Genomic DNA, 41,729 nt, shown 5'->3' on the forward strand with positions numbered 1-41,729 from the left:
ATTGACTCATCCCGGAGCGGTGTAGCTATCCACTCGGCGAATTGACAATTAGTACCAAACTGTCAAGTCACCTAAAACAGCTATTTTTAAACGTAGTTCATTTTCTTATTATCTGCAAAACTCCAAATAACATATTGATATTAAAATATTAATAAATTATTTGTTTTTGATTAATCCCATTTCTATAGCCTGAAAATTTTTTCCCCCTTTTCCTATGCAATTTCCCAATCTTGTACGTCACTCAAATTCGAAAGATTCATTTGCTTAAATGTTTGTTTAAGTTGGATTATTCGGCTGATTTTTTTTATTTTTCGGATGGAAACTCCTTAGTTAACAGTTTGGTACTAATTGTCAATTCGCCGAGTGGATAGCTACACCGCTCCGGGATGAGTCAATCGCACCGGCGCTTGACGGCGTCTGGTGGGGATAAATGTTGATTCGGAAGGTTGATAAATATGCTAAAGAAACAAGACAGGCAGTGGACAGAAAAACAACGCTACCGGCTGAAACAGGTAGCATGGGTGAATATCGCTGCCCAGATTTTATTTCCCGTGGCGGGGGCATTTTCTCCCGCCGTGGCGGCCGCCAGAACCGGCGATGAAATTGATGTGTCTTCATCCCAGTCCCGTCAGCGACTGGCAGACAGCCTGAGACAAGCCGCCAGCCATGACGCGCCCTCCGCCAATGCCGGGGACAACACCGAGCGCTGGCTGGCAGGTGCGGCCTCCCGTGCCGCGGGCCTGCTGAAAAGCGGCAATCTTGTGGACAGCACCAAGAGCCAGTTACGCGGCATGGCGGTCAGCGAGGCCAATCAGACGGTGCAGAACTGGCTGCAACGGTACGGCACCGTCAAATTACAGGCCAATGTGGATGACCGCGGACGGCTGGATGGCAGCCAGTTTGATATGCTGCTGCCGCTGTATGACACCGAAAAACGGATGGCCTTTACCCAGTTCGGCCTGCGTCACATCGACAGCCGCACCACCGCCAACTGGGGGCTGGGGCAGCGCCATTTTCTTGATGGCGGCATGTTTGGCTATAACGCCTTTCTTGACCACGACATCACCCGTGACCATACGCGCTTCGGGGTGGGTGCCGAATATGCCCGTGATTTTATGAAGTTCGGGGCGAACGGCTATTTCCGTGCCAGCGGCTGGAAAGACGGCAAGAAACTGCAAGATTATGATGAGCGTCCGGCAAACGGGTTTGACCTGCGCGGCGAAGGGTACATGCCTGCCTACCCGCAACTGGGGGGCAAGTTAATCTATGAGCAGTACTTTGGGGATGAAGTTGGCTTGCTGAGCGAAACACGCCGGCAGAAAAACCCGGCGGCCTTTACGCTGGGGGTGAATTATACCCCCATCCCGCTGGTGACCCTGGGGCTTGACCGCCGGCAAAGTGCCTCTGGCGGCGGGGAAACCCTGTTTAACTTTGGCCTGAACTATGAAATCGGCACCCCGTGGTCAAGGCAGGTTGACCCGTCTGCGGTGGCCTTCAAACGCAGCCTGCAAGGCGGGCGTTATGATTTGGTTGAGCGCAATAACCAAATCGTACTGGAATACCGCAAGAAAAATCTGATACGCCTGATGATGGAAAACCGGATTAGCGGGCGCGGCGGGGCGGTCATCCCGCTGAATATCAATGTCAGTGCCAAACATGGCCTGAAAGAGATTGTCTGGGATACCGCCAATCTGGTGGCAGGCGGCGGCAAGCTGGAAAGCGTGAATGCTTCGGCGCGAACAGCCGGTTTTGCTGCTGAACCCGTTCGCGGCGGCACGTATTACCTTCTGACCCTGCCGCCGTTCCATGAAAAGGGCAGTAATACCTATAGCCTGTCCGGTATCGCCTATGATACACAGGGCAATGCCTCTGACCGGATGGAGGCCCAGATACAGGTGCTCTCTTCCGCAGTCAATCCGGCCGGTTCGGGATTCGAGCCCGCCAATAAATCGATGGTGGCTGACGGCAAAACCCAGACGGTTATCCGCCTGAAACTAACCGACAAAGATGGCAAGCCGGTGACCGGCGCGGCAGGTAATATCAGGCTGACTGAGGATAAAAGCAAATTGACCGGTGACGGCAAAGACCCGGCACTGGGGAGCGAAGTGAAGGAAGTGCCGGAAGGCAGCGGGATTTATGAAGTGACCGCCACGGCGGGCACCAAACACGGTAAATGGACGATTACCCCCAATATTGACGGGCATGCCCTGACTCCCACCGTTATTGATTTCGGCGATTCACTGGCGAACATGATAGATACTGACCGCACTGAGTTTAAGCCGGAAGCCGGTACGTTGAACAAGGAAGGCGACACGACGGACATCATCCTGAACCTGAAAGACAAGGACGGTAATCCCATTACCGGTGCGGCTGATAAAATTATCCTCGATAAAGACAACAGCGAACTGTATGGTCAACCCCCTTATCCTTCTCTGGGTTCAGTGAGAGAAGACCCGCTTGGCAGTGGTATCTATAAGGCCAAAATTACCGCCGGCAAGAAAAAAGGCACCTGGAAAATTACCCCGAACGTGGACGGCAAGGAACTGAAACCCACTACGGTCACTTTTGGTCAGTCTCTGACGGACATTGTCGATACTAAAAGTTCACAGTTTACGCCGGAAACCAACGTACTGGCGGCCAATAACGAGGACAGCACCGTCCTGACTCTCCATCTTAAGGACAAATCCGGTAACCCCATCCCGAATGCCAAAGACAGTATCACGTTCGAAGACAACGGCGATACGCTGACGGGTGACGGCAAAAACAAACCCACCATTGATAAAGTCTGGGAAGAGCCGGCGGGCAGCGGCATTTACAAGGTGAAGGTCAAAGCCGGCGATAAAACCGGCCAGTGGAAAATCACCACCAAAGTAGAGGGCAAACCGCTGGAAACGCCGACGGAAATCACTTTTGGCGCATCAAAAGCCGAACTGGTTGACCCGGATAAATCCGAGTTTGTGCCGGAAAAAGGTGACCTGCCCAATGAGGGAGACACCACCGTTATCAGGCTGAACCTGAAAGACATCAATGGTCATCCGATTACCGGGGCAGAAAACAGCATCAACCTGATACCGGATAACCACGAGTTGTATGGCAAGGGGGAAACCCTGCCGTCCTACGGCAAAGCCAGAGAAGTCCCGCCGGGCAGTGGGATATATGAAGTGCCTGTCACCGCCGGGGAGAAAAAAGGCAAATGGACACTGACCCCCGAAGTGTTCGGCAAGCAGCTGAAACGTTCGGCCACCATTAACTTCGGGCAAACTCTGGCGGATATATTGGATAGCAACAGCCCCACCGTTGAGCCGACAGACGGCAGCAATGCACTGGCCGCCGATGGCGTTTCCACCAAGACCTTACGGATTGTGTTGAAAGATAAACAGGGCAAGCCGGTAACGGGGGCAAAAGACAGCATCAAAGTGAACGGCACCGGGCAATTATCGGGTGAAGGCAAAGACCCGCAAATTGGTGACGTCAAAGAGGTGTCAGACGGAGTCTATGAAGTCGTCGTGATCGCCGGGCGGAAAACCGGTGACTGGGCAGTGACGACCGCCGTAGACGGCACGGACAGAAAGCAGGAGACGGTGATTGAGTTTGATGAAAACAAGGCCCCCGGCATCAGCAACCTGCAACTGGAAGGGGTTTTGCATGTCAACGGCGTTCTGCATGCCCTCTATCAGTTTGATGCCAAAGATGGCAACACCACTGACCGCTCGTTCTATGTCTGGGGAGAGAAAAGCACCACAGCGAAACGGGTGATGAAGTTAGCCGATGAAGCGGGGGTAAAGGAGCCGATAGAATTGACGCAGAAAAACGGGGAAGGCCGGGTTGCCGCTGATGCCACTGGCAAGGACAAGGTGAAGTACACCATTGAAAGCAGCGATATCGGTAAGGTACTGGAAGTATCGATACTGGCGGCGAATGACGCGAACCTGCGCGCCAAAGCCCCGCTGACCACGGATGTGAACGACCCGAAAACCAATAAAGGTATTACGGGGGGGAATAGCAACGGCGGGGTGGCTGACCCGAATGCCAAACCACTGGTGAACATTGTTGACCTGACGGGTAATCTGACATTACCGACGACCTTAACGGCCAGTTACCAATTTGAACCCAACGGCGGGGATGCAAAAGATAAATCACGCACGGCCTGGACAGTGAAAGGCGAAACCGTCACTGACTGGAAAGATATCACCAACACCAGTCAGGGGGGACAGAACGGACAGGCTGCTGTCACACTGGAAAAAACCGATGCCACGAAGATTGCCGGTAAGGTGATCGTCATTTCTATTCTGCCGGTTAACGGAGCTGAACAGGATAATCAGGAAGGCATTGTGACGGTAACCACAGATCCGAATGACCCTGCGAACAAAACCACTGGCGGTGGTCAGGATAAGGATGGCAACCCTACCGGAACTATTGTGAATCCGGATGCGAAGCCAATTATCAAGGAGCTGATATTGGGGGGATATCTTGATGTCGGCGAAGAGTTAACCGCCACTTATTCCTTTGATGCCAATAACGGCGATCCGAAAGATACTTCTGAGTACACATGGAGCCAATTAGACAGCACGGCGGATGGTAAACCCATTACAGGAACACCCAATAAGATAACGGGGGGAACAGTGACTGATAAGGGTAAGGTGCCATCCCATAAAGTTTCTTTGCAGGATGTTGGTAAGTTTATCGAAATTAAGGTACAGGCAAGACACAATGGGAACCTGCTTGCGGATCAAATCCTTACCGTAAACTCAAATCAGGGTGAAGATGCAGGGAACGGCAATAAAGACATGTCGGGAGCGGGTGATGGTGAAGGCCGGATTATTAACCCGGATAATGGGCCGCAGATAAGTGACCTGAAGTTAAACATGTCAGCCGATGGCACTGCACTGACCGCCACTTATCAATTTGATCCCAATAATGGGAATACGGAAGATAGATCCCATTATCAATGGGGCGCATTTTTACTGGGAGAAAAAAACCAGACAGATATTGAAATAGCCAATGCCCAACATGTGGAGGAAAATCAAGATGCTCACCAGCAACTTCATCGTGTCCCTGATTTTCCATTGAAACCAGAACACGCAGGTAAGTTGATTGGGCTGAGTATTCAGGGCCGCAATGGTTACACGGATGGCAATCCAAATAATGATAAAGGGATAGGTAATACTGAATCAACGGATACTTCGAAATTCTCCGGACTATCGGGGGTGAATTCGGATGGCACGACAAAAGGGGTTGCGGATGACTTTAAGGATGATTGGAATAAAGAGGGCTATACCACGGTAAAAGTTCTTGGAGAGGAAGTTGTCTACCTCAAGGCTAAGGAAAACCTTCTTAATAATGCGAAGGAAGACAATATTAAATGGACAATTAAGACTACTAACCAAGGACAACTGATTGGTGGCGTGCCAGTGGAAATCAAGGTAAAAGCGTATAATCGTCAGAATGAATTAGAGGCAAATGTAAGCGCAAAACTAGTGCCGGAAAAAGGTGTGCTGAATGGGAGCGGAAGTTCTTACACTGGTCATACAGACGAGAATGGTGATTTAGTTATTAATATTTCTGATCCAAATGGTAAGGGAGTAAGAAATAAACTGTCAGCCACTTTAAATGATGATCAGCAGGGTAAGAAACTTACAGTAGGATCGAAGGAAGTTATCTTTACTGTGATTACCAGTCCGAATGCACCTAAAGCCAAATATTGGGGACATATGAAAAATACAATAAAAGCAGGTGGGAGTACTTTTAATCGACCACCTCTATACGATGAAAATAAAGGAATTAACCTAGATTCTCCTCAAAACGAAGGTTGGGATAATGGAGAAAAGTGGGTATATTATGATGCTTATCAGTCTGTTGACTATTGTAATGTAGTGGGGAAAGTTTTACCAGCTATTGGAACTCTTGAAATAATTCGTAAAACATATCCTGATAATAGGATAAAAAATGAATTTGGCTGGCCTACTGATTATCATTATTATTCGCGAACTGATCAGGGAGATTCAAGACTTAGTATAGATATTGGCAAGAATGACGAACCACCTCATCCGAATGCTTATTCGAATCATAATTATGTATCTTGTATTGATTAAAAACATTATTTGCTAATTTGATCGCTATTCTTTATTTGTATTGATAAAAAGCAAACTGCCCCTAATGTTATCTCCATCAACACGTAAGGGGCAGTTTTTATTCTCAGTACCTACTTCGAACTCGAAAAACCTGACTCACCAGCACCAATACACCCACCACTAAATAAGCAGCAAAAATGCCAATCAACCATTGCGGCATATCCAACGTTAAAAATTCCCATTGCTTTACCGAACAATCCCCATAGGCCTGAAATATCGAAGGCAGCCAGTCTTGCAACGGCAACCATGACGGGAAGCTGACAAAGAAATCACAGGTATTAAAGGGAGAAGGGTGTAACTGCATCATGGTGTGATCCCATGCCAGTTGCAAACCTTGCCATGCGCTGTAAATCCATAACAGGATTGCCAGCCAGCGCAAAGGGGTTTTAGGCGCAATGACACCAAGCAGTGCAGCACCTAAAATGCCAAACAGGGCAACACGCTCATAAATGCACATCACACAGGGCTGTAACTGCCTAACATGCTGAAAATAGAGTGCGGTTGCTTCTAAGAGAAGAGCCGTCAGCGCCATCAATAACCATGCGCCTCGCCCTTGGGAACTCTGTTTTAAAAACTGGAACATTTTTGTTCTTCCCATGTATGAAATAATTGGCTTATTGTGCCGTTTCATCCGCCATAAAAAAATAAAATTAAAGTCAACTACGCTATTTTTTCAGGAAGAGCGTTAATAAAAAACCGGATAGTGTGGTTTTACACACTATCCGGCAGGATACAACAGTCAATTCTGTTAACAGTTATAGCGGGACAATCAAACCCAGTTTTGTGAGATATTCAGTGGCAGGAACCAACCAGAACTCAACACTCAGCAAACCGACTAATGTCATCACAATAGTATAAGGCAGTGCCATCATCACCATGCGGCCATAAGAGAGACGAATCAGCGGAGACAGGGCGGAAGTCAGTAAGAACAGAAAAGCCGCCTGTCCATTTGGCGTTGCCACAGAAGGTAAGTTAGTTCCCGTATTGATGGCAACCGCTAAATATTCATACTGTTGTTGTGAAATCAGGCCATTGTTCAGGGCGGTCAGGGCTTCACTAATATACACCGTACCAACGAAGACGTTATCCGAAACAGCAGAAAGCAAGCCGTTGAACAAATAGAACAAGGAAAGCTGCGAAGCTGGCGAAGACTGCAAGACAAATTGGATGAATGGCGTGAACAGTTGTTGGTCAACAATCACGGCAACCACAGAGAAGAATACCGTTAGCAATGCAGTAAACGGCAGGGCTTCTTCGAATGCTTTACCCAAGGCGTGTTCTTCAGTGATACCGCAGAACGCAGTCGTGAGAATAATCACTGACAGGCCAATCAAACCCACTTCGGCTAAGTGGAAAGCCAATGCCACAATCAGCCAAATACCAATTAACGCCTGCACGGCGAGCTGGGCTTTTTCCTGACGGGTACGCTTTTCACCGGCTTTTTGGTCATAATCTTCCAGAACAGAACGGACACGCTCAGGCAGTTCAGCACCGTAACCAAACAGTTTAAAATGTTCGACCAGCAAACAGACCAGCAAACCGCAAACAAACACAGGAATAGTGACTGGTGACATACGAATAAAGAAGGTGACAAAATCCCAGCCAACATGCTTGGCAATAATCAGGTTTTGTGGCTCACCGACCATGGTCATTACGCCGCCCAGCGCAGTGCCAATACCCGCGTGCATCATCAGGCTGCGCAGAAAGGCACGAAACTGTTCCAGTGTCTGCTTTTTATCTTCGCTATCAATGAACTTATCGTCATTGAGTTCAGAACTGTCATTTTGGGAAAGGAATTGGTGGTAGATGGCGTAAAACCCGACTGAAACACTGATCACAACGGCAATGACGGTCAGGGCATCAAGAAAGGCAGATAAAAAAGCACTTGCCAGGCAAAACGCCAGTGCCAGCATTTTCTTGGAGCGGATGTTTAATAACAGCTTTGTGAAAACAAACAGCAAGAGCTGTTTCATGAAATAAATACCTGCCACCATGAAAATCAAGAGTAAAATGACTTCCAGATTGTTGCCGATTTCATGGCCTATCTGTTTTGGCGAAGTCATTCCGATGATGACAGCTTCAATGGCAAGTAACCCGCCGGGTTGCAAAGGATAACATTTCAATGCCATTGCCAGAGTGAAGATAAACTCAACAACGAGCATCCAGCCAGCAATAAAGGGGCTGACAAAAAAATAAACCAGTGGATTGATGATAAGAAAAACAATGATAGCCAATTTGTACCAGTCCGGCGAATTGCCGAGAAAGTTTTTCACCACTGCACGTCGTATACTGATTTCCATTATTGTTAACATTCCTCTTTAGTGGATACGTGGAATAATTCTAAATTGCCAAATCTGGGCAATCCAAAACTAAACCATAGTACGCTCAACACGATAGCAATTTAAGGGTATCAGCGCATAAATAATCCGTGAATGATTGAGTTTTTTATGAGCCCTTTCACTCTTTCACGGTTTATTTACCAGGTAACTATGTCGGACAAACACATTCTGGTATGATCAACAGCTATTATTAGCCAAGAAAACTGCTTTGGAATAATTAAAATTATGGTAATTAAGGCTCAAAGTCCTGCGAGTTTCGCGGAAGAGTATATCATTGAAAGTATTTGGAATAATCGCTTTCCACCCGGTTCTATACTGCCAGCAGAACGTGAATTATCTGAATTGATCGGTGTCACCCGTACGACTTTGCGTGAAGTGTTGCAGCGCCTTGCCCGTGATGGCTGGTTGACTATTCAGCATGGAAAACCAACAAAGGTCAATAACTTCTGGGAAACATCCGGTCTTAATATTCTGGAAACTTTGGCGCGTCTTGATCATGATCGCGTTCCCCAGTTAATCGACAATTTATTGGCCGTGAGAACGAATATCGCCGCTATCTTTATTCGTACTGCGTTCAGACACAATCCTGAAAAATCACTGGAAGTTCTGGCAGAAAAAGAAAATGTGGAAGATACCGCCGAGTCTTTCAGTGCTGTGGATTATAATATTTTCCGTGGCTTGGCCTTTGCATCAGGCAACCCGATCTATGGTTTGATTATTAATGGGTTGAAAGGGTTATATACCCGTGTTGGTCGTTATTATTTCTCCAGCCCTGAAGCCCGTAAGCTGGCAATGAATTTCTACCAACAGTTAGGTTTACTGTGTCAGGAACAATCGTATGACAAGATTATGGATTGTGTGCGTAATTACGGTAAAGATAGTGGGCTTATCTGGCATGGTATGCAAGGTGCCATGATCAATGAATTAACAGAAGCACGTTTCGGCTGATTATACTTTTTATATTATTCTTTGACTTGTTGCGTTGTTGATGACGCCTGTTCGCCCCAGTTACATAGTCATATTCTATAAAGATCTCTATGTTTCTGGGGATATTCCTTTATCCCATCATTTCTCTCATTTTGGTTTAAGACCGGGCAGCAACCGGGTAAGTTAACTATTATTGCTTCAGGGCCACTGTTTGGTCGTCATATCGTTCAGTCTGTATTTGATGCTATTGGTCAGCGTACTGTGTGGGTTTCAGAACAAAGCGGTGTGAGCAGTAAGCTCAAACTGGCTTTAAATAGCTGGGCTTTTGCTTTAACACATGGGATAGCTGAAAGCTTATCTATTGCTGAGTCTCTGGGTGTTGATCCATCACTTGTCATCGATGTGGTCAAGGATGGACCAATGGATAGTCCATATTTCCAGCTTAAATCTGCGGCGATAATTGCTGGAAATTATGATCCCAGCTTTTCTTTGGATAATGCGGTTAAGGATGCTGAATTAATTGTCGATGCCTCTAAACGTGCCGGTGTAAAAGTGGATAGCGTTGAAGCTGGTCTTGAGCGCTTTAAACGAGCACAACAAGCGGGTCATGGCAATAAAGATATGGCCGCCACTTACTTTGCCAAGTCATTATGATTCTGTGTAAGACACAATGCTGAGTCTGGCTGGATTCTCTTTTGCTGCTATTTTACTCGGCGCAGGAAGCGCTTATATCTGGATAACTCTTATCGGCATTACTTTTTGGGGAATCACTTTTGGTGGAGCACCAACATTATTACAGACGGCGATTGCTGATACCGTTGGTGATGGTGCAGATGTTGCACAGTCGATGTTGGTGATAGGGTTTAAACCTGGAAGGCGAGTTTAAGTCCCAGTTTTATGATATATAAAGGTATTTCATTTTGGTTTACATATTGTAAACTATAATATTTGGTGTTATGGTGTTTACATAATGTAAACGGAGTTGGTGGCATGCACGTTATTTCCAAGGAGCCATTTGATAAAGCGGTTCGTGATTTTCCAAATGATGCAAACGCAATTATCACGACATATAAGCTGTTAAAAGAAAAGAATTTTGATAGCCCTATGGAACTACAAAAATTGTTTCCTAGTCTTGATAATTTTAAATACAGAAATAAATGGTGGGTAATAGATATAGGTGGGAACAATTTACGCATGATCGCCTATATCAATTTTACAAATAAACGCTTCTACGTTAAGCACATAACCACTCACAAAGAGTATGATAAATTAGCAAAGAAGTATCGGGAGACAAAAGAATGATAAGAGAACCTACCAAAGCAATTCAAGCAACTACAGCCTTAGTTGCAGCTGTTCCCTTTTTAGGGAATAGCTCTTCTGAAAATGACTACAGAGATGCACTGGCAATGGTTGATTATCTCATCGAAAATGATGATGAGAGTCCATTGATCGCTATATTAGCCGCAAAAATAGCGGAGTATGAAAATAACAGCGAACACTTTGCTGAATTTAACAAAGCGGTTGAAGATATGCCTACTGGTGTAGCTGCTCTACGAGTGTTAATGGATCAACATGGCCTGTCGTACTCAGATTTGCAAAACGAGATAGGCTCAAAATCACTTATCAGCCAAATTTTTTCTGGCAAACGCTCATTAACTATTGCACATATCAAAGCGCTTTCCGAACGTTTTGATGTTAGACCAGATATTTTTCTCTGAGAGAAATAGGCTGAATTTGGTCTGACCGCCTCATTCTTTTATAAACGAACCCCAAACGCCGATGTAGATCAGGTGATTGAATGTTTGAAGGTCTATTTGAAGAGATGATTATCGAAAACCGTCCGATTTGTGATCGGCGGTTTTCAAACCCTACATTATGCATCACTTAGGAGCGGTGTATGTTGATCACCTTAACTGACGTAAACAAAAACAATTATGACGCTGTCTGCGACCTAGCAGTCACTGATGACCAACTTGACTATATTGCGGAAAATGCGTACTCCATTACTCAATCCAAATTTTTCCCTTCATACCAAACGCGCGCAATTTGTCTGGATGGGGAGCCAGTTGGTTTTTTCATGTGGGTGCCTGATGATGACCAAAGAATAACAATTTGGCGGTTTATGGTGGATAAAAACCATCAAAACAAGGGCATTGGGCGTAAAGCACTATCGCTGGCGCTTGATGAAATCAGGCGCACAGATCCGTTGAAAGCAATAGGAATCAGTTATGATCCGAATAATCTCGTTGCGAAAAATCTTTATGCCAGTTTTGGTTTCGTTGATGTTGGCATGGATGAAGAAGTTGAAGAGATGCTAGCTGTTATCGGAGGTTAAAATCTAATATCAGGTTAGGCAGTAAAAACTGTTAGTCAATGCCGCGCAAGAGCGCGGCTATGTTCATATAATGCCCTGTATTTTCTTGCCAGTCTTTTCTGAACTTATTTACACCCTTATGTTTTTGGCTTCTTAATTAACGTTGAAAATTCATCCAAACTGTATAATTCAATTTTTTAAATTATTATTCTACTCAATGAATATTTAATCGGAATTTTATTTTGTATTTTTTGTTTTTGTTGGTTTTTTATGTAAAATCGCATTGTGAATTTAATGTTTCTTTTTTACCGCAAAAATCACTTTGAACGATGAAAATTAAAGGGGATTGGCAGAATTTAATCCTATATTATTTCATTGATTTTATTTGAAATTTATGAATTTCTGTATTCATTTAAAATAAATGCCTTATCTTGGGTTTGTAATGAAGTTGTGACTTGAATCCTAAAAATTGATTAATTATGTTACAGCCTATTATTCTGTATTGGATTTTTATCTTTAGCATATTATTCTTGTGATAATGATTCTCCAACGGAGTGCAAAATGAAGGTTCTTATTTTAGGCAGTGGCGTTATTGGCGTAACCAGCGCGTGGTATCTTGCGCAGGAAGGCCATGAAGTTATTGTAATTGATCGCCAGAATAGTGCCGCTGAAGAGACGAGTGCAGGTAACGCTGGTCAAATATCACCAGGGTACGCGACACCTTGGGGAGCACCTGGGATCCCACTTAAGGCAATGAAGTGGATATTTCAACGACATGCACCTCTGGCTATTCGTCCTGATGGTTCATTGTTTCAATTACGCTGGATGTGGGAAATGCTGCGTAATTGTGATGCAAACCATTACGCCATGAATAAAAGCAGAATGGTACGTTTGGCAGAATATAGCCGGGACTGTATTAAGCAATTAAGGGCAGATACCGGTATCCAATATGAAGGGCGTCAGGGTGGAACGCTGCAACTGTTCAGAACAGCCAAGCAATTTGATAATGCTGCCAATGATATTGCGGTGTTAGAGCAAGAAGGGGTGCCTTATCGGTTATTGACTGCCGAACAATTAGCAACTGTGGAACCCGCTCTTACCCATACTTTCCATAAACTGACCGGTGGGTTGCAATTACCAAATGATGAAACGGGTGATTGCCAGATTTTTACCAAGACCCTGGCAAAAATGGCCGAAGATACTGGTGTGAAATTTATTTTTAATAAGCACGTTAAGCAGATTTTGGTGGATGGGCATAAAGTATCGGGTATCCAATGTGATGATGGCATCATGACTGCTGATCATTATGTGGTGGCGATGGGTTCTTATTCCACTGAGATATTGAAAAATCACGTCAAAATTCCGGTTTATCCAATGAAAGGCTATTCATTAACGATGCCGATTATGGATGAATCAAGGGCACCCGTATCAACCGTGCTCGATGAAACGTACAAAATTGCTATTACCCGTTTTGATGATCGTATTCGCGTTGGTGGTATGGCAGAAGTTGTCGGTTTTAATTTGAACGTTCTTCAACATCGCTGTGAAACGCTGAAGATGGTTGTGCAAGATCTCTACCACAATGGTGGCAGGATTGAAGAAGCCTCATTCTGGGCGGGTTTACGTCCGATGACACCAGATGGAACGCCTATCGTTGGCCCAACCAAATATTCGAATCTTTATTTAAATACCGGGCATGGAACACTAGGCTGGACAATGGCCTGCGGTTCAGGAAAGTTATTGGCTGATTTAATTTCAGGCAAGAAGCCTGATATTGCGGCAGATGATCTCTCTGTATTTAGATATATCAATGGGTTCAATATAAAAGTGCTTCCAATGAAGCCTCATTTACATACTGCATAAATCATAGAAAAGGGGTCGTTATGCCACGTCCTATTTTGGCAACGATCCATCTCGAAGCATTCCGCCATAATTTATCGGTTATTCGCCAAAAGGTTGGTAACAGTAAAGTCTGGTCGGTAGTGAAAGCGAATGCGTATGGGCATGGATTGGACCGAGTATGGCAATCACTCATACAGACAGATGGGTTTGCACTGCTCGACATGAATGAAGCTATTTATTTAAGGGAACAAGGATGGCAGGGACCAATCCTATTATTGGAAGGTTTTTTCAAACCATCGGATTTAGACATTATTAATGAGTATCGTCTGACAACCGCAGTACATAGTTATTGGCATCTTGAGGAGATAGAAAAAACCAGGTTGGACAAGCCCATTGATATCTATTTGAAACTTAATAGTGGTATGAATCGGTTAGGATTCACGCCAGCAGAATTTCCGCAGATAGTTTCAAAAGCGAGAGGGATTAAAAATGTCAATTCAGTGACTTTAATGGCCCATTTTGCTAATTCTGATAATGAAGTTGGTGTTGATGAGCAGTTTGCGGTTGTTGAAGGCTTGCAAATGAACTCACTTGCTTATTGTTTGGCGAATTCTGGTGCTGTTTTGTGGCATCCGAAGACACATGGCGATTGGGTTCGCCCGGGCATTATTCTCTATGGTGCATCTCCAAGCGGAAAGTGGTGTGATATTGCGGATATTGGATTGAAACCCACTATGACGTTGCAAAGTGAAATCATTGCGGTTCACGAGCTTCCCAAAGGAGAAAAGATTGGCTATGGCAGCCGCTATACAACTCAGAAACCCATGCGTGTAGGCACAGTAGCATGTGGCTATGCGGATGGATATCCGAGACATGCCCCAACGGGAACCCCTGTCATGGTTGATGGTATCCGTACTCAATTATTGGGCGCTATATCAATGGACATGATGACTGTTGATCTGACTCCCTGCCCACAGGCAAACATAGGCAGTACTGTCGAATTGTGGGGAACAAAACTACCCGTGGATGAAGTTGCAGAGTCGGCAGGCACTATTGGGTATGAACTTCTGTGTGCTTTAGCAAAAAGAGTCCCTGTCACCGTTACTTAATTTCTTATTCTTAACTGAATGCCGTTTTCTGAGGAAGTAATGTTATTCGGTTAAGGTATTTGGAATAGTCTTATATCTCTGAAGTAATCCAGAGGGGTTAACTTTCTCTGGATTATTTTATACCTAAATTATTTCATGTCTAATAGATTGGCTTATTGGGTAGTTTTTCTTTTTGAGTAACTGTGCTGATCACAGTATTTGATGTGATTTTTTTAGAATGGCGGTCAGCACAAAATATATCTAATACTGTATGATTAATCGTAAACTAAGATGCAGTGGGGGCTTTTTCACCCTTTGCATATTGGTGTTTGTTTTTTTAATACGAATGTTTTTAGCTATTTGTTTTACAGGAAACTAAATTAACAAAGACTCATTAAAGTGGAAATAACTTAATATGAATAAAAATAAGGTATTTGTTGCTGTAGCTGGTCTGTGCTTATTTTCTTCTGTGACATATGCTGGTGAATGGTCTGTTGGTTTGTCGGCGGTGTATGAGGCTAAACCTTACAAGGGCGTGAAAGCGCAGGATAATTTCCTGCCCGTCCCTATGGTTTCTTATGAAAGTGAAAACTTTTATTTTCATACGTTAACTGCTGGTTATTACCTCTGGAATAAACCCAAAGACGAACTCTCTGTTGATATATTTTATTCTCCGCAAGACTTTCATCCCAAAGATAGTAAAGATGAAAAAATGAAAAAGTTGGATCGCCGTCGTGACACGATGATGGGTGGCTTTACTTATCAGCATCATGAAGACTGGGGAACACTGCGTGCTTCTGTTGCTGCTGATATGTTAGGAGAGAGTAAGGGGTTCCGTGCTGACTTTTCCTATTTATATAGTATTGAGCAAGGCGATTGGGTATTGAAACCCGGCATTGGTGTGATTTGGGATAGTAAAAAACAGAACCGCTATAGCTATGGCATAACAAAAAGAGAGTCGGTACGTAGTGGGTTGGCTGAATACACTCCAGGAGATAGTTGGAGTCCTTATTTTGAATTATCTGGTTATTATTCTATTAGTGAAAGTTGGACAGCCTTCATGGCAGGGCGTGTCGAATATTTACCAAGTCAAGTTAAAGATAGCCCGATGATCAATCGTTCATACTCCGGTATTATTTGGTCCGGTATTACTTATACGTTCTGATTTTTCACGTTCTGGTTTTTCTTCCAAATAGCTAATGAAAACAGATAGATACTGAAAATAGATAGGTACTGAAAAGCTGAATGTCTGCAATTGTTATGGCAAGGTTCAGCTTTTCATTATTTTATATCTAATAACCATCAGGAATTTTGCGGCAGCGAATAATAACGGACAATCTATCAGGATTGCCATTTCTGGGGTGCAATGGGTTATTGATACGTGCAGTTTCGATACAGGCCATGTTTTTATAACCTTCTCGGCTCATATCTTTCATATTATTGGAAAGTTCAGCGCCAGGGTTCCAGCATACTACATCACTATGGTGATAGTGGTGTATTTCAATCGTTCGCTGCCACAGGGAGTCTCTCAATAAGCTGAAATCGTCCGGCTCTGTATAAATGCGGTCTGTTCGTCCCTTAAAAATTAAATCTTCATGGACGTACTCTTCTCTGTCTGCAACAGTATCAATAAAATGAGCACCAAGCCCACTGACCCGAACTTGATTGATGTCACTGACATTGAAATAAGAGTGAAGAGCGCCAGTAGCTTGATATTCACCGTGACATTCCAGCTCTATTTCACAGGTTTCCCCTAATTTAAAGCGGGCAATTAGCGTGAATTCATGTGGCCATAATTTATGGGTATAAGCGCTACTCTGGAGAGTAAATGTCAAAATAACGCCATTTTCGTTTTCATGGTGTGCTTTGAGCTCCCAGGGCAGTATTCGGGCAAATCCGTGGCTGGGAGCAGAAACTGGGCCAAACCAGGGCCAACAGATAGGAATACCACCCCGAATTGCTGTTCCCGCTTTAAAGGGAGTTTTATCACTCAACCATAATATGGGTTTTTCGCCATCAGGCTGCCATGTGAGCAGATGTGCTCCCTGAATGCTAATCGCACCGCATGCTTTAGGATGGGAAACAACAATCAAAGGAAAGCTGTCGATGTTTCGTTGACTGATATAAGGGGATATCTGTTCTACAACCGGTAATGAAAAAATTTTATCAAGCATTTGTCATAACCTTATGTAAACCTGAATAGGTAACATCTTGAATGAGTAATGGTTTGAATGAGTAGTAGTGCTAAGGCTCAAGAATAGCTCAATGTTCTGAAAATATAAATTTGGGAACATAAAAGCCACCCGTAAACAGGTGGCTTTTGAATATGGAGAAAGCTCGATTATTTAGAAATATGAGCGATCAGATCCAGAACTTTGTTTGAGTAACCTGTTTCGTTGTCATACCAGGAAACCAGTTTTACAAAGTTGTCGTTCAGGGCAATACCTGCTTTTGCATCAAATACAGAAGTCAGTTTTTCGCCGTTGAAATCAGTAGAAACAACATCGTCTTCAGTATAGCCCAGAATACCTTTCAACTCGCCTTCTGCCGCTTCTTTGATTGCGTCACAGATTTCAGCGTAAGTTGCTGGTTTTTCCAGACGAGCAGTCAGGTCAACAACAGAAACGTTAGGAGTAGGAACACGGAAAGACATACCAGTCAGTTTACCGTTCAGTTCTGGGATAACTTTACCTACTGCTTTTGCTGCACCGGTAGAAGATGGGATGATGTTCTGTGCTGCACCACGGCCACCGCGCCAGTCTTTCGCAGAAGGACCGTCAACAGTTTTCTGAGTGGCAGTTGTTGCGTGAACAGTTGTCATCAAACCTTCAACGATGCCAAATTTGTCATTGATAACTTTAGCCAGTGGAGCCAGGCAGTTAGTGGTGCAAGATGCGTTAGAAACGATATCCTGACCTGCATAAGCGTTGTGGTTGACACCCATAACAAACATTGGAGTGTTGTCTTTAGATGGGCCAGTCAGAACAACTTTTTTCGCGCCTGCAGCGATGTGTTTACGTGCAGTTTCGTCAGTCAGGAAGATACCTGTTGCTTCTGCAACAACATCAACACCCACTTCGTTCCATTTCAGGTTAGCTGGGTCTCTTTCAGATGTAACGCGGATGGTTTTGCCGTTAACAACCAGCTGACCTTCTTTAACTTCAACAGTACCGTTGAAGCGGCCGTGGGTTGAATCGTATTTCAGCATGTAAGCCATGTACTCTGCATCTAACAGATCATTGATAGCAACGATTTCAATATCTGAACGCTCTTGTGCAGCACGGAAAACAATACGGCCGATACGACCAAAACCGTTAATACCTACTTTGATAGTCATAGTATTCCACCAGCTATTTTTTAGTGAATTAAAAGTTGTTTCTAAAGTTACCAAAATCTTGCCAGCCGTCAAGCGGAATCGTGTCAACAATTGAAAAAGATCAATTTAATAATCACTATCTGAACGCTTGTTATACAGCCGGGTTAAGCTCTACGCACACCATTATCGGGGTATAGGAAGATATTTAAAGTTACCATCGGTTAGATATGTGAGATTTATCACAATTAGTAAGGTAAATTGCTGTGTTGAATGGGTTAGAATGCGTTTTAACATGTTTATGTTGATTTTTTGTTGTTTTCGATGATTTTTTATGGAAAACATTGACCTTAAAAGGTGGTCATCATGACTAAAAGTCAAAATATTTCCCTTTCTATAGAACAGCTTAGTCCAATTCAGCGCCATGTTACGCAAGAAGCAGGCACTGAGCCGCCGTTTTCAGGAAAACTACTGCACAACAAAAAAAGTGGTATTTACCATTGCCTGTGTTGTCGCCAACCATTATTTGTTTCAGATACTAAATTTGATTCCGGATGCGGATGGCCGAGCTTTTACCAGCCGGTCAATGATGATTCCATCACTTACCTTGATGATTATTCACATAATATGCATCGGATAGAGGTACGTTGTAACCATTGTCAGGCTCATTTAGGGCATGTTTTTCCCGATGGCCCCAAACCGACAGGGGAGCGTTTCTGCATCAATTCAGCAGCATTGCGTTTTATTGATAAAGAAACAGGAGAAGAAATAGCAGGTTAATGCCATTTTAGGCTGCTTTTAAACTCAGGTGAAACTATTGGGTTTAATAATGCAAAAGAAACGATTCAGCTTTATGTTAACGCACTGTTATTAACTTGTGGTGATATTAATTGAAATGGTGTCGGCTTATAGTAATGCTCAGTGTCATCGTGTAAATAATATAAGTAGCCATGTAGCCGTTAAGGAATATTAATGAAGTTGGATGATTTAATTTCTGCCATGACACCCGAAATTTATCAGCGATTGGTTCAGGCTGTCGAATTAGGAAAATGGCAGGATGGCGTACCACTTACGCCAGAACAGAAAGAACATAGTTTACAGGCAGTGATGCTTTGGCAAGCCAAACATAATCATGATCCTGAACATATGACGATTGGCACAGATGGCCAAATTACTATCAAAAGTAAACAAGAGCTAAAAGCGACATTCCAGTCCCAAATGGTTGTAAAACTAAAACCGCAATCAGAAGACTGATATGAATTGAATCGAAATAAAAACCTCGTCCTTGGCAAAAGCTATTTCTAGCAAAAGCAGGGCGAGGCTACGTTTGGTGTTTACAAAATCGATACTATTTCGCTTTGTGAAATTAATTTAGCGCCTTTAGCTGCCATTTCCTCAAATGCGTGCTGGCTGTCATTGGGCTGAATATTGACACCACGACAACCATCTGTAATCACATAGGTTTCGTAGCCCAGAGCCAAAGCATCAAGCACTGTAAATTTGACGCAGTAATCAGTAGCAATGCCTAATACAAGTAAGCGCTGTATATTATGTTCAGCCAGCCATCCATGCAGTTGAGTTTCGCGTTTATGGTCATTGTCGAAAAACGCACTATAACTATCTATCTGAGGATTCTCACCTTTTTGGAAAACCTTCTGGATAGCCGATTGGTTTAATGAAGGATGAAATTCTGCTCCAAATTGCCCCTGTACACAATGAACAGGCCACCATATTTGGGAAATGCCATTAAGTTCGCCTAATTCCCCCATTTTTTGCCCGGAATTTACGGCAAAACTCATGTGGTTTGTTGGGTGCCAATCCTGACTGGCAATAATAGCAATATGATTCTTCTGGCTATTATTTTCCTGACAGAGGGCGATAACCTCATTCGCTACTTTGATGACAGTCTCGCTCTCTTTAACTGCCAATGCGCCTCCAGTACAGAAATCATTTTGCAGATCGATAAGTAATAATGCTGTTTTCATCATATTTCTCGATTTACCTTTTCATTAATCATCTGAATAGCTCAATTCACCGCGTAAATTCTGCTGCATCAGGTAGCGAATTTCTTCGGGTGTATAAGGTTGGCTCAATAAGTAGTGCAATTTCGTCAAGGTGGCCTCGAAAGTCATGTCATAACCGCTGATAACACCTGATGCAGCCAATGAGTGACCAGTAGCATATCCCTCCATATTGACCCGGCCAGAAATACATTGAGTCAAATTAACTACGATAATTCCTCGCTCGGTCGCTTCTTTTAATGTTTTTAGTAAAGAAGCACATTGCGGAGCATTGCCCACTCCATATGATCTTAAAATCAATGCCTTAACCGGTTGCATCAGGATGTTTTCTACCACTTGGCTGGATAAGCCTGGGTAGATGGTTACAACACCAATCGGTTGCGAAGTGATCGGATTGACGACAAATTCGCTGTGCTTGACAGGGATGGGGCTTGTTTTGAAGGTGCGAATATTGATGCCTGCTTCCATTAATGGTGAACAGTTAGGGGATGAAAAGGCATCAAAACCATCAGCGTGGGCTTTAATTGTTCTATTTCCACGAAATAGTTTATTGCTGAAAAACAGACTGACTTCGTTGATAGGGTAGTTAGCTGCAAGGTACAAGGCGTTAAGTAAGTTTGTCTGACCATCAGAACGGAGTGCTTCTAAAGGAATTTGTGACCCTGTCACAATAACCGGCTTGTTGAGGTTCTCAAGCATGAAAGAAAGCGCTGAGGCAGTGAAAGCCATGGTGTCGGTGCCATGCAGAATAACAAAACCGTCATAATCATGATAATTCTGGTAGATATCATTCGCGATAGTGTCCCAGTCATCAGGACTCATATCAGAAGAGTCAATCAGAGGTTGATGTTCACGGATCGTAAATGTTGGCATTTCTGGGCGGTGGAATTCAGGCATTTTTGCGAGTTGCTGCTGCAAATGGCCGGAGACAGGAATGTACCCATTAGGAGAATGCTGCATCCCGATTGTACCGCCAGTGTAAACAACATAGATAGATTTCTTCTGCATGATCACGTCTCAATAAAAATATTTAGCCGGATTATAGGGAGTATGAAGAATAAAAAAAGCCTGATCGTGAAATCAGGCTTCAAATTTGATGTATACCCGTCGCGATGCAACTTAAAATCCATTGGGTATAGATGAGTCGTTTTTAACGGATATCGACACAGTTCAGACAGAATGTATAAATATTCTGCGGATCATTCATCTTGTTATAAAACACAGCTTGTTTTTTCATGTCTTGAGCAACCTGAGAAAACGGAGCTGGCAACATTGACTGTAAAGTATTTGGCAGCAGGGCTTGTGCTGATGAAGAGAAACCTAACATCATTCTTTCAGAGAATGAAAGTTCAGGCTGCATCCAGTTCAGTGATACGTTTTTAACTCCTGCCAGTTCAGCGGCTTTTTTGACAGCATCATCAAAATCACCCAACTGATCGACTAAACCAAGTTTTTTGGCATCAAGACCGCTCCAAACACGTCCTTGAGCAATTTTATCGGTTTCATCCAGCGATTTGTTGCGTGAATGTGCAACCAGTTTGATAAACTTACTGTAACCATTTTCGATAGCCAACTGTATTACATCGGAGGCTATTTGGTTAATGCCTTTGGTAGCGGAGATATCTGCCAGTGGCGTTGTTGAAACACCATCAGTATTCACACCGATATAATTTAGGCTTTTTTCAAACGTTTGAAACATACCAAAAACACCGATAGAACCTGTTAATGTATTTGGATCTGCAATGATGTAGTTAGCAGGGGTGGATATCCAGTAGCCGCCTGATGCTGCTAAACCTCCCATTGAAACCACAACAGGTTTAGCGCCTTTACCATTATTTTTTTCATCGCCATGGCGGATGGCCGCAATTTCACTACGAATAATCTCTGATGCACCGATACTGCCACCAGGGCTGTTTACCCGCAATAAGATTGCTTTTATGTCAGGATTATTGCGTGCTTCACGTAGCTGCTCCACAATTGTGTCACTTCCTACTACGCCCGGCTCTTCTCCACCATCTAAAATCGCGCCTTCAGCAATAATAACGGCAATGTTACCTTGATTATTGTCCGGGATTTGTACTGGTTTCAGGGCAATATAATCATAGATGCTGATGTAGTTGAAATGCTTTCGTTCCGCATCCCAACCAAAGATTTCCTTCATTTTATTTTCAACAGCACTACGTGGTTCAATATAATTGACCAGCTTGTTTTGATACGCATACAGTGCGGCATCACCATCAGCTTTACGAAATTTTTCAAGGAAGTTAGTTGCAGCAGGGGATATTTGTTCGGCAGAAGTCTTCCTGTTAACGGCAATGGTATTCAAGTAATTATTCCAAAGCTCGTTGAGCCACAGACTGTCAGCTTTACGTGCGTCTTCTGACATATCATCCCGTAAAAAGGGCTCCACTGCCGATTTATAGGTTCCTACACGAAAAATATGGGTAGAAACTTTCAACGTGTCCAATAATGACTTGTAATACAAATGATTGGTCGAGAAACCATGGATATCAACTGCGCCTTGTGGGGACAGGTATATTTCATTTGCATAGCTGGCTAAATAATATTGTGATTGACTGTAAGCATCACCCATTGCAAAAACAGGTTTGCCCGCCGCTTTAAATTCGCTGATGGCTTTGCCGATATATTTCAGGGAAGGCTGATCAGCACCGACAAAGTTATTCAGCTTTAATACCATTCCCGTAATTTTGGGATCATTTTTGGCACGACGAATGCTGTCAACAATGTCAAATACAGAAGTTTCCTGTGAACTTTTACCGGAGGAGTCGAAAAGGCTTTTCCCCAATAGGTCAAGCGGGCTGCGAGCGGATACTCGGTCAAGAACTATACCAGATAGATCTACATATAATGCGCCTTGATAGTTATTGTTAGAATTAGATTGGTGCTGGTAAGCGATTACGCCAACGGCAACGATAACAATCAACAGGATAAAGATAAAATTAGAAATAAGTTGGCGAACGAAATTTAGCAGCTTCCAACTCCATTTAAATAATGACGCTATAAATTTCCATAAAGTACGCATATCGTCTCCAGTTATGGTATCAAATGGGGTTATCCTAATCAGCTTATTTGTAAATGTCAGCCAGAAATCACGGAAGCGGTTGAAAAAACGATTTCTGTGCTTTCATTCATTAACAAATAAACAGAGAATATTGGTTTGTGACAGATTATCTTATTCAGGAGGAAATCATGAATGCTTTGGAACTTTTGTTGAATCGTCGTTCAATTGCCCGCTTAACGACACCAGCCCCAGAAGGAAACGAATTACAATATATTTTAGCCGCAGGGATGAGAGCACCTGATCATGGGGCATTGCGTCCTTGGCATTTTGTTGTAATGCAGGGAGAAGGCATTGATAAATTTAGCGCACTTCTTGAAAAAGCAGCCATTGCGGGAGAATTAGGCAAAGAAGTTGAAGAAAAAGCAAAAAATGCACCTTATCGTGCCCCGATGATCATCACGGTTATTGCTAAAGTGGTTGAACATGCAAAAGTACCTGCATGGGAACAAGTTGTTGCTGCGGGCTGTGCCGTTCACGCCATGCAGATGGCGGCTGTTGCCCAGGGTTTTGGCGGCATATGGCGCTCAGGCCCATGGACAGAAGATCCCATTGTTAAAGCGGGTTTGGGATGTAGTGAGAATGACAAAATTGTGGGATTCCTCTATTTAGGGACGCCGGAACTCAAGGCCCCAGTAAAAGTAGCAACACCAGACTTAACACAATTTGTCAGTTACTTCTAACGGAGTGAACAACAATGTCAACAGAAATCCGTCTGACTCAGTATAGCCATGGCGCCGGCTGTGGCTGCAAAATTTCTCCTAAAGTATTGGAAACTATTTTGCATAGTGAACAAGCAAAATTTTTCGATCCTAATTTGCTGGTGGGTAACGAAACCCGTGATGATGCTGCTGTGTATGATATTGGCAATGGCACAGGCATCATTAGCACTACGGATTTCTTTATGCCAATTGTTGATGACCCATTTGATTTTGGTCGAATTGCGGCGACTAATGCCATCAGTGATATTTACGCGATGGGAGGGAGGCCGATCATGGCGATTGCAATTCTGGGTTGGCCAATTGCTAAATTATCCCCGGAAATTGCTCAAAAAGTCATTGAAGGTGGTCGGGCTGTTTGTCAGGCAGCAGGTATTTCCCTTGCTGGTGGGCATTCAATTGACGCCCCTGAGCCTATTTTTGGTTTGGCAGTGACCGGTATCATCAATATTGAGCGTGTGAAGCGTAATAATCAGGCAAAAGCAGGCAGCCACCTGTTTTTGACTAAACCTTTAGGTATTGGCGTATTGACTACAGCTGAAAAGAAAGGTTTGCTTCAGCCTGAACACCAAGGTGTTGCGAAAGAAACCATGTGCAAGCTGAATAAAGCAGGTGCAGATTTTGCAGGAATTGAAGGTGTCACGGCGATGACGGATGTAACAGGTTTTGGCCTGTTAGGGCATTTAGGTGAGATTTGTGAAGGTTCGGGCGTTCAGGCAACGGTCAAGTTTTCGCAGATACCAAGATTGCCGAATGTTGATGCTTATATTGAAAAAGGTTGCGTACCTGGTGGCACGGGGCGCAACTTTGACAGTTATGGACACTTAATAGGAGAAATGACTGTTCGTCAACGTCATCTCTTGTGTGATCCACAAACGTCGGGCGGTTTATTGCTGGCTATTTTGCCGGATGCCGTGAAAGAGGCGAAAGCCATTGCACGCAACCACGATATTGATTTGATTGCGATTGGTGAATTGTCTGAACCAAGCTCAGACAGGGCATTAATTGAAGTTGTTGAATAAATAACCACAATTATCATTTAAAAGCCATGTTAGTTTTTTGAAAAAATTAATATGGCTATAACAGATTTATGGCTTCGTTTTACCAATGGTAAACGTCCTCTTGTCATTGATATCAATCGGGTATCCGTGCATACCTGGACTACCTCCCCGAACGATCGGTTCACACACTGTTTCGTGATGTGAATACCTCAAAGTTGTGGCAAGCATAAAATATGTCTAATACTATAGGAATGGCTATCCGAGTAAGGGAAGTTTAGAAAATTTGTTGAATTAATATGATGTATTCAAAGTATATTTTTTACAGGTAAATATTGAATAATTCCATGCGTCTTTTTATTGCAGAAAAACCCAGCCTGGCGAGAGCTATAGCGGATGTGTTACCGAAACCTCATCGGCGTGGGGATGGGTTTATAGAGTGCGGTAATAATCAGTTTGTTACTTGGTGTGTTGGTCATCTATTGGAGCAGGCTGAACCAGATGCTTACGATGCCCGTTATGCCCGCTGGGTATTGGCTGATTTACCGATCATTCCTGAAAAATGGCAGTTAAAGCCACGGGCTGCCGTGGCTAAGCAGCTCAATACAATTAAATCTCTACTGGAAAGGGCGAACGAAATTGTCCATGCAGGTGACCCGGATCGTGAAGGGCAATTGCTGGTGGATGAAGTGCTGGATTTTTTAGAGCTGGATACGGAAAAAAAGCAAAATGTCCAACGTTGCCTGATTAATGACTTAAATCCTCAGGCAGTCACAAAAGCTATTGAGCGTCTGAGAAGCAACAGGGAATTTGTTCCCTTGTGTGTTTCTGCACTTGCCCGAGCGAGAGCAGATTGGCTTTATGGCATCAATATGACCCGTGCTTATACGTTATTGGGCAAGAATGCTGGTTATCAGGGAGTACTGTCTGTTGGGCGTGTTCAAACACCCATTTTAGGGTTAGTTGTGCGTCGTGATGAAGAAATAGAGCATTTTGTGCCGAAAGATTTTTTTGAGGTTAAAGCACATATTGTCACGCCAAATGAAGAGCGGTTTACGGCATTGTGGCAGCCAAGTGAATCATGCATTGATTTTCAGGACGAGGAAGGAAGGGTAATTCATCGTCCACTAGCAGAGCATGTTGTAGCGCGTATTACAGGGCAACCTGCCTATGTCACTGCCTATCAGGATAAACGGGAATCAGAAACGGCACCATTGCCATTTTCGCTTTCTTCCTTGCAGATTGAAGCAGCCAAGCGTTTTGGTTTGAGTGCTCAAGAAGTACTTGATATTTGTCAGCGGCTTTATGAAACCCATAAATTGATTACTTATCCACGCTCGGACTGTCGTTATTTGCCAGAAGAACATTTTGCAGGGCGTCATGCGGTCTTGAATGCTATTTCAGTGCATGCTGCACATTTGCTTCCTCAAGATGCTTTGGATGTGGATAAAAAGAATCGTTGTTGGGATGATAAGAAAGTTGATGCGCATCATGCCATTGTTCCTACTGCCCGCAGTAGCCAAGTTCATTTGACAGATAATGAAAGTCACATTTATGGCTTAATCGCTCGGCAATATCTGATGCAATTTTTCCCTGATGCGGTATTCCGTAAGTGCACGATTGAACTCGATATTGCAGGTGGAAAATTTATCGCTAAAGCACGTTTTTTAGCAGAAGCGGGCTGGAGAACTTTGCTTGGTAACAAGGAGAGAGATGAAGAAAACGAAGGTACTCCATTACCGATTGTTGCTAAGGGCGATGAACTTTTGTGTGAGAAGGGGGAATTGGTGGAAAGGCAGACACAACCACCACGACCTTTTACTGATGCAACATTATTGTCTGCAATGACGGGTATCGCCCGATTTGTTCAGGATAAAGCATTGAAAAAAGTTCTGAGGGCAACCGACGGTTTAGGTACGGAAGCAACCCGGGCAGGGATTATTGAGCTGCTATTTAAACGGGAGTTTCTATATAAAAAAGGACGTTATATTCATGCTACGCCTGCCGGACGAGCGTTGATCCATGTATTACCGGATATGGCCGTATTACCCGATATGACAGCACATTGGGAATCCCGACTGACGCAAATCAGCGAAAAGCAATTCCGCTATCAGGATTTTATGCTGCCTCTTCAGGAGACGTTGCAACAATTAATCTGGCAGGCAAAACAATACCGAAATTTGAAGGCGTTCAGGGACTTACCCCCTGCTCCTGCAAAAGGTAAAAAAGGGAAACAGACAAAATCCCGTCAGAATAAGACAAAGGCAGATAAAGCTAATCAGACATAACCAACGTGATAGCACAGCACCGTAATTAATGGTGCTGTGTTTCATAATTTGGTAATTATATTTCAAATTCTGTCCAGACAGGAGCATGATCAGACGGTTTTTCCATGCTGCGAATAGCATAATCAATGCCTGAAGAAATACACCGTTCTGCTAAAGATTGGCTGGCAAGCAACAAATCAATGCGTAATCCGCGATTATCATCAAACCCTTTTGAGCGATAATCAAACCAAGAGAATTGGTCATTGGTTTCGGGATACTTAGCCCGGAATGTATCGATTAACCCCCAATTCTTAAGGCGTTCCATCCACTCTCTTTCTTCTGGCAAGAAGGAGCATTTCCCCGTTTTTAACCAGCGTTTTTGATTGTTTTCTCCGATCCCAATATCGAGATCAGTTGGGCTGATATTCATATCTCCCATGATCAGAACGTGTGATGTTGGAGTATGGTGATTTTCTAAGTAGGATTGCAGATCCTGATAAAAATTTTCTTTCGCCGGAAATTTAACCGGATGATCACGACTTTCTCCTTGAGGAAAATAGCCGTTGATTACAGTTAATAAACCGAGAGGTGTTTCGATATCAGCCATAATGATACGACGTTGTGCATCTTCATCATCTGTAGGGAAACCCTTGCGAACTTCTACGGGTTGCTGGCGGGTAAGCAAGGCAACACCATAGTGTGATTTTTGACCGTGATAGAAAACGTGATAGCCAAATTTGCTCACTTCTTCTAAGGGAAACATTTCATCATGAACTTTTATTTCTTGCAATCCGATCACATCTGGTTGGTGTTGTTCAATAATGGCAGCAAGTTGATGAGGGCGTGCTCGCAATCCATTAATATTGAATGAGATAAATTTCATATCGTTATAATCACCTTGAGAATATGCTAGTTTTTAATGTTAACAGATATAAATAAAGATGTAACTATTTATTAAATAATAAATTTTACCTAACTATCTTGATATCTCGCTATTTTACTCCTATATGTAATACTATTATGAGTATAATACTCTCGCTACCCCAAATTTAGAGTGTCGAATCGTTTTATAAATAATAAAAAACACAAAATTAACAAGTAATGAATTAACGGATATATGATAACTCACTAGTTTTAATATGTTATATTAAACGCGTGATATTATAATTTCTGTTAGGTTTTTTATGCTTTGAATTTATTTTATGTTGTGTGTTACAAAAATTAATTAATGAAAAAGTAGAAGAGTTAATCAATCTCTGATAGAAATTTGGGCTTGTAGGTCATGGTTATATTTATTAAAGGCTTACAATCACGGTGGAATATTCATCATGATATAGATGAATTATATAGTTCATCTAAACCGCATTATTGCATCAGGGGCTGGCATTTTATATAAATGTCATTTGAAAAATATCTATTTTTATTGTACAAAATTATACCTTCATAATATCAAGTTTGATTTAGCGGTTACCTGATGAGAAGGCCATTTCAAGGAAATTATTTTAGCCACAAGTTACATAGGAACGGTGAATTATGTTTTTTTCTCGTAAATTAGAAGCATTCATGGCGGTGGTGGAAATGGGTTCTTTAAGCAAGGCGGCAAGAGTGATGAACCGTACGACTCCCCCAGTCGCTAAATCAATTAAAGACTTTGAAGCGACGTTAGGAAAGCGCTTATTTAAAAGGGAGAAGTTTGGGATGATTCTGACCAAAGACGGAGTGGAGTTATATAATGACCTAAAAGAGCTCTATTTGAAAGAGAAGGAAATTACAAAGAAACACATCAGCGGGAGTATTTGTAATGTGGTAAATATATACCATGATTGGGGTAAGAAAAAGCATCTGATTTCGCTTTATAAAGCAGCGGACAGAAATAATGCTCAAGTAAATATATTACGCTTCAGTTATGATAACATTGATGAAATAGTTGACTATGAGGGTAATACGATAATTTTAAGTTCAGAAAAAATACTTAGCGATAGATTTAGTCTTGTACGGAAAATTGATGGACCAAATTTAGGGATTTGCTGCCGTAAAGAGTTATTGAATGAAGTGAATGGGGACTTTACTCAATTACTGAAAAAGAGAACTTGGTTATGTGATCCCGTACTCTACAAAGGTAATTTGATAAAGAATTTGGAAGAGGAAATGATAAAAAATGGAGAGAAAGTCAATATTCGACAGATGGACAATATAGAATGCTGTCTTAATTTTATTCAGTCAACCGATTATATTTGTGTTACAGATTCCCACTCCGGCGCATTGGAAGAGGGAGAAAGCTTAGGCTTCATTCCAATATCACGACCTGATGCAGTGAATCAGTGTTATGTCTACAAATCAAAGTCTCATTCAAGCGTGTTAAACCGTTTCATCGACTCTGTTAGCGATATGGAGTAGTCGATTGCATAAGCGGAGCGAACATCCAGTTTTCCCAGCTCCGCTATTGGTACTTATCCAAATGCATTTATTGCTTTTGTAATGCATTCAGGGCTTGGGATAGACTTTTGATGGTGGTGAGGAAGGATGATTCGTCATTTTGTTCCTCACCTTCGGATTAGTACATCATGCCACACGATACATTTCATTATCTCATTTCATGTAATTCCATACGCTATAGGCATTATCATTACTCTGTACTCAATTCGAGTCTTGCCCGAAGGATTTTGGAACTTCTCTAAAGCAGGATATGTTGCGCTATTGTCTGATGGGGATTGTGTCTGATGGGGATTGTAAATGATTCTCTGATGGTAGTGGTCGAAGGTTCTTGTCCTTCCCCGAAGGAAATATATTGAATTATTGGGTGGTATAAAGTAAGGATGATTCTTTGATGGTGGTGGGGGAAGGATTCGAACCTTCGAAGTCTGTGACGGCAGATTTACAGTCTGCTCCCTTTGGCCGCTCGGGAACCCCACCAGATTTTTGAATTGTTCGCTGTCGTTAGCAGCGGACGGCATAATATCAAATAAGCCGCCGCTGTAAAGTAGTTTATTGAAAATAAAGTATCGAACGATGTTTTTTTAAACCTTGTGAGCAGATTATGCTCTGGCGCTCAATAACTTCTTACTTTTTAAAGGATAATAGTGCGGTTACCATATACAAAGACTCGTTGAGAAAAAACAGAGTGCAATGCCTGGCTTAAAACATTTTTTTCAACATCTCGCCCTGCACGCATCATCTCTTCCGCAGTATAGGTGTGATCCACATTAATGACATCCTGAGTAATAATTGGGCCTTCGTCTAAGTTATCATTTACATAATGAGCAGTAGCACCAATAATTTTTACACCACGCTCATAAGCTTGATGATAAGGGCGTGCCCCGATGAATGCCGGTAAGAATGAATGATGGATGTTGATGATTTGGTTTGGATAATGCTGAACAAATGCTGGTGTTAAAACACGCATGTATTTAGCGAGCACAACATAATCAGGTTCATACTGATCGATTTGAGCCATTAGAGCTTCATCATGTTGCTCACGAGTTAAACCTTCATGGCTAATGTAATGGAATGGAATACCGAATTGTTCAACCAAGTGTTGCAGGGTTGTGTGATTGCCGATAACAGCGGCAATTTCAACATCCAATCCACCATAGGCGCTTTTTACTAAGATATCGCCAATACAATGCGCTTCTTTTGTTACCATGATAACGATACGGCGGCGACCGGCTGTATTTAATTCGCGATTTGAACCGACTGGCAGGGCATCATCCAAATCTGCCAGAAGTGTTTCATCGTTGAAAATACCCTCTAGCTCTGTGCGCATAAAAAAACGTCCAGTACGATGATCTACAAATTCATTGTTTTGAACGATATTTAATTGATGCTTGTAACAAATATTTGTGATTTTTGCGATTAATCCTTTAGCGTCAGGACAGATTGTACGCAAGATTTTTTTTTGTATGTTTGTGTTTTGCATGGATTACGAGATCCCCGAATATTCTTCACTGCCTGTGAATTGTTATGTTTAATACTTAGATACTGATTTATCCACAGCACTTCTTGTATTTTTTGCCTGAACCACACGGACAAGGGCTATTACGGCCTGTCTGAGGGCGAACGCCATCGATATAAAACCAACGTTGTTCAATGCGCAAAAAACGCGAACGCTCATGAATTAATTGCCTATCTTGCTTTCCTTGTTCAATAAAGCAAGCTGAAAATTCAACATAGGCCTCGTCATTATGTTTACCTTCGCTCGTTTCGAGGACGTTCAGTCCCAGCCATTGTACATCCGCGAAACTTTTTTCTATTTCTGTACGCCAATTTTCAGCCTGACAATCAGGATGCCAAGTAGCGATAAGGTAGTCTGCATTTTGCGTAACATAAGCACTATATCTGGAACGCATCAAATATTCGGCATTTGGAGCAGGACGATGATTTTCGAGATAGGGACTACAACAATGAGCGAAAGGTGAACCACTGCCGCAGGAACACATGTTTGTCAAAATGACTCCAATTATTCAAAATGATTGCTGTCAATATGAGCAATCTTGCAAAGATATGTAAGCGAATAGTACAGGTCTATCGGGCTATCATTGGCTGATGATACTCGAATATGGGCAACCGTCGCAATGCTTGCTAAGTGCCTGCTATTGTGGAACAGAGGCTTGAATATGATTCATCATGGATGATTTTGAAATGATGAGTTATATAATTTTCTACAGAGAAAATATTTTTATTGTTGTCAACCAGATTAAATGCATATATTAAGTTCCGTAATTATTAGAAACCGTGAGATAACAAATTGCCTTCGTTGTATTGAAGAATATTCATTCATTTTAAATCAGTGAGCACCGTTTTTTTGGTAATACAGCGCATAGCATAATAGAAATAAAAATGATGCTTTTTTCATCTCTTTATCAGTTGGTTTATAACATTTATGTATCATTTTATCGTGATATTAAATATTGAATCACTGAAGCGTGATTAAATGTTTTCGTACTGTATATCTAGTTGAATTAACTGGTATACTCATGCGCGTTATTTTTTGCAAGTACGATTTTCTTCACACATACAATTTCTTAGAGAGTTAATGCTATTGTTTAAACTGTAAAGGATTTTTTCAGTGATAACAGAGCAGTAGGAGACAATGTAATGTCAGTAATAAATAAAAAGGTAAAAAAGGCTGTTATACCCGTTGCCGGTTTGGGAACTCGGATGTTACCAGCCACGAAGGCTATTCCTAAAGAAATGCTCCCTCTTGTGGATAAACCACTTATTCAGTATGTCGTCAATGAATGTATCAAGGCGGGCATTAATGAAATTATTCTGGTTACACATTCGTCCAAAAACTCGATAGAAAACCATTTTGATACCAGCTTTGAACTTGAGGCGATTCTTGAGAAAAGAGTAAAACGCCAGTTATTAGACGAAATACAGTCTATTTGCCCAAAGCATGTGACCATCATGCAGACCCGCCAAGGGATCGCAAAAGGGTTGGGACATGCGGTGCTATGCGCCAAGCCCCTTATTGGTAATGAGCCATTTGCGGTGATTTTGCCGGATGTTATTTTGGATGAATATAGTACTGATTTGTCAAAATACAATTTGAGCGAAATGTTGTCACGTTTTAATAGTAGTGGAGCAAGCCAAATTCTGGTTGAACCTGTCCCTGTAGAGAGTGTTTCGGATTATGGTATCGTCGATTGTTTAGGTGAAGAACTAAAACCGGGTGATAGCAAACCTATTGTTCGCGTTGTTGAAAAGCCAAAACCAGAAGAAGCACCATCAAATCTTTCTATCGTTGGGCGCTATGTATTATCTGAAAATATTTGGCCATTATTGGCAAAAACTGCACCTGGTGCAGGAGATGAAATACAATTGACAGATGCGATTGCCATGCTGATGGAAAAAGAACCTGTTGAGGCTTATCACTTGCGGGGACGTAGCCACGATTGTGGTAATAAATTAGGTTATATGCAGGCATTTGTTGAATATGGCATGAAACATAAGGAACTGGGTAAATTATTCACGGATTGGGTCATGGCTTTGCAAAATCGGATTGAAAAATAATCTACTGGTGATTTAAGGTGTAATATGAAAGTTACTGTATTTGGTATTGGCTATGTGGGCTTAGTTCAGGCAACCGTGTTTGCAGAAGTCGGGCATGATGTACTTTGTGTTGACGTTGATGCAAAAAAAGTCGAGAACCTGAAAAATGGTCAGATCCCTATTTTTGAACCGGGTTTGACGCCTTTGGTAAAGAAAAATCATGCAGAAGGGCGTCTGAATTTTACAACGGATGCCAAAGCCGGTATTGCTCATGGCAAATTACAGTTTATTGCAGTAGGAACACCTCCTGATGAAGATGGATCAGCCGATCTTCAATATGTCACTGCGGTAGCCAGAACCATTGCGGAAAATATGGATGGCTATAAAGTCGTTGTTGACAAATCGACAGTACCAGTGGGTACGGCTGATAAAGTCAGAGCAGTGATGCAGGCAACATTGGCAGAACGCAATGTAGAACTCCCGTTCGATGTTGTCTCTAACCCTGAATTCTTGAAAGAAGGTGCGGCAGTTGCCGATTGCATGCGACCTGAGCGCATAATCATCGGTTGTGATAACGATGATGTAGTTGATGTAATGCGTGAACTCTATGAACCCTTTAATCGTAACCACGATCGCATGATAGTCATGGATATTCGCAGTGCTGAACTGACTAAATATGCCGCTAACTGTATGTTGGCAACCAAAATTAGTTTTATGAATGAAATTGCTAACCTGGCAGAGATATTGGGAGCGGACATTGAAAATGTACGTCAGGGAATTGGTTCTGATTCACGCATCGGATATCACTTTATTTACCCTGGATGTGGATATGGTGGTTCATGTTTCCCGAAAGATGTTCAGGCATTGATTCGTACTTCTGAACAAATTGGATATACGCCAAAAATTCTTCAGGCAGTTGAGCAGGTTAATGAAAAACAGAAAACAAAATTGCCTACTTTTGTAAAACGTCATTTTGGTAATGATTTAACTGGCAAAACATTCGCTATTTGGGGATTATCGTTTAAACCTAATACGGATGATATGCGTGAAGCATCAAGTCGTGTCTTGATGGAAACATTATGGGAATGTGGCGCTACAATACAGGCATATGACCCAGAAGCCATGCAGGAAGCCCAACGTATTTATGGACAGCGTGACGATCTTTCTTTAATGGGGACCAAAGAGGCGGCATTAAAAGGTGCTGATGCTTTGATTATATGCACAGAATGGCAAAACTTCAGAGCGCCTGATTTTGATGTGATTAAGGATTCATTGAAAACTCCTGTGATTTTTGATGGACGTAATCTTTACGATCCTGAGCGCCTGCAATCGCGTGGATTTACATACTATGGAATTGGGCGCGGGGCCTCAATCAATCCAGTCATTTGAGTTATTATATGAAATTTTTAGTTACAGGTTCCGCTGGTTTTATTGGTTTTCATGTTAGCCAGCGATTATTGAATATGGGGCATGAGGTTGTCGGCATCGATAACCTCAATGATTATTATGATGTTAATTTAAAACAGGCGAGATTAAATTTATTACTCCCTTATTCGAATTTCAAATTTGAAAAATTAGATTTGGCCGATAGAGTTTCCATCCCGGAATTGTTTGCTAAACATCAATTTCAGCGAGTTATCCATTTGGGTGCTCAAGCTGGCGTGCGTTATTCTATACAAAACCCAATGGCATATATTGATGCCAATATCATCGGTCATATCAATATCCTTGAAGGATGCCGCCATAATCATGTGGAACATTTATTATATGCATCTTCAAGTTCAGTATATGGTTTAAATAGAAAGCAGCCATTCTCTACTGATGATTCTGTTGATCACCCTGTTTCTTTATATGCAGCAACGAAAAAAGCTGATGAGCTAATGTCTCACAGTTATTCGCATCTTTATCACCTTCCTACTACCGGGTTGAGATTCTTTACCGTATATGGGCCATGGGGTCGCCCTGACATGGCTTTATTTAAATTTACTAAAGCTATGTTAGAAGGCAAACCAATCGATGTTTATAACCATGGTAATATGGTGAGGGATTTTACATATATTGATGATATTGTTGAATCTATAATCAGATTACAAGCTGTCATTCCTGCTTCCAATAAAAACTGGTTAGTTGAAGACGGTCAGATATCTGCCAGCTCTGCGCCATACCGTGTTTACAATATCGGTAACGGTCAACCTACAAAGCTAGGGGATTTTATTGAAGCTATTGAAGATTCATTAGGAATTGAAGCAAAGAAAAACTTTATGGAAATTCAGGATGGCGATGTATTATCAACGTGCGCAGATTCTAGCGAGCTTTACGATAAAATTGGCTTTTTACCCGATACTCCGGTGAAGGAAGGGGTAAAACGCTTTGTTGATTGGTACTTAGACTTTTATCAGGCCGCGTAATGGTGGAAATAAAAAAGGAGCGATTAGCTCCTTTTTTATCAGTTTATGTTAATAAAAAACTAAGTTAGTGTTAAATTCTTCTTTATCACATGAGAATATGAAAGCGACTTAGTCGTTAATATAAATCTCTGTGTTTTTACATCAACCAGTAATTAACCTAGTTAGTTGTATTAAGCATAAAAACAAAAATACCCCTTATAGGGTATTTTTGTTATTGAGTCTACAAAACAACTGATTAAATCAGGAAATCTTCCAGTTTTTTGCCTTCTTCATCAATTGCTTTCTTGATTACAGCTGGTGTACGGCCTTGACCGGTCCAGGTTTTAGTTTCACCTTCATCAACGTATGAATATTTAGCTGGACGTGCAGCACGCTTAGATTTACCAGTAGCTTTACCACTTAAAGCGTCTACTAAATCACTTAATTCAATACCGTCTTTTTCCAGCATTTCACGGTATTCTTGAAGTTTACGTGTACGCTCTTCTATTTGTGCACGAGCATGGCTTTCTTCATCGCGACGTTCTTCAACAACAGTCGTAAGTTTTTCCAGCATTTCTTCTAAAGTAGTAAGTTCACATTCTCTTGCTTGTGCGCGCAAGGTACGGATGTTATTTAAGGATTTTAAATTTTCGCTCATTGTCCTGGTCTCAAATTATAATGATGATGGCTGATGTAGGGATAATAATAGAATGCTATTTTATTTTCTGCAATAGTGAATTTACTTTCTCAGGCTAAAACATGTCATTTTAAAATGCAATTTTTTTGATAATCGATATATTGTGTTTTAATCACGCTATTCAGATTGCCATTTTTCAATAAGCATGAAGACGGATTACTGTAAAGTTGAGTAAGGGATAAACTGAGACGTATAAAACTAATTTATAGTCAATCCGTAAGAAATGTTAACTGTTCTTATGGAAATAAGTTGAAGAATTTAGTGTGAGCTGAAAGTTTTTTATGGGTAATCTATTGGTTATGATTATAGTGACTGAATTGAACAAAAGTAAACCACTATGATTATTAATATGCAAAGAGTGGAAAGATAAATAACTATTTCTTTTTCATGTTAATTTCGTTCATTTGTCATGCAGAATGTGCTTGTGTGCTGATTTTATATGCGCAAATGTGATGATTATCATGAAAATAATATTTTCTTATTTGTTCTAATTTGTTTCTGCTACTCCACATTTAGCAATAACAGGGAGTAATCTCAATCAGAGTTTGTGGTAAACTTGCCGCGATATACCGACTGTTTAAATTTGACAAAAGGATGGACGGGCCAATGGCTCAGCTTTATTTTTATTATTCTGCCATGAATGCAGGGAAATCAACTTCCTTATTGCAATCATCCTATAACTATAACGAAAGAGGAATGAGAACGCTGATTTTTACAGCAGAAATCGATACTCGGTTCGGTAAAGGAAAGGTAAGTTCCCGTATTGGTTTATCCGCTGAGGCTTTGCTGTTTTCACCAAAAACAAATATTGCCGAGCTTATCAGAAGTGAAAATGAGGCGGAAAAAGTTCATTGTGTTTTGATTGATGAATGCCAATTCTTGACGAAAGAACATGTCGAACAGCTATGTGAAATTGTAGATTATGATGATATCCCTGTCCTTTGTTATGGTCTGAGAACTGATTTTCAAGGGGAGTTATTCAGTGGAAGCGAATATCTTCTCGCATGGTCAGATAAATTGGTGGAGTTGAAAACAATTTGCCATTGTGGGAGAAAAGCCAGCCGTGTATTGCGCTTTGGCAGCGATGGGAACGTTGTTTATGATGGGGCTCAGGTTGATATTGGCGGTAATGAAAAGTACGTCTCTGTGTGCCGTAAGCACTATACTGACGTTATTCGTGAGGCTAAGGCAAAAAAAGCTTAATACGACAAAAGTTGCGATCTAATAATGGGCATAAAGTTATTAAGCCAGGTAAATGTAATAATAAAAAAAGGCGCTGGGTTACCCTGACGCCTTTTAAGTTACATCAGCCTATTATTTGTTATTGTTTCTTATTATTTTTTCTATTTGGTCTTATTGCCTGCTGAGATCCGCTTTGTTCTACGAACTCACGGCCATAGAAAGAATCCAATAGCAATTGCTTCAATTCAGAAATTAATGGATAACGTGGATTGGCCCCAGTGCATTGGTCATCAAATGCATCTTCTGCGAGTTTGTCAATTTTTGCCAGAAAGTCAGCTTCTTGAACACCTGTTTCGCGGATAGAAGCGGGAATGCCTAACTGGGATTTCATCTCTTCTAGCCAGGCCAACAGTTTTTCAATTTTTGCAGCAGTACGATCACCTGATGCGGTTAATCCCAAATGATCTGCAATTTCCGCATAGCGACGTCGTGCCTGTGGGCGGTCGTATTGACTGAATGCAGTTTGTTTTGTTGGGTTGTCATTCGCGTTGTAGCGAATCACATTGCAGATTAACAGCGCATTGGCTAAACCGTGTGGAATATGGAATTCGGAACCAAGTTTATGGGCCATGGAGTGGCATACGCCTAAAAAGGCATTAGCAAAAGCAATACCGGCAATGGTCGCTGCATTATGGACACGTTCGCGAGCAACGGGATTTTTTGCACCTTCGTGGTAACTGGCAGGCAGAAAATCTTTCAGTAGCTTCAGTGCTTGCAGGGCTTGCCCATCAGAATATTCATTAGCCAGAACAGAAACATAGGCTTCCAGTGCGTGTGTCACTGCATCCAGGCCACCAAAAGCACACAGGGATTTTGGCATGTCCATAACTAAATTGGCATCAACAATCGCCATATCTGGAGTCAGTGCATAGTCTGCCAATGGGTATTTTTGCCCGGTTATGTCATCTGTAACAACCGCGAAAGGCGTTACTTCTGAACCTGTTCCTGAAGTCGTGGTAATGGCAACCATTTTAGCTTTCACACCCATTTTCGGGAACTTATAGATGCGTTTACGGATATCCATAAAGCGCAGGGCCAGTTCTTCAAAATGTGTTTCTGGATGCTCATACATCACCCACATAATTTTGGCCGCGTCCATGGGGGAACCGCCACCAAGAGCAATAATGACATCAGGTTTAAACAGATGCATTTGCTCAGCGCCTTTACGGACGATACTCAAAGTAGGGTCTGCTTCAACTTCGAAAAAGACTTCAGTTTCTATACCGTAAGATTTCAACACATTGATAACCTGATCGGCATAACCGTTATTGAATAAGAAGCGGTCTGTAACAATAAAAGCACGTTTTGCGCCGTCTGTAGCGACTTCTTCCAAAGCAATAGGCAGAGAACCGCGTCGGAAATAGATTGATTTTGGAAGTTTATGCCACAACATATTTTCGGCTCTTTTAGCGACTGTTTTCGTATTGATCAGATGTTTTGGCCCCACATTTTCGGAAATGGAGTTACCGCCCCAAGATCCACAACCCAGCGTTAGAGAAGGGGATAGCTTGAAGTTATACAAATCGCCGATTCCACCTTGGGATGCCGGTGTGTTGATCAAAATACGGGCGGTCTTCATTTTGTCGCCGAAATATTTAATGCGCTCGGCCTGATTATCTTGTTCAGTATAGAGGCATGAAGTATGCCCAATACCGCCCATCTCAACTAGCCTCTCAGCTTTTCCAACGGCATCTTCAAAGTCTTTACCACGGTACATAGCAAGTAGTGGCGATAATTTTTCATGAGCGAAAGGTTCAGTCTCATCGACCTGCGTGACTTCACCGATAAGAATTTTAGTATTTTCAGGGACATTAACACCGGCCATTTCAGCAATTTCTGTTGCTGGCTGACCAACAATTGCAGCATTTAAGTTACCATTTTTCAAAATAATATCTTGAACAGCCTTCAGCTCTTTTCCTTGCAGGATATATCCACCGTGAGTTGAAAAACGTTCACGAACTTGCTCATAAACAGCATCAACAACAATTACTGATTGTTCTGAGGCACAAATCACACCATTATCGAAGGTCTTGGACATCAAAATTGATGCGACGGCACGCTTGATATCTGCTGATTCATCAATGACTACAGGGGTATTACCGGCACCGACACCAATTGCAGGTTTGCCTGAGCTGTAAGCTGCTTTCACCATGCCAGGGCCACCGGTTGCTAAAATCAAATTAATATCAGGGTGATGCATTAAAGCATTTGAAAGCTCGACAGAAGGTTCATCTATCCAGCCAATGATGTATTTTGGCGCTCCTGCTTCAACTGCTGCTTTTAAGACGATTTCGGCTGCTTTATTGGTTGCCTTTTTAGCTCGTGGATGAGGAGAGAAAATAATGCCATTTCGGGTTTTCAGGCTGATAAGTGCCTTGAAAATGGCCGTAGATGTCGGGTTTGTTGTTGGAACGATACCGCAAATTAGGCCAATAGGCTCCGCAATAGTAATGGTACCGAACGTATTATCTTCAGATAAGATGCCGCAGGTTTTATCATCTTTATAGGCGTTATAAATATACTCAGAAGCAAAATGATTTTTGATCACTTTATCTTCCACTATTCCCATTCCAGATTCAGACACAGCTAATTTTGCCAGTGGAATACGGGCATCTGCGGCAGCAAGGGCAGCAGCACGAAAAATTCGGTCAACTTGTTCCTGAGAAAAGTTAGCAAATTCGTGTTGGGCTTTTTTTACGCGAGCAACTAATTCATTGAGTTCAGCAAGTTGAGTTACAGCCATAAAAATTACTCCTGATAAATGTTAAATTTTTTAAGGCAATTAGCTGCGAGATTATTAAATTATCAAATAGTGTAATGAGATTAATCTTTTGGATCTAAACAAAAATACGGCTAATTGCCTTAAAAAATTGCTTAACGAAATGATCAATATAGGAATAATTCCTTGTCTTGAAATTTTACGGTGAATACAGCTTATCATTTGTAGGCTTTTATATTGTGATTTAGATCATGAAAACATTAAGCTGACACAATTCAGCTTTTGTTTTTGGAGGACAACCTCCAGTTGATATATTTGTATAAATTTAAATTTTCAATTAACCAATCCAATACAATTTATTAACTTTATTTTTATTGTATTTATTATTGATAGACCAATCTTATTGGTAAAAATTACCGAATTAGTTGATTTAACGTAACGAATTTGTCTTGATTTACTGTATTGTTTAGATATTGCTATAAGTTTTATTTAGTTGTATGAGAAGGGGATAATTGTGGGTGAGTCATTACTGGAGCTTTCTGGATATATTAAATTTTTTATGGGATTGTTTGCATTAGTCAACCCGATTGGCGTTTTACCTGTTTTCATTAGTATGACTAATTATCAGACAGCTGCGGGACGTAATAAAACCAATTTCATAGCAAACTTATCTGTTGCCATTATCTTATGTATTTCATTATTGATTGGTGATTCTATCCTCTATGTGTTTGGTATTTCAATAGACTCGTTTCGTATAGCGGGTGGGATGTTGATAGTTACCATTGCAGTAGCGATGATTAATGGCAAGTTGGGAGAAGATAAACAAAATAAGCTGGAAAAATCGGAAGCAGCGGTGAGGAGTAGTGTTGCTGTTGTGCCATTGGCGTTACCCCTTATGGCAGGGCCAGGGGCGATTAGTTCTTGCATGGTATGGAGCGCCCGTTATCAAGGATGGCAAAATTATTTTGGATTGGCATTAACCAGTGTGCTATTTGCTTGTTGTTGCTGGTTGTTATTCCGTTCAGCATCTTTGTTGGTGAAATTTTTGGGGCAGACCGGCATTAATGTGATTACCCGAATTATGGGATTATTGTTAATGTCGTTAGGTGTTGAATTTATTGTCACAGGAGTAAAAGCACTGTTTCCGGGGTTATTATGATACTGTCAAGATCACTTATGTATTTATTTAAATCATTAATGTAATAAGGTGAAGCTTTTTACTCAAATAGAGAGTAAATCAGCCAAAATTCAATCAATAGGTGACCAATTAAAACACAATTGGTCCATAACATCATTTCGAATAATTTCTTAAAAACCTTTGCTCATATTTTATTCTTCTTTAGTCTGACTACCTCAAAATAATACTGTAATTTTCCACACTGTTTTACTTTTTATAATCTTATCTGAATTGGTAGCTTGTTTGGCTATTTTGTGATGAAGGTGGATTTTTACTCTGTGGTGATTGCATTTTGTTAAAATAATGTTTATTTTCTCTTGTAATCGCATTTTATGATCATTGCCTTGGAATAACAAAATAAAAACTAATGTTATCACTGTGTTACATCAATATTGTGAATGAATTGTATACAGTGGTAACGAATAATCTTAATCCTTTAATAAATTTATTATAAAAACTATATAACAATTATTATATG

At 41.8% G+C, this 41,729-nt stretch carries 33 protein-coding genes and 1 tRNA gene; 21 read left to right on the top strand and 13 right to left on the bottom strand.

What is annotated here, in order from left to right; genetic code table 11:
• Positions 1–455: 455 nt before the first annotated feature.
• On the top strand, positions 456–6,092 hold the full coding sequence (locus AB204_RS20750) for an inverse autotransporter beta domain-containing protein (RefSeq protein WP_053067829.1): 5,637 nt from the start codon (positions 456–458) through the stop codon (positions 6,090–6,092).
• Positions 6,093–6,195: 103 nt separating this feature from the next.
• Here the strand turns inward: AB204_RS20750 and dsbB are convergent, their stop codons facing one another.
• Both dsbB and nhaB read right to left on the bottom strand, forming a co-directional pair.
• Positions 6,196–6,714, bottom strand: coding sequence for a disulfide bond formation protein DsbB (gene dsbB, locus AB204_RS04045; protein WP_047962105.1), 519 nt, complete (start codon positions 6,712–6,714; stop codon positions 6,196–6,198).
• 172 nt (positions 6,715–6,886) lie between these two features.
• On the bottom strand, positions 6,887–8,431 hold the full coding sequence (gene nhaB, locus AB204_RS04050) for a sodium/proton antiporter NhaB (protein WP_047962106.1): 1,545 nt from the start codon (positions 8,429–8,431) through the stop codon (positions 6,887–6,889).
• Between the two features lie 264 nt (positions 8,432–8,695).
• Here nhaB and fadR point away from each other — a divergent pair, with 264 nt between their 5' ends.
• The 9 genes from fadR (at position 8,696) to AB204_RS04095 (ending at position 15,806) form a co-directional block, all read left to right on the top strand.
• Positions 8,696–9,418, top strand: coding sequence for a fatty acid metabolism transcriptional regulator FadR (gene fadR, locus AB204_RS04055; RefSeq protein ID WP_047962107.1), 723 nt, complete (start codon positions 8,696–8,698; stop codon positions 9,416–9,418).
• 264 nt (positions 9,419–9,682) lie between these two features.
• Positions 9,683–10,051: an NAD-binding protein gene (locus tag AB204_RS04060; protein WP_235428020.1), complete on the top strand. Its 369-nt coding sequence runs from the start codon at positions 9,683–9,685 to the stop codon at positions 10,049–10,051.
• Between the two features lie 16 nt (positions 10,052–10,067).
• Positions 10,068–10,283, top strand: coding sequence for a hypothetical protein (locus AB204_RS04065; protein WP_047962108.1), 216 nt, complete (start codon positions 10,068–10,070; stop codon positions 10,281–10,283).
• Between the two features lie 104 nt (positions 10,284–10,387).
• Entirely contained in the window at positions 10,388–10,699 is a 312-nt protein-coding gene (locus AB204_RS04070) for a type II toxin-antitoxin system HigB family toxin (protein WP_047962109.1), read from the top strand.
• Complete coding sequence (locus AB204_RS04075) at positions 10,696–11,115, top strand: helix-turn-helix domain-containing protein (protein ID WP_047962110.1); 420 nt, start codon at positions 10,696–10,698, stop codon at positions 11,113–11,115. Before AB204_RS04070 ends, AB204_RS04075 begins: the two co-directional genes overlap by 4 nt.
• 179 nt (positions 11,116–11,294) lie before the next feature.
• Positions 11,295–11,732 carry a GNAT family N-acetyltransferase gene (locus AB204_RS04080; protein WP_047962111.1) on the top strand — a complete coding sequence of 146 codons (438 nt, stop codon included), beginning with the start codon at positions 11,295–11,297 and terminating at the stop codon, positions 11,730–11,732.
• A 540-nt stretch (positions 11,733–12,272) separates the two neighbouring features.
• Positions 12,273–13,574, top strand: a complete 1,302-nt coding sequence (locus AB204_RS04085; protein WP_047962112.1) for a D-amino acid dehydrogenase — start codon at positions 12,273–12,275, stop codon at positions 13,572–13,574.
• Positions 13,575–13,594: 20 nt separating this feature from the next.
• Entirely contained in the window at positions 13,595–14,662 is a 1,068-nt protein-coding gene (dadX, locus tag AB204_RS04090; protein WP_047962113.1) for a catabolic alanine racemase DadX, read from the top strand.
• A gap of 394 nt (positions 14,663–15,056) precedes the next feature.
• Complete coding sequence (locus AB204_RS04095) at positions 15,057–15,806, top strand: MipA/OmpV family protein (protein ID WP_047962114.1); 750 nt, start codon at positions 15,057–15,059, stop codon at positions 15,804–15,806.
• A gap of 127 nt (positions 15,807–15,933) precedes the next feature.
• Here the strand turns inward: AB204_RS04095 and AB204_RS04100 are convergent, their stop codons facing one another.
• Complete coding sequence (locus tag AB204_RS04100) at positions 15,934–16,815, bottom strand: D-hexose-6-phosphate mutarotase (RefSeq protein ID WP_047962115.1); 882 nt, start codon at positions 16,813–16,815, stop codon at positions 15,934–15,936.
• A 167-nt stretch (positions 16,816–16,982) separates the two neighbouring features.
• Complete coding sequence (gene gapA / locus AB204_RS04105) at positions 16,983–17,978, bottom strand: glyceraldehyde-3-phosphate dehydrogenase (protein ID WP_047962116.1); 996 nt, start codon at positions 17,976–17,978, stop codon at positions 16,983–16,985.
• Between the two features lie 342 nt (positions 17,979–18,320).
• On the opposite strand from gapA, the gene msrB reads away from it, so the two are divergent.
• Together msrB and AB204_RS04115 are read left to right on the top strand one after the other, a co-directional pair.
• Complete coding sequence (gene msrB, locus AB204_RS04110) at positions 18,321–18,734, top strand: peptide-methionine (R)-S-oxide reductase MsrB (protein WP_047962117.1); 414 nt, start codon at positions 18,321–18,323, stop codon at positions 18,732–18,734.
• 192 nt (positions 18,735–18,926) lie between these two features.
• Positions 18,927–19,208, top strand: a complete 282-nt coding sequence (locus AB204_RS04115) for a YeaC family protein (RefSeq protein WP_047962118.1) — start codon at positions 18,927–18,929, stop codon at positions 19,206–19,208.
• Positions 19,209–19,288: 80 nt separating this feature from the next.
• On the opposite strand, the gene pncA is transcribed toward AB204_RS04115, so the two are convergent.
• The 3 genes from pncA to sppA all read right to left on the bottom strand — a co-directional run bounded on the left by pncA (position 19,289) and on the right by sppA (position 23,018).
• Positions 19,289–19,939 (bottom strand): bifunctional nicotinamidase/pyrazinamidase, encoded by a 651-nt coding sequence (gene pncA, locus AB204_RS04120; protein ID WP_047962137.1) that lies wholly within the window; start codon positions 19,937–19,939, stop codon positions 19,289–19,291.
• A gap of 24 nt (positions 19,940–19,963) precedes the next feature.
• Positions 19,964–20,983, bottom strand: a complete 1,020-nt coding sequence (ansA, locus tag AB204_RS04125) for an asparaginase (RefSeq protein ID WP_047962119.1) — start codon at positions 20,981–20,983, stop codon at positions 19,964–19,966.
• 142 nt (positions 20,984–21,125) lie between these two features.
• On the bottom strand, positions 21,126–23,018 hold the full coding sequence (gene sppA, locus AB204_RS04130) for a signal peptide peptidase SppA (RefSeq protein WP_047962120.1): 1,893 nt from the start codon (positions 23,016–23,018) through the stop codon (positions 21,126–21,128).
• A 167-nt stretch (positions 23,019–23,185) separates the two neighbouring features.
• On the opposite strand from sppA, the gene AB204_RS04135 reads away from it, so the two are divergent.
• The 3 genes from AB204_RS04135 (at position 23,186) to AB204_RS04145 (ending at position 27,059) form a co-directional block, all read left to right on the top strand.
• Positions 23,186–23,737, top strand: coding sequence for an NAD(P)H nitroreductase (locus AB204_RS04135; RefSeq protein WP_047962121.1), 552 nt, complete (start codon positions 23,186–23,188; stop codon positions 23,735–23,737).
• Between the two features lie 14 nt (positions 23,738–23,751).
• Positions 23,752–24,795 (top strand): selenide, water dikinase SelD, encoded by a 1,044-nt coding sequence (selD, locus tag AB204_RS04140; RefSeq protein WP_047962122.1) that lies wholly within the window; start codon positions 23,752–23,754, stop codon positions 24,793–24,795.
• A 323-nt stretch (positions 24,796–25,118) separates the two neighbouring features.
• On the top strand, positions 25,119–27,059 hold the full coding sequence (locus tag AB204_RS04145; RefSeq protein WP_047962123.1) for a DNA topoisomerase III: 1,941 nt from the start codon (positions 25,119–25,121) through the stop codon (positions 27,057–27,059).
• Between the two features lie 55 nt (positions 27,060–27,114).
• On the opposite strand, the gene xthA is transcribed toward AB204_RS04145, so the two are convergent.
• Positions 27,115–27,921 carry an exodeoxyribonuclease III gene (xthA, locus tag AB204_RS04150; RefSeq protein WP_047962124.1) on the bottom strand — a complete coding sequence of 269 codons (807 nt, stop codon included), beginning with the start codon at positions 27,919–27,921 and terminating at the stop codon, positions 27,115–27,117.
• A 650-nt stretch (positions 27,922–28,571) separates the two neighbouring features.
• Between xthA and AB204_RS04155 the strand changes: the two genes are divergently transcribed.
• Positions 28,572–29,435, top strand: a complete 864-nt coding sequence (locus AB204_RS04155) for a helix-turn-helix domain-containing protein (RefSeq protein WP_047962125.1) — start codon at positions 28,572–28,574, stop codon at positions 29,433–29,435.
• 431 nt (positions 29,436–29,866) lie between these two features.
• Here the strand turns inward: AB204_RS04155 and AB204_RS04160 are convergent.
• The 3 genes from AB204_RS04160 to AB204_RS04170 all read right to left on the bottom strand — a co-directional run bounded on the left by AB204_RS04160 (position 29,867) and on the right by AB204_RS04170 (position 31,483).
• Positions 29,867–29,951 (bottom strand) — tRNA-Tyr (locus tag AB204_RS04160).
• A gap of 154 nt (positions 29,952–30,105) precedes the next feature.
• Entirely contained in the window at positions 30,106–30,954 is an 849-nt protein-coding gene (gene purU, locus AB204_RS04165) for a formyltetrahydrofolate deformylase (RefSeq protein ID WP_047962126.1), read from the bottom strand.
• 67 nt (positions 30,955–31,021) lie between these two features.
• On the bottom strand, positions 31,022–31,483 hold the full coding sequence (locus AB204_RS04170; RefSeq protein ID WP_047962127.1) for a YchJ family protein: 462 nt from the start codon (positions 31,481–31,483) through the stop codon (positions 31,022–31,024).
• A 649-nt stretch (positions 31,484–32,132) separates the two neighbouring features.
• Between AB204_RS04170 and galU the strand changes: the two genes are divergently transcribed.
• Genes galU through AB204_RS04185 form a run of 3 tightly spaced genes read left to right on the top strand, consistent with a single transcriptional unit; the run spans position 32,133 to position 35,437 of the window.
• Entirely contained in the window at positions 32,133–33,050 is a 918-nt protein-coding gene (gene galU, locus AB204_RS04175) for a UTP--glucose-1-phosphate uridylyltransferase GalU (protein ID WP_047962128.1), read from the top strand.
• Positions 33,051–33,074: 24 nt separating this feature from the next.
• Complete coding sequence (locus tag AB204_RS04180; protein ID WP_047962129.1) at positions 33,075–34,418, top strand: UDP-glucose dehydrogenase family protein; 1,344 nt, start codon at positions 33,075–33,077, stop codon at positions 34,416–34,418.
• A gap of 8 nt (positions 34,419–34,426) precedes the next feature.
• Positions 34,427–35,437 (top strand): NAD-dependent epimerase, encoded by a 1,011-nt coding sequence (locus AB204_RS04185; protein ID WP_047962130.1) that lies wholly within the window; start codon positions 34,427–34,429, stop codon positions 35,435–35,437.
• 235 nt (positions 35,438–35,672) lie between these two features.
• On the opposite strand, the gene hns is transcribed toward AB204_RS04185, so the two are convergent.
• Complete coding sequence (gene hns / locus AB204_RS04190) at positions 35,673–36,074, bottom strand: histone-like nucleoid-structuring protein H-NS (RefSeq protein ID WP_047962131.1); 402 nt, start codon at positions 36,072–36,074, stop codon at positions 35,673–35,675.
• A gap of 645 nt (positions 36,075–36,719) precedes the next feature.
• Between hns and AB204_RS04195 the strand changes: the two genes are divergently transcribed.
• Entirely contained in the window at positions 36,720–37,316 is a 597-nt protein-coding gene (locus tag AB204_RS04195; RefSeq protein ID WP_047962132.1) for a thymidine kinase, read from the top strand.
• Positions 37,317–37,434: 118 nt separating this feature from the next.
• Here AB204_RS04195 and adhE read toward each other — a convergent pair whose 3' ends face one another.
• Positions 37,435–40,098, bottom strand: a complete 2,664-nt coding sequence (gene adhE, locus AB204_RS04200; protein ID WP_047962133.1) for a bifunctional acetaldehyde-CoA/alcohol dehydrogenase — start codon at positions 40,096–40,098, stop codon at positions 37,435–37,437.
• Positions 40,099–40,588: 490 nt separating this feature from the next.
• Between adhE and AB204_RS04205 the strand changes: the two genes are divergently transcribed.
• A complete protein-coding gene (locus AB204_RS04205; protein ID WP_047962134.1) occupies positions 40,589–41,233 on the top strand; it encodes a YchE family NAAT transporter in 645 nt (214 codons plus the stop codon).
• Positions 41,234–41,729 lie beyond the last annotated feature (496 nt).

It is taken from the genome of Xenorhabdus khoisanae (assembly GCF_001037465.1).
GTDB classification, from domain to species: domain Bacteria; phylum Pseudomonadota; class Gammaproteobacteria; order Enterobacterales; family Enterobacteriaceae; genus Xenorhabdus; species Xenorhabdus khoisanae.

Bases quoted from the DNA above. Each gene is read 5' to 3' on its own strand.
- AB204_RS20750 (WP_053067829.1), top strand. From the start codon at position 456: ATGCTAAAGAAACAAGACAGGCAGTGGACAGAAAAACAACGCTACCGG.
- dsbB (WP_047962105.1), bottom strand. From the start codon at position 6,714: ATGTTCCAGTTTTTAAAACAGAGTTCCCAAGGGCGAGGCGCATGGTTA.
- nhaB (WP_047962106.1), bottom strand. From the start codon at position 8,431: ATGGAAATCAGTATACGACGTGCAGTGGTGAAAAACTTTCTCGGCAAT.
- fadR (WP_047962107.1), top strand. From the start codon at position 8,696: ATGGTAATTAAGGCTCAAAGTCCTGCGAGTTTCGCGGAAGAGTATATC.
- AB204_RS04065 (WP_047962108.1), top strand. From the start codon at position 10,068: ATGCTGAGTCTGGCTGGATTCTCTTTTGCTGCTATTTTACTCGGCGCA.
- AB204_RS04070 (WP_047962109.1), top strand. From the start codon at position 10,388: ATGCACGTTATTTCCAAGGAGCCATTTGATAAAGCGGTTCGTGATTTT.
- AB204_RS04075 (WP_047962110.1), top strand. From the start codon at position 10,696: ATGATAAGAGAACCTACCAAAGCAATTCAAGCAACTACAGCCTTAGTT.
- AB204_RS04080 (WP_047962111.1), top strand. From the start codon at position 11,295: ATGTTGATCACCTTAACTGACGTAAACAAAAACAATTATGACGCTGTC.
- AB204_RS04085 (WP_047962112.1), top strand. From the start codon at position 12,273: ATGAAGGTTCTTATTTTAGGCAGTGGCGTTATTGGCGTAACCAGCGCG.
- dadX (WP_047962113.1), top strand. From the start codon at position 13,595: ATGCCACGTCCTATTTTGGCAACGATCCATCTCGAAGCATTCCGCCAT.
- AB204_RS04095 (WP_047962114.1), top strand. From the start codon at position 15,057: ATGAATAAAAATAAGGTATTTGTTGCTGTAGCTGGTCTGTGCTTATTT.
- AB204_RS04100 (WP_047962115.1), bottom strand. From the start codon at position 16,815: ATGCTTGATAAAATTTTTTCATTACCGGTTGTAGAACAGATATCCCCT.
- gapA (WP_047962116.1), bottom strand. From the start codon at position 17,978: ATGACTATCAAAGTAGGTATTAACGGTTTTGGTCGTATCGGCCGTATT.
- msrB (WP_047962117.1), top strand. From the start codon at position 18,321: ATGACTAAAAGTCAAAATATTTCCCTTTCTATAGAACAGCTTAGTCCA.
- AB204_RS04115 (WP_047962118.1), top strand. From the start codon at position 18,927: ATGAAGTTGGATGATTTAATTTCTGCCATGACACCCGAAATTTATCAG.
- pncA (WP_047962137.1), bottom strand. From the start codon at position 19,939: ATGAAAACAGCATTATTACTTATCGATCTGCAAAATGATTTCTGTACT.
- ansA (WP_047962119.1), bottom strand. From the start codon at position 20,983: ATGCAGAAGAAATCTATCTATGTTGTTTACACTGGCGGTACAATCGGG.
- sppA (WP_047962120.1), bottom strand. From the start codon at position 23,018: ATGCGTACTTTATGGAAATTTATAGCGTCATTATTTAAATGGAGTTGG.
- AB204_RS04135 (WP_047962121.1), top strand. From the start codon at position 23,186: ATGAATGCTTTGGAACTTTTGTTGAATCGTCGTTCAATTGCCCGCTTA.
- selD (WP_047962122.1), top strand. From the start codon at position 23,752: ATGTCAACAGAAATCCGTCTGACTCAGTATAGCCATGGCGCCGGCTGT.
- AB204_RS04145 (WP_047962123.1), top strand. From the start codon at position 25,119: ATGCGTCTTTTTATTGCAGAAAAACCCAGCCTGGCGAGAGCTATAGCG.
- xthA (WP_047962124.1), bottom strand. From the start codon at position 27,921: ATGAAATTTATCTCATTCAATATTAATGGATTGCGAGCACGCCCTCAT.
- AB204_RS04155 (WP_047962125.1), top strand. From the start codon at position 28,572: ATGTTTTTTTCTCGTAAATTAGAAGCATTCATGGCGGTGGTGGAAATG.
- purU (WP_047962126.1), bottom strand. From the start codon at position 30,954: ATGCAAAACACAAACATACAAAAAAAAATCTTGCGTACAATCTGTCCT.
- galU (WP_047962128.1), top strand. From the start codon at position 32,133: ATGTCAGTAATAAATAAAAAGGTAAAAAAGGCTGTTATACCCGTTGCC.
- AB204_RS04180 (WP_047962129.1), top strand. From the start codon at position 33,075: ATGAAAGTTACTGTATTTGGTATTGGCTATGTGGGCTTAGTTCAGGCA.
- AB204_RS04185 (WP_047962130.1), top strand. From the start codon at position 34,427: ATGAAATTTTTAGTTACAGGTTCCGCTGGTTTTATTGGTTTTCATGTT.
- hns (WP_047962131.1), bottom strand. From the start codon at position 36,074: ATGAGCGAAAATTTAAAATCCTTAAATAACATCCGTACCTTGCGCGCA.
- AB204_RS04195 (WP_047962132.1), top strand. From the start codon at position 36,720: ATGGCTCAGCTTTATTTTTATTATTCTGCCATGAATGCAGGGAAATCA.
- adhE (WP_047962133.1), bottom strand. From the start codon at position 40,098: ATGGCTGTAACTCAACTTGCTGAACTCAATGAATTAGTTGCTCGCGTA.